Annotated in this window: 56 protein-coding genes (1 of these 56 only partly in view); 27 read left to right on the top strand and 29 right to left on the bottom strand. The window is 59.1% G+C overall.

The window, feature by feature from the left end; genetic code table 11:
- Positions 1-22 precede the first annotated feature (22 nt).
- The 3 genes from ATU_RS13180 to rplS form a co-directional block, all read right to left on the bottom strand.
- A complete protein-coding gene (locus tag ATU_RS13180; RefSeq protein ID WP_010972504.1) occupies positions 23-1,336 on the bottom strand; it encodes an HlyD family type I secretion periplasmic adaptor subunit in 1,314 nt (437 codons plus the stop codon).
- On the bottom strand, positions 1,329-3,062 hold the full coding sequence (locus ATU_RS13175) for a type I secretion system permease/ATPase (protein WP_010972503.1): 1,734 nt from the start codon (positions 3,060-3,062) through the stop codon (positions 1,329-1,331). The genes ATU_RS13180 and ATU_RS13175 overlap by 8 nt, the downstream gene beginning before the upstream one ends.
- Before the next feature lie 324 nt (positions 3,063-3,386).
- Entirely contained in the window at positions 3,387-3,926 is a 540-nt protein-coding gene (gene rplS / locus ATU_RS13170) for a 50S ribosomal protein L19 (RefSeq protein ID WP_006310880.1), read from the bottom strand.
- Between the two features lie 268 nt (positions 3,927-4,194).
- On the opposite strand from rplS, the gene ATU_RS13165 reads away from it, so the two are divergent.
- Complete coding sequence (locus tag ATU_RS13165) at positions 4,195-4,941, top strand: sulfite exporter TauE/SafE family protein (RefSeq protein WP_010972501.1); 747 nt, start codon at positions 4,195-4,197, stop codon at positions 4,939-4,941.
- Here the strand turns inward: ATU_RS13165 and trmD are convergent.
- The 5 genes from trmD to ffh all read right to left on the bottom strand — a co-directional run bounded on the left by trmD (position 4,923) and on the right by ffh (position 8,628).
- Positions 4,923-5,621: a tRNA (guanosine(37)-N1)-methyltransferase TrmD gene (gene trmD / locus ATU_RS13160; protein WP_010972500.1), complete on the bottom strand. Its 699-nt coding sequence runs from the start codon at positions 5,619-5,621 to the stop codon at positions 4,923-4,925. The two genes, ATU_RS13165 and trmD, sit on opposite strands and share 19 nt — an antisense overlap.
- A 4-nt stretch (positions 5,622-5,625) precedes the next feature.
- Positions 5,626-6,192, bottom strand: a complete 567-nt coding sequence (gene rimM / locus ATU_RS13155; protein ID WP_006310877.1) for a ribosome maturation factor RimM — start codon at positions 6,190-6,192, stop codon at positions 5,626-5,628.
- Positions 6,193-6,313: 121 nt separating this feature from the next.
- Entirely contained in the window at positions 6,314-6,694 is a 381-nt protein-coding gene (rpsP, locus tag ATU_RS13150) for a 30S ribosomal protein S16 (protein ID WP_010972498.1), read from the bottom strand.
- 33 nt (positions 6,695-6,727) lie between these two features.
- The gene (locus tag ATU_RS13145; protein WP_006310875.1) at positions 6,728-7,045 is read right to left on the bottom strand and encodes a chorismate mutase; all 318 of its coding nucleotides are present in this window, start codon (positions 7,043-7,045) and stop codon (positions 6,728-6,730) included.
- 11 nt (positions 7,046-7,056) lie between these two features.
- Positions 7,057-8,628: a signal recognition particle protein gene (gene ffh, locus ATU_RS13140; RefSeq protein ID WP_010972497.1), complete on the bottom strand. Its 1,572-nt coding sequence runs from the start codon at positions 8,626-8,628 to the stop codon at positions 7,057-7,059.
- Between the two features lie 326 nt (positions 8,629-8,954).
- Between ffh and ATU_RS13135 the strand changes: the two genes are divergently transcribed.
- The 7 genes from ATU_RS13135 (at position 8,955) to ATU_RS13105 (ending at position 16,335) form a co-directional block, all read left to right on the top strand.
- Complete coding sequence (locus tag ATU_RS13135) at positions 8,955-10,025, top strand: MBL fold metallo-hydrolase (RefSeq protein WP_010972496.1); 1,071 nt, start codon at positions 8,955-8,957, stop codon at positions 10,023-10,025.
- A gap of 122 nt (positions 10,026-10,147) precedes the next feature.
- A complete protein-coding gene (gene dapF, locus ATU_RS13130) occupies positions 10,148-11,047 on the top strand; it encodes a diaminopimelate epimerase (protein WP_010972495.1) in 900 nt (299 codons plus the stop codon).
- Positions 11,044-12,318 (top strand): tRNA (N(6)-L-threonylcarbamoyladenosine(37)-C(2))-methylthiotransferase MtaB, encoded by a 1,275-nt coding sequence (mtaB, locus tag ATU_RS13125; RefSeq protein ID WP_010972494.1) that lies wholly within the window; start codon positions 11,044-11,046, stop codon positions 12,316-12,318. The genes dapF and mtaB overlap by 4 nt, the downstream gene beginning before the upstream one ends.
- A gap of 32 nt (positions 12,319-12,350) precedes the next feature.
- On the top strand, positions 12,351-13,787 hold the full coding sequence (ftsY, locus tag ATU_RS13120) for a signal recognition particle-docking protein FtsY (RefSeq protein ID WP_010972493.1): 1,437 nt from the start codon (positions 12,351-12,353) through the stop codon (positions 13,785-13,787).
- Positions 13,788-13,789: 2 nt separating this feature from the next.
- Entirely contained in the window at positions 13,790-14,440 is a 651-nt protein-coding gene (locus ATU_RS13115; RefSeq protein WP_010972492.1) for a septation protein A, read from the top strand.
- Positions 14,437-15,033, top strand: a complete 597-nt coding sequence (locus tag ATU_RS13110; RefSeq protein WP_010972622.1) for a DUF2585 domain-containing protein — start codon at positions 14,437-14,439, stop codon at positions 15,031-15,033. The genes ATU_RS13115 and ATU_RS13110 overlap by 4 nt, the downstream gene beginning before the upstream one ends.
- A 120-nt stretch (positions 15,034-15,153) precedes the next feature.
- Positions 15,154-16,335 carry a GGDEF domain-containing protein gene (locus ATU_RS13105; RefSeq protein ID WP_035257994.1) on the top strand — a complete coding sequence of 394 codons (1,182 nt, stop codon included), beginning with the start codon at positions 15,154-15,156 and terminating at the stop codon, positions 16,333-16,335.
- A gap of 19 nt (positions 16,336-16,354) precedes the next feature.
- Here ATU_RS13105 and ATU_RS13100 read toward each other — a convergent pair whose 3' ends face one another.
- The 5 genes from ATU_RS13100 to ccmA form a co-directional block, all read right to left on the bottom strand.
- Positions 16,355-16,954 (bottom strand): DsbE family thiol:disulfide interchange protein, encoded by a 600-nt coding sequence (locus ATU_RS13100; RefSeq protein ID WP_006310866.1) that lies wholly within the window; start codon positions 16,952-16,954, stop codon positions 16,355-16,357.
- Positions 16,951-17,124, bottom strand: coding sequence for a heme exporter protein CcmD (gene ccmD / locus ATU_RS13095; protein ID WP_006310865.1), 174 nt, complete (start codon positions 17,122-17,124; stop codon positions 16,951-16,953). Before ccmD ends, ATU_RS13100 begins: the two co-directional genes overlap by 4 nt.
- 4 nt (positions 17,125-17,128) lie before the next feature.
- Positions 17,129-17,890: a heme ABC transporter permease gene (locus tag ATU_RS13090; RefSeq protein WP_006310864.1), complete on the bottom strand. Its 762-nt coding sequence runs from the start codon at positions 17,888-17,890 to the stop codon at positions 17,129-17,131.
- A 74-nt stretch (positions 17,891-17,964) separates the two neighbouring features.
- Entirely contained in the window at positions 17,965-18,624 is a 660-nt protein-coding gene (gene ccmB, locus ATU_RS13085; protein ID WP_006310863.1) for a heme exporter protein CcmB, read from the bottom strand.
- Positions 18,625-18,826: 202 nt separating this feature from the next.
- Positions 18,827-19,468 (bottom strand): heme ABC exporter ATP-binding protein CcmA, encoded by a 642-nt coding sequence (gene ccmA / locus ATU_RS13080; RefSeq protein ID WP_010972489.1) that lies wholly within the window; start codon positions 19,466-19,468, stop codon positions 18,827-18,829.
- A 269-nt stretch (positions 19,469-19,737) separates the two neighbouring features.
- Between ccmA and acnA the strand changes: the two genes are divergently transcribed.
- The 3 genes from acnA to ATU_RS13065 all read left to right on the top strand — a co-directional run bounded on the left by acnA (position 19,738) and on the right by ATU_RS13065 (position 24,126).
- Positions 19,738-22,431 carry an aconitate hydratase AcnA gene (gene acnA / locus ATU_RS13075; protein WP_006310860.1) on the top strand — a complete coding sequence of 898 codons (2,694 nt, stop codon included), beginning with the start codon at positions 19,738-19,740 and terminating at the stop codon, positions 22,429-22,431.
- A 190-nt stretch (positions 22,432-22,621) separates the two neighbouring features.
- Positions 22,622-23,362, top strand: coding sequence for a DUF1223 domain-containing protein (locus tag ATU_RS13070; RefSeq protein ID WP_006310859.1), 741 nt, complete (start codon positions 22,622-22,624; stop codon positions 23,360-23,362).
- A 371-nt stretch (positions 23,363-23,733) separates the two neighbouring features.
- A complete protein-coding gene (locus ATU_RS13065) occupies positions 23,734-24,126 on the top strand; it encodes a DUF2794 domain-containing protein (RefSeq protein ID WP_006310858.1) in 393 nt (130 codons plus the stop codon).
- 123 nt (positions 24,127-24,249) lie between these two features.
- On the opposite strand, the gene ATU_RS13060 is transcribed toward ATU_RS13065, so the two are convergent.
- From ATU_RS13060 to ATU_RS13050, 3 genes are all read right to left on the bottom strand, one after another.
- Complete coding sequence (locus ATU_RS13060; RefSeq protein WP_006310857.1) at positions 24,250-25,032, bottom strand: Bax inhibitor-1/YccA family protein; 783 nt, start codon at positions 25,030-25,032, stop codon at positions 24,250-24,252.
- A 218-nt stretch (positions 25,033-25,250) separates the two neighbouring features.
- A complete protein-coding gene (locus tag ATU_RS13055) occupies positions 25,251-27,812 on the bottom strand; it encodes an ABC transporter permease (RefSeq protein ID WP_010972487.1) in 2,562 nt (853 codons plus the stop codon).
- Complete coding sequence (locus ATU_RS13050) at positions 27,809-28,519, bottom strand: ABC transporter ATP-binding protein (protein ID WP_010972486.1); 711 nt, start codon at positions 28,517-28,519, stop codon at positions 27,809-27,811. Before ATU_RS13050 ends, ATU_RS13055 begins: the two co-directional genes overlap by 4 nt.
- 90 nt (positions 28,520-28,609) lie before the next feature.
- On the opposite strand from ATU_RS13050, the gene ATU_RS13045 reads away from it, so the two are divergent.
- Positions 28,610-29,260, top strand: a complete 651-nt coding sequence (locus tag ATU_RS13045; protein ID WP_010972485.1) for an arylesterase — start codon at positions 28,610-28,612, stop codon at positions 29,258-29,260.
- A 68-nt stretch (positions 29,261-29,328) separates the two neighbouring features.
- Positions 29,329-29,922: an RNA 2',3'-cyclic phosphodiesterase gene (gene thpR, locus ATU_RS13040; RefSeq protein ID WP_010972484.1), complete on the top strand. Its 594-nt coding sequence runs from the start codon at positions 29,329-29,331 to the stop codon at positions 29,920-29,922.
- Here the strand turns inward: thpR and ATU_RS13035 are convergent.
- Complete coding sequence (locus ATU_RS13035; protein WP_010972483.1) at positions 29,856-30,335, bottom strand: low molecular weight protein-tyrosine-phosphatase; 480 nt, start codon at positions 30,333-30,335, stop codon at positions 29,856-29,858. The two genes, thpR and ATU_RS13035, sit on opposite strands and share 67 nt — an antisense overlap.
- Before the next feature lie 59 nt (positions 30,336-30,394).
- Between ATU_RS13035 and ATU_RS13030 the strand changes: the two genes are divergently transcribed.
- The 7 genes from ATU_RS13030 (at position 30,395) to ATU_RS13000 (ending at position 36,213) form a co-directional block, all read left to right on the top strand.
- The gene (locus tag ATU_RS13030; RefSeq protein ID WP_006310845.1) at positions 30,395-30,700 is read left to right on the top strand and encodes a 4a-hydroxytetrahydrobiopterin dehydratase; all 306 of its coding nucleotides are present in this window, start codon (positions 30,395-30,397) and stop codon (positions 30,698-30,700) included.
- Between the two features lie 51 nt (positions 30,701-30,751).
- On the top strand, positions 30,752-31,132 hold the full coding sequence (locus tag ATU_RS13025) for a YkvA family protein (RefSeq protein WP_010972482.1): 381 nt from the start codon (positions 30,752-30,754) through the stop codon (positions 31,130-31,132).
- A 297-nt stretch (positions 31,133-31,429) separates the two neighbouring features.
- Positions 31,430-31,933: an invasion associated locus B family protein gene (locus ATU_RS13020; protein WP_010972672.1), complete on the top strand. Its 504-nt coding sequence runs from the start codon at positions 31,430-31,432 to the stop codon at positions 31,931-31,933.
- Positions 31,934-32,199: 266 nt separating this feature from the next.
- A complete protein-coding gene (gene rlmN, locus ATU_RS13015; RefSeq protein ID WP_010972481.1) occupies positions 32,200-33,372 on the top strand; it encodes a dual-specificity RNA methyltransferase RlmN in 1,173 nt (390 codons plus the stop codon).
- Between the two features lie 108 nt (positions 33,373-33,480).
- Positions 33,481-34,434: an ABC transporter substrate-binding protein gene (locus tag ATU_RS13010; RefSeq protein WP_006310837.1), complete on the top strand. Its 954-nt coding sequence runs from the start codon at positions 33,481-33,483 to the stop codon at positions 34,432-34,434.
- 106 nt (positions 34,435-34,540) lie between these two features.
- A complete protein-coding gene (locus ATU_RS13005; protein ID WP_010972480.1) occupies positions 34,541-35,422 on the top strand; it encodes an ABC transporter permease in 882 nt (293 codons plus the stop codon).
- Entirely contained in the window at positions 35,419-36,213 is a 795-nt protein-coding gene (locus ATU_RS13000) for an ABC transporter ATP-binding protein (RefSeq protein ID WP_006310835.1), read from the top strand. Before ATU_RS13005 ends, ATU_RS13000 begins: the two co-directional genes overlap by 4 nt.
- Positions 36,214-36,251: 38 nt before the next feature.
- On the opposite strand, the gene ATU_RS12995 is transcribed toward ATU_RS13000, so the two are convergent.
- Both ATU_RS12995 and ATU_RS12990 read right to left on the bottom strand, forming a co-directional pair.
- Positions 36,252-36,899 carry a LysE family translocator gene (locus ATU_RS12995; RefSeq protein ID WP_010972479.1) on the bottom strand — a complete coding sequence of 216 codons (648 nt, stop codon included), beginning with the start codon at positions 36,897-36,899 and terminating at the stop codon, positions 36,252-36,254.
- Between the two features lie 132 nt (positions 36,900-37,031).
- Positions 37,032-37,886, bottom strand: coding sequence for an SDR family NAD(P)-dependent oxidoreductase (locus ATU_RS12990; protein ID WP_010972478.1), 855 nt, complete (start codon positions 37,884-37,886; stop codon positions 37,032-37,034).
- Positions 37,887-38,201: 315 nt separating this feature from the next.
- Between ATU_RS12990 and ATU_RS12985 the strand changes: the two genes are divergently transcribed.
- Positions 38,202-39,425 (top strand): argininosuccinate synthase, encoded by a 1,224-nt coding sequence (locus ATU_RS12985; protein WP_010972477.1) that lies wholly within the window; start codon positions 38,202-38,204, stop codon positions 39,423-39,425.
- A gap of 54 nt (positions 39,426-39,479) precedes the next feature.
- On the opposite strand, the gene ATU_RS12980 is transcribed toward ATU_RS12985, so the two are convergent.
- On the bottom strand, positions 39,480-40,676 hold the full coding sequence (locus tag ATU_RS12980) for a multidrug effflux MFS transporter (RefSeq protein ID WP_169539097.1): 1,197 nt from the start codon (positions 40,674-40,676) through the stop codon (positions 39,480-39,482).
- A 5-nt stretch (positions 40,677-40,681) separates the two neighbouring features.
- Positions 40,682-41,140, bottom strand: coding sequence for a MarR family winged helix-turn-helix transcriptional regulator (locus tag ATU_RS12975; RefSeq protein ID WP_006310829.1), 459 nt, complete (start codon positions 41,138-41,140; stop codon positions 40,682-40,684).
- Positions 41,141-41,386: 246 nt separating this feature from the next.
- Here ATU_RS12975 and ATU_RS12970 point away from each other — a divergent pair, with 246 nt between their 5' ends.
- The 4 genes from ATU_RS12970 to ppa all read left to right on the top strand — a co-directional run bounded on the left by ATU_RS12970 (position 41,387) and on the right by ppa (position 46,843).
- Positions 41,387-43,447 (top strand): M3 family metallopeptidase, encoded by a 2,061-nt coding sequence (locus tag ATU_RS12970; RefSeq protein ID WP_010972475.1) that lies wholly within the window; start codon positions 41,387-41,389, stop codon positions 43,445-43,447.
- 150 nt (positions 43,448-43,597) lie between these two features.
- A complete protein-coding gene (gene typA / locus ATU_RS12965; protein WP_006310827.1) occupies positions 43,598-45,418 on the top strand; it encodes a translational GTPase TypA in 1,821 nt (606 codons plus the stop codon).
- A gap of 215 nt (positions 45,419-45,633) precedes the next feature.
- On the top strand, positions 45,634-46,140 hold the full coding sequence (locus ATU_RS12960; protein ID WP_010972474.1) for a GNAT family N-acetyltransferase: 507 nt from the start codon (positions 45,634-45,636) through the stop codon (positions 46,138-46,140).
- A 169-nt stretch (positions 46,141-46,309) separates the two neighbouring features.
- Positions 46,310-46,843 carry an inorganic diphosphatase gene (gene ppa / locus ATU_RS12955; protein WP_006310823.1) on the top strand — a complete coding sequence of 178 codons (534 nt, stop codon included), beginning with the start codon at positions 46,310-46,312 and terminating at the stop codon, positions 46,841-46,843.
- A gap of 5 nt (positions 46,844-46,848) precedes the next feature.
- Here the strand turns inward: ppa and ATU_RS12950 are convergent, their stop codons facing one another.
- Together ATU_RS12950 and ATU_RS12945 are read right to left on the bottom strand one after the other, a co-directional pair.
- Positions 46,849-47,160, bottom strand: a complete 312-nt coding sequence (locus ATU_RS12950; RefSeq protein WP_006310821.1) for a DUF167 domain-containing protein — start codon at positions 47,158-47,160, stop codon at positions 46,849-46,851.
- Positions 47,157-47,447, bottom strand: a complete 291-nt coding sequence (locus tag ATU_RS12945; protein WP_003492418.1) for a YggT family protein — start codon at positions 47,445-47,447, stop codon at positions 47,157-47,159. The genes ATU_RS12950 and ATU_RS12945 overlap by 4 nt, the downstream gene beginning before the upstream one ends.
- A 245-nt stretch (positions 47,448-47,692) precedes the next feature.
- Here ATU_RS12945 and ATU_RS12940 point away from each other — a divergent pair, with 245 nt between their 5' ends.
- Positions 47,693-48,928 carry an MFS transporter gene (locus ATU_RS12940; RefSeq protein WP_010972472.1) on the top strand — a complete coding sequence of 412 codons (1,236 nt, stop codon included), beginning with the start codon at positions 47,693-47,695 and terminating at the stop codon, positions 48,926-48,928.
- Positions 48,929-48,940: 12 nt separating this feature from the next.
- Here ATU_RS12940 and ATU_RS12935 read toward each other — a convergent pair whose 3' ends face one another.
- The 6 genes from ATU_RS12935 to hemC all read right to left on the bottom strand — a co-directional run bounded on the left by ATU_RS12935 (position 48,941) and on the right by hemC (position 54,979).
- The gene (locus ATU_RS12935) at positions 48,941-49,672 is read right to left on the bottom strand and encodes a glutamine amidotransferase (protein WP_010972471.1); all 732 of its coding nucleotides are present in this window, start codon (positions 49,670-49,672) and stop codon (positions 48,941-48,943) included.
- Positions 49,662-50,150, bottom strand: a complete 489-nt coding sequence (locus tag ATU_RS12930) for a tellurite resistance TerB family protein (protein WP_010972470.1) — start codon at positions 50,148-50,150, stop codon at positions 49,662-49,664. Before ATU_RS12930 ends, ATU_RS12935 begins: the two co-directional genes overlap by 11 nt.
- A gap of 14 nt (positions 50,151-50,164) precedes the next feature.
- Complete coding sequence (locus tag ATU_RS12925; RefSeq protein WP_010972469.1) at positions 50,165-51,781, bottom strand: heme biosynthesis protein HemY; 1,617 nt, start codon at positions 51,779-51,781, stop codon at positions 50,165-50,167.
- Between the two features lie 4 nt (positions 51,782-51,785).
- A complete protein-coding gene (locus tag ATU_RS12920) occupies positions 51,786-53,231 on the bottom strand; it encodes a COG4223 family protein (protein ID WP_010972468.1) in 1,446 nt (481 codons plus the stop codon).
- A gap of 73 nt (positions 53,232-53,304) precedes the next feature.
- Positions 53,305-54,045, bottom strand: coding sequence for a uroporphyrinogen-III synthase (locus ATU_RS12915; protein ID WP_010972467.1), 741 nt, complete (start codon positions 54,043-54,045; stop codon positions 53,305-53,307).
- Positions 54,046-54,049: 4 nt separating this feature from the next.
- Complete coding sequence (gene hemC / locus ATU_RS12910; protein ID WP_010972466.1) at positions 54,050-54,979, bottom strand: hydroxymethylbilane synthase; 930 nt, start codon at positions 54,977-54,979, stop codon at positions 54,050-54,052.
- A gap of 73 nt (positions 54,980-55,052) precedes the next feature.
- Here hemC and tsaD point away from each other — a divergent pair, with 73 nt between their 5' ends.
- Positions 55,053-55,316, top strand: partial view of a tRNA (adenosine(37)-N6)-threonylcarbamoyltransferase complex transferase subunit TsaD gene (gene tsaD, locus ATU_RS12905; RefSeq protein ID WP_010972465.1) — the 5' portion only. The gene runs 834 nt beyond the window's last position; 264 of the gene's 1,098 nt are visible here — the first part of the coding sequence; the start codon lies at positions 55,053-55,055; the stop codon falls past the right edge of the window.

Raw genomic sequence — 55,316 nt, 5'->3', positions numbered from 1 at the left:
TTTTTGCTTAAAAAGTAAGAAACTATTCCTGCACGAAGGTCTTTTTGAGTCTGTCCTGGAACGGCTTCACAAAATAGGAGAGAACACTTCTCTCGCTGGTCTGGATAAATACTTCCGCCGGCATGCCAGGATACAACTTCCCGCCAGGTAGATGCCCCATGCCAGCTTTGTTAGGTCTGATGCGCAGGACGTAATAAGATGTGCCAGTTCGGGAATCTGTCTGCAGATCAGGGGCGACCACAGCAACTTCCGCGCTCAAGTCCGGTGTCGTGCTTTGATTGAACGCCGTGAAGCGAACGGTGACCGGCTGCCCGACATAAATCTGATCGATGTCTCGCGGAGTTATATTGGCTTCGATTGCAAGATCATCCTTGTCAGGAACCACCAGCATCAGCACTTCACCGGGTTGGATGACGCCGTTTATGTTGTGCACTGAAAGTTGATAGATACGACCGGCAATCGGTGAGCGGATGTCGAGACGATCTAGCTGGTCGCGTGTTGCCGCCAGCCGTTCTTCATATTCGGCAACGGTTGCTTCGATCGATGTCAGATCTTTCGTGACTTCCGATTTTCGGTCTTCGTCGAGTTGAAGCAATTGCAGGTCCAGTTCGCTCAGCTTGCCCACGGTCTGCGCACGAGCCGCGATATATTGGCCCTGCTGACCTTCAAGATTGGAAAGCTGGCGTTTGAGGAGATTGAGGCGCTGGAGCGTGACGAGTCCTTTTTTCAAGAGCTCATCTGTCTTGGAGACATCTTCCTTCACAATGGCGAGTTCGTTTTCCGTGGCCTCAACCTGTACGTCGAGGCCACGTGCCTCGTCGGCCAGTTGAAGCTTGCGTGTGGCAAGCTGCTTTTTCATGCCGATCAACGCGTTGCGACGACTGTTGAAAAGGTTCTGTTCGCTATCGATGAAGGTTTTGGCGGACTTCGAACTCGTCAGTGCCGTCAGGTCTTCGGTCACGGTGAAAGAGGGTTCTTCGGCAATCTCTGCCCGCAGGCGCGCCCGACGCGAATAGAGTTGCGCAAGCGTATTCTCAATAATTGAGAGGTTTGCCTGAACGACCGTGGCGCTCAGCCGTAACAGAATCTGACCAGCCGCGACCCTGTCGCCTTCGACGACATTGATCTCACTGACGATGCCGCCGGAAAGATGCTGGATTTTTTTGGAATTGCCTTCAACGACCACCCGGCCCGTGGCCACCACGGCGCCGGCAAGCTTTGCGAAAGCCGCCCAGCCGCCCATTCCGACGAGAAGGCCGAGACCGAGGACGACCACGGCGGCCGAGTGCCTGAGAATGGATGAATTCGTCGTACCGGTTTTTTCTGCATCAGCCATTTTCGCTCACCCGGTTTTCAATCTTGCGCGTTTCTTCCCCCTCGGGCACTTGGCGGATATTCTGCCGCAGGATTTGTGCAAGCACCTCTTCCTTGGTGCCGAAGCGCAGCATCCGGCCATTGCTCATCACCATCACCATATTGATGCTTTCGAGGGCGCTGGGGCGGTGTGCAATGACGACGACAATGCCGCCGCGCGCTCTGATGTCGCCGATGGCATTGCGCAGGGCCGCCTCACCTTCGCTGTCCAGATTGGAATTCGGCTCATCGAGGAGGACGAAGAAGGGCTCGCCGAACAGCGCGCGGGCAAGGCCGATGCGCTGCTTTTGCCCGCCCGACAAAGCCTCGCCGCGATCGCCTATAGAGGTATCGTAGCCATTCGGCAGGTTGAGGATCAGCTCATGCACCTGAGCGGCCTTGGCGGCAGCAACGATCGATTCCGCAGTCGCATTGCGGTCGAAACGCGCGATGTTCTGCGCGACCGTTCCCGGCATCAGTTCCACCTGCTGGGGCATGTAGCCGATGGATTTACCGAGAAACTCGAAGTCCCACTGGTTGAGTGCTGCCCCATCGAAGCGGACGGAGCCGCGCTCATAGGGCCAGATGCCGGTCATCAGACGCGCCAGGGTGGATTTGCCCGAGGCGCTTGGACCGATGATGCCGAGCCCGTCGCCCGCATTCAGCGTGAAGGAGATGTCGGCGACCGTATCGCGCGCGCCATTCGGCGGGCCACCGGTGACACGATCGACGGCAACGGTAAATTGCGGACGCGGCAGGGAGAGCGGTGGGGCGGGCTCCGGCACAAGCTCCAAAAACTCGTTGACGCGTTTCCACCCCTGCCTGGCGGTCATGAAGCTGCGCCAGTTCGCGATCGCATGTTCGACAGGGCCGAGTGCCTTTGCAGAAAGGATCGATCCTGCGATGATGCTGCCTGCCGAGGCGTGGCCGTCGATGACAAGCACGGCGCCGATGGCCATGACGCCGGATTGCAACAACAGGCGGAATGTTCGCGACATGGCGCCGAGCATGCCTGCGGTATCTGACGTCGACAGGGTCACGGAGCGATATTTGGAGTGCAATTCGTCCCACATCGACGTCACCGCACCCATCATACCCATGGTCTTGATGGATTCGATGTTGCGCTGGCTGCTGCCGACAAGCACGTTTCTCTGGCCTCGCGCGGTATAGGCCTGCTTCGTCGCCCTTTCGGTCAGCCAATTGGTCAGAAGCGTCAGCACGACGAGAACCACGGCCCCGCCGAGCACCGCAAAACCGATCCAGGGATGCAGGGCAAAACAGATCAGGAGATAGATGGGCAGCCAGGGAATATCGAAAAAGGCTGCCGGGCCCGGTCCGGAAAGAAACTGGCGGATCTGATCGAGATCACCGACGATCTGCAGCCCGTCGATCTTGCTGGAGGCGAGAAGCGGCGCGCTGATCGATGCCCTGAAAAGCTTCTGATTGAGCGCATCATCCATATTGTCGGAGATACGCGCCAATATACGGCCCCGCAATGCGTCGAACCCCATCAGAAACGCGTAGAGAACGATCAGGAGAACAACCAAAGCCACAAGAGATGGAATGCTCTTGCTGGGCAAAATGCGATCGTAAACTTCCAGCATGAAAAGCGAGCCGGAAAGATTAAGGATGTTCATCAACGCGCTGGCGAGGCCAACCGCGAAAAAAGTGGACTTATTTTTTGTTAAAAAAGAATTAAATAAAAACATAATAACACCTAAAACAGCAAGAAAATTGCACAATAAAAGGGATTAGGCAATGCTATTCGAGGATGGGCTAAAACACCCGCCTGAAAAATCTAAGTAAATATCTGTTATCTGTTTGGAATCTGTTGGTTTATCCAGAAAAAACTGAAATGGAACCAGCAGACGGGAAAAAGCGACAGCGTTTCTTAAGGTTTCTGGCCCGCCGCCCGTAATTCGGGCCAGGTATCGAATTGGCAGTTTGCGGCCTCCGGTTTGCGATTGGCAGCCTGAGACCACAAAAAAGGCGACCCGAAGGCCGCCTTTCGTGCATCCATCGAAATGGAAATCTTATTCCGCCGTAGCTTCTGCAGCCTTTGCTGCTTCTTCCGCTGCCTTGGCTTCTGCGGCTTCGGCTGCTGCCTTTTCGGCGGCGAGAGCCTGTGCTGCTGCTACCTTTTCAGCTTCCAGACGTGCCTTTTCTTCGGCAGCTGCCTGGCGTTCGGATTCGTTCAGCTTGCGGGCGCGCGTACCGGTGTTTTCAACGATACGGGCAGCCTTGCCGCGACGGTCGCGCAGGTAGTAGAGCTTCGCGCGGCGAACCTTACCACGGCGAACGATTTCAACGCCTTCGACCAGCGGGGAGTAGATCGGGAATACGCGCTCGACGCCTTCGCCGTAGGAGATCTTGCGAACGGTGAAGCTTTCGGAAAGGCCGCCGCCAGAACGGGCGATGCAAACGCCTTCGTAAGCCTGAACGCGGGTACGGTTACCTTCCGTCACGCGAACGTTGACGCGCAGCGTGTCGCCCGGAGAAAACTCAGGCAGGGTGCGCTTTGCTTCGATCTTGGCAGCCTGTTCGGCTTCCAGCTGCTGAATGATATTGGTCATGTTAACCTCTGATTTCTTCTGAAACAGCCAGAGCGCTCAACGGTTCGCCTGTCGGTCAATGCCTTCAGACCATGCCTTACGGCAGGAGCGGGTTCGCCATTCTTTGCTTGCGGTTAAAGGGGTAAACCCCAATTCCAAGCGCGCACATATACTAGCAAGCGCCATTTGTCATCCCTTTCGTGACAATATTTTATCAATTAAGCGCCGCGCTCCGGCAGTTGCGAAGCGGCTTGCTGCCGGATATGGCATGAGAACCTTGGGAGGGGCCATGTCAGTTTTCATCGTTCTCATGCTGTTTACGACCGGTTTTTTGTCTGGTGTCGTTAATGCGATCGCCGGTGGCGGCACGTTCCTGACCTTCGGGGCAATGACGCTGGCCGGTCTGCCGCCCATCGTCGCCAATGCCACCTCGGCGATCGTGCAGTTTCCGGGTTACATCACCTCGGTGATCGCCTATGGGCCGGAAATCCGTGCTCATTGGCGCGAAGCGGTCTCGCTGTCTGTCGTTTCCGTCGTGGGCGGGCTTGCGGGGTCGCTTCTGCTCCTGTCGCTCGACAATCCTGCCTTCCGCCAGCTCGTGCCATGGTTGCTGCTGGCCGCCACGGCGGTTTTTGCTGCGGGCCCGTGGCTCAGGCCGAAGGCGAGTGCGGAGCGCTCCCCCGGCAATCTGCCGAGCCTCGTCTTTCAGGGGCTCGCTTCGATCTATGGCGGTTTTTTCGGGGCGGGCATGGGCATCATGATGCTTGCCATCCTCGGGATAACCTCCGGCGGCAGCTATCATCATCTGAACGCGCTAAAGAACCTGCTATCGGTGGTGATTGCCGTCATCGCCATTACGATCTTCGTCAGCGGCGGCGTCGTGTCCTGGTGGGCGGCGCTCATCATGTTTCCGGCGGCAGCACTTGGGGGCTATGTGGGCGTGCACACTGCAAGACGGGTGCCGCAATGGATCATCCGCTGGCTTGTCATTGCAGTCGGGCTAGTACTGACGGCCTATTATTTCGTCTCGGCCTGAGTTTTTTCCAGCAGATCCGGCCGTCTTTCCTTCGTCAGTGCCAGCGCCTGCTCGTGTCGCCACTTGTCGATAGCGGCGTGATTGCCTGACGTGAGGATGGCGGGAATATCGCGGCCTTCCCAGAGTTGCGGGCGGGTATAATGCGGATGTTCCAGCAACCCGCCCTCGAAGCTTTCATGCACGCCAGAGAGATCGTTGCCCATGACGCCCGGCAGGATGCGGACGACAGCATCCAGCAGCGTCAGCGCCGCCGGTTCGCCGCCGGAGAGAATGTAATCGCCGATTGATACTTCCTCCAGCCCACGTGCCTCGATGACGCGCTGGTCCACGCCCTCGAAGCGGCCGCAGACGATGATCGCGCCGTCGCCGGCCGCCAGTTCGCGCACGCGGTTCTGGGACAGCGGTTTGCCGCGCGGGCTCATCAGCAGCCGTGGCCGGGTGTCGCCTTTCGAAACATGATCGATGGCCGCGGCCAATACGTCGGGTTTCAGCACCATGCCGGCGCCGCCGCCTGCCGGCGTGTCATCGACGCTTCTGTGCCTGTCGGTGGCAAATTCGCGGATTTGTATGGGGTCCAGCGACCACTGCCCTCGCTCCAGCGCCTTGCCGGCTAGCGAATATTGGAGATGCCCCGGAAACATTTCCGGGTAGAGCGTCAGAACGGTCGCCTTGAAGGTCATGGATTTATTTCTTACCGAACGGCGACATGCCGTTTTGGTCCTTGTCGTCAGGATTGTCGATCAGGCCGGCGGCCATTGGGTCGATGAGAATGCGCCCGGCCTCCAGATCGATCTCCAGCACCGCAGCCTCGGAAAACGGAATGAGGGCAGGGCGGCGGCCGGCGCCTTTCAGTTCCAGCAGATCACCCGCGCCGAAATCGTAGACGGCGCTGACGGCGCCGTAGCTTTTTCCTTCGGCATCAACGGCTTCCAACCCTTCGAGATCGGCGTAATAGAATTCGTCATCGTCGAGTTCATCATCCGGCAGATTGTCGCGTTCAATGAAGAGTTCCAGCCCGTTCAGGCTTTCGGCCGCATTGCGATCGTTGATGCCACGGAAACGGACGACGACGACATTCTTGCCTTCGCGAACTTCCAGAATTTCAAAGACGCGGCCATCGGCGGTGACCAGATTGCCGTAATCGCCCAGCGCCATCGGGTCGTCCGTATAGGTGCTGACGCGGACTTCGCCGCGCAGGCCCTGCGCGCCGCCGATCTTTGCCATGAGTATCGGGTTTTCCAGCTTTGCCATCGGGCCGTCCGTCTTCTGGTGTTGGTTGCGTCAGCTTTAAGGTTTGTTGACGCCAAAATAAACAAAAAAACGGGCGGCATGGAAAACCACGCCACCCGTTCTTCAAAAGTTTCCGTGCAGATTATTCTGCAGCAGAGGCTTCCGCAGCAGCAGCAGCGGCTGCATCTTCAGCCTTCTGCTTCTTTTCAGCAACGCGTTCCAGAGCGCGCTTGCCCGGCAGTGCCTTTTCCGGGTTGCTGCGAGCGGCGCGCTCGGCAAGGCCTGCCTCTGCGAGGAAGCGCAGAACGCGGTCGGTCGGCTGTGCGCCCTTGGCGATCCATTCCTTGATGAGGTCAGCCTTCAGCTCAACGCGCAGCGGGTTGTCCTTGGCAAGCATCGGGTTCCAGGAACCGACCTTCTCGAGGAAACGGCCGTCGCGGGGCGAACGGGCGTCAGCAACGACGATCTGGTAATACGGGCGCTTCTTGGAACCACCGCGTGCGAGACGAATTTTCAGTGCCATGTGATTTACTCCTTAAGATGGCTTGTCCGCCGGTCAGGCGGTCTTTTCATGACCGCCATGTTCGGCGGCTATTGCTTCATGATGCCGGATGACTTCCTTGATGACGAAGTTTAAAAACTTCTCGGCGAAATCCGGGTCCAGATTGGCGTCCTTCGCAAGACGGCGAAGGCGTTCGATCTGGTATTCCTCGCGCGCCGGGTCGGCCGGCGGCAAACTGTATGTTGCCTTCAACACGCCCACCGCCTTGGTGCAGCGGAAGCGTTCAGCAAGAATGTGAACCAGTGCGGCATCGATATTGTCGATCGACTGGCGGTATTCGGAAAGCTGGGCTTTCACCTCTGTATTGTTCATTGGCGTCGCCCTCACTTCTTTTTCGGGAAACCAGGCAGGCCCGGCATGCCACCAAGACCCGGCAGCTTTGCCCCACCGAGACCGGGCAATCCGCCCGGCAGACCACCCATGCCGGGCATTGCACCCGGCTTGCCGAGACCGGCGGCTTCAGCCTGTTTCTGGAGCGCCTCAAGCTGCTTCGGATCGATGTTCGACAGATCAGGCATGCCGCCGCCCATCATCCCACCAAGACCCATCTTGCCGGCAAGGCCGCCCATCATCTGTTTCATGATGCCGCCTTTGCCCTTGCCGCCCATGGCCTTCATCATGTCGGCCATGCCGCGATGCATTTTCAAGAGCTTGTTGATTTCGGCGGCATCGGTGCCGGAGCCGGCGGCGATGCGCTTCTTGCGGCTGTGTTTCAGAATATCCGGATTGGCGCGCTCGGCCTTGGTCATAGAAGAGATGATGGCGATCTGGCGGTCGAACATCTTGTCGTTCATACCGGCCGAAGCCATCTTGTCCTTCATGCCGGCCATGCCGGGCATCAGTCCCATGATGCCGCCCATGCCGCCCATCTTCTTCATCTGACCAAGCTGGTCGGCCAGATCGTTGAGGTCGAACTTGCCCTTGGCCATCTTCTCGGCCATGGAGCGGGCTTTTTCCGCATCGATGTTTTCGGCGGCCTTTTCGACCAGCGAGACGATGTCGCCCATGCCGAGAATACGGTCGGCGATACGGCGCGGATGGAACTCGTCGAGTTCGTTCATGCGCTCGCCGATACCGATCAGCTTAATCGGCTTGCCGGTGACGGCGCGCATGGAAAGGGCCGCACCGCCGCGTCCGTCGCCGTCCATACGGGTAAGCACAAGGCCGGTGATGCCGACACGCTCATCGAAATTGCGCGCGAGGTTGACGGCGTCCTGACCGGTCAGCGAATCCGCTACCAGCAGGATTTCATGCGGGTTGGATTTCTTCTTGATGTCGGCCATTTCCAGCATCAAGGGTTCGTCGATGTGCGTGCGGCCGGCAGTATCGAGAATGACGACGTCGTGGCCGCCGAGTTTCGCAGCCTGTACGGCGCGTGCGGCGATATCTGTCGGCGACTGGCCGGCGATGATCGGCAGCGTATCGACGCCCGTCTGGACGCCGAGCTGGCGCAGCTGTTCCTGTGCGGCCGGACGACGCGTGTCGAGAGATGCCATCAGCACCTTCTTCTTGTCGCGGTCGGTCAGGCGCTTGGCGATCTTGCCAGTTGTGGTGGTTTTACCCGAGCCCTGCAGACCCACCATCATGATGACGACGGGGGCGGCCGCATGCAGGTCGATAGAAACGCCTTCGGTGCCAAGCATTTCGACAAGCTCGTCATGCACGATCTTGACGACCATCTGGCCGGGCTTGATGGATTTCAGAACCGCTGCGCCGACGGCCTTTTCACGCACCCTGTCGGTGAAGGAACGCACGACTTCCAGCGCCACGTCCGCTTCCAGAAGCGCACGGCGAACCTCGCGCAGGGCGGCGGCAACATCGGCTTCCGTCAGCGCGCCACGGCCGGTCAGTCCATTCAGAATGGAACCAAGGCGGTCCTGGAGGTTTTCAAACATCGTTTCTTCCTTCTTCGTTCCGGGGTTTCCGAAACGTCGGTGCTTTCGCTGGCAAAAACAAGACGCAAAGCCAAAAAGCACCCGAGGGCGCATCGCGCTGTCGGGTGTTGACCTCCGGGATCTCTTTATACCTTTTCGGGTCCCGGTCGGCGGCTTGGAGTCGTGAAACTGCCAGCTGATGGGCGGGATAAACAGGAAAGTGCAGGAAAAGTCAAGGCGGTGCCGGTTTCCGGCCGACGAAGCCCGCAAGTCATCTTTGCGTGATCGGCCACAGGCCGCTATTGGCAGCGCTTGAACGGGGTCATTGCGCTTCCTATACCTTTGTCATGAAACGTCGAAACTTTTTTCGTTTTTCCGCACTTGGCCTGCTCGCTCTGGCGGGCGGGGGCCTTTATGCACGCCGTTCGAGCGCCAGCGCCTATTATAGCGGCCCGATCTCCGATCATTTTGACGGAGTGCGCTTCTTCAATCCCGGCGGTACGCCGCCCGGCAATTTCATGGGCCTTTTGAAATGGCGCTTTAATGGCGAGCGCGCCACATGGCCGGAAACCTATCCGAGCCCGTTTCCCTTCGCGAAACCGGAAGCCCGGATCGACGGCAGGGATATGCGCGTCACCTTCGTCGGCCATGCCTCCTTTCTCATACAAACGGCGGGGCTGAATATTCTTGTTGATCCGGTGTGGTCGCAGCGCACCAGCCCGCTCAGCTTTGCCGGCCCCAAGCGGGTTAACCCGCCGGGCATCCGTTTTGAAGACCTGCCGCCCATCGATCTGGTGCTGGTGACGCATAATCATTACGACCATCTGGATATGGAAACGCTGAAGCGCCTGCATGTGGCGCATAAGCCGCTCTTCATCACGCCGCTCGGCAATGACGCCGTCATCCGCACCGGCGTTGAGGCGGCGCGTATCAAGGTGGGGGACTGGGGCGATGTGGTGGAGACGGGTTCGGTGAAAATTCACTTCGAGCCCTGCCATCACTGGTCGGCGCGCGGTTTGAACGATCGGAGCATGGCACTCTGGGCTGCCTTCGTCATCGAAACGCCCGGCGGCAAGATCTACCATATTGGCGATACCGGCTTCCACGAGGGTCTCAATTACGGCGCTGCTCGCAAGAAGCATGGTGAGTTCCGCCTCGCCAACCTGCCCTTCGGCGCCTACGAACCGCGCTGGTTTATGAAGGGCCAGCACCAGAACCCGGCAGAAGCCGTAGAGGGTATGAGGCTTTGTGGTGCGGCGCATGTCTGCGGCCACCATTGGGGTACGGTGCAGCTCACCGATGAGGCGGTGGATGCGCCGCTTGCGGCCCTCAAGGCAGCACTGACGGAGCAGGGGGTGGAGGAGAGCCGTTTTCGGCCGATGCGCCCCGGCGAGGTTTTCGACGTGCCTTCCGCCTGACGACCGCCCCGTTTGCGCCGCAACAGTCTGGTAATTTCCCGTCCTTTCCGCCATATAGGGCGAAAGCGCGGGAAAATCCCGTATGCAACTCGGTTTTCAGGCAGTTTTCAGGTTTTAAAGCGATGGCGGACACGGTCGAATTTGCGAAGATGAACGGGCTTGCCAACAAGATCCTCGTTGTCGATATGCGCGGCCGCAAGGATATGGTCACGCCAGCGGCTGCCATCGCCCTCAATTCCAATCCCGCCACGCAGTTCGACCAGATCATGGCGATCCACGATCCGCGTGTCGGCGGCACGGATGCTTTCATCGATATTCTCAATTGCGATGGCACCAAGGCACAGGCTTGCGGCAACGGCACGCGCTGCGTGGTGCAGGCGCTGTCTTCCGAAACCGGCAAGACCAGCTTCACCTTCCAGACGGTCGCTGGCATTCTGAACGCCGTCGAGCATGAAGACGGCATGATATCGGTTGATATGGGCCTGCCGCGTTTCCGCTGGAGCGACATTCCGCTGTCTGAAGAATTCCACGATACGAGCCGCATCGAATTGCAGATCGGGCCGATCGATGCGCCGATCCTGCATTCGCCTGCGGTCATGTCCATGGGCAACCCGCATGCGATTTTCTGGGTTGATCGCGATCCGATGACGTTTGATCTCGAACGTTTCGGGCCGCTTCTCGAAAATCATCCGATGTTTCCGGAAAAGGCCAATATCACGCTGGCGCAGGTGATTTCCGACAGCGCACTTCGCACCCGCACCTGGGAGCGCGGCGCGGGGTTGACGCTTGCCTGCGGTTCCGCCGCCTGTGCGTCGGCTGTTTCCGCTGCCCGCACCGGCCGCACCGGCCGAAAGGTCACCATCGATGTCGCCTCCAGCCCCGTGCGCGTGCCGCTGACCATCGACTGGCGCGAGGATAATCACGTCGTCATGACCGGCCCGGCCGAATGGGAATGGTCGGGTTCCGTCGATCCCGTCACCGGCGTCTGGGCGCGGGATGCGGTCGAGCGGGGGGCTGTATGAGTGGCGTCGAGGTCATAACCTTCGGCTGCCGTCTCAACACCTATGAATCGGAAGTGATGCGGGCGGAGGCCGAAAAGGCGGGGCTCAACAATGCCGTGCTGGTCAATACCTGCGCCGTGACGGGCGAAGCGGTGCGGCAGGCGCGCCAGGCCATCCGCCGCGCCCGGCGGGATAATCCGCATGCACGCATCATCGTCACCGGCTGCGCCGCCCAGACAGAAAAGCAGACCTTCGCCGACATGCCGGAAGTGGATGCGGTGCTGGGCAACGAGGAAAAGCTGAAAAGCGCCTCCTATCGCGCGCTGCCGGATTTCGGCGTTTCAGCGGAAGAAAAGCTGCGCGTCAACGACATCATGAGCATCAAGGCGACCGCGCCGCAGATGGTGAAGCACATTGACGGGCATGTGCGCGCCTTCATTCAGGTGCAGAATGGCTGCGATCATCGCTGCACCTTCTGCATCATTCCCTATGGGCGCGGAAATTCGCGTTCCGTGCCGATGGGTGCCGTGGTGGATCAGGCCCGCAGGCTGACGGAAAGCGGCTATTGCGAAATCGTGCTGACCGGTGTGGATGCCACGAGTTATGGGGCTGATCTGCCGGGCGAACCGTCGCTCGGTTACCTCGCCAAGACATTGCTGAAGCAGGTGCCTGATATTATTCGTCTCCGGCTTTCCTCGATCGATAGTATTGAGGCAGATCATCATCTGATGGATCTGATTGCCGATGAGCCGCGTTTCATGCCGCATCTGCACCTGTCCCTCCAGCATGGCGACGACATGATCCTGAAACGCATGAAACGCCGTCATTTGCGGGCCGATGCCATTCGCTTCTGCAACGAGGTGCGATCGCTGAGGCCCGATATCGCCTTCGGTGCGGATATGATCGCCGGTTTCCCGACCGAAACGGAAGAGATGCTTGAAAACGCCGCGACGCTGGCGGAAGAATGCGGTATTTCCAGCCTGCACGTGTTTCCCTATAGCCCGCGCGAAGGTACGCCTGCTGTGCGTATGCCGCAGCTCGACCGGGCGCTGGTGAAGGAGCGGGCGGGACGGCTTCGGGCGCGCGGCGAGGCGCTCAAGCAGGCGCATCTGCAAAACATGGTCGGTTCGGTGCAGACGGTCCTCGTCGAAAACAGCGGTTTTGCCCATACCGACAATTTCACGCTGGTGGCAGCGCCCGATCTTGCCCCGCGTACTCTTGCGCAGGTTGCGATTACCGGCCACAACGGCAAACATCTGAACATGAAGCTTCTGGCGGCGGATGCGGCCTGAGGCGACCAAAGAGAAAAGACACGGGAACAACCATGGCCCTCGGCTTCATCAAAAAAGTCTTTTCGTTCGGCAAGGACAAGGCCGAAACGGAAGAGCGGCCGCAAGAGGATGCTGCGCTTGAGCGTGGCAATGAAAATGCCTCCTTCGAAGCCGCGCTGAGTGACGCTGAAGCGCATGACGCTGTCGACAAGGACCCGGTGTCCGAACTGGAGATGGAGACGGCCGGCGGGCCGGCTGCCGACGAGGCCGTCGATGTTGCCCCCGCTGAAGACGATGAGGAAGAGGATGCGCCGCTTCTTCCAGGCGCCGAGCTTTCCGGCGATATGGGTTTGGTGCCCTTATCCTTGCTTCAGGCGGAAGCCGCTGCCGAGGAGCAGGGGGAACCTTTGCCGGAACCCCTGGATGCCGGGCTCGACGCAGATGCGATGGATGCATTGCTCAATGAGGCGGAAGCCGCAAGCGCGGTGGAATCGCCTGCCATTCCTCCGGTCTTGCCCAAGGGCTTTTCCTCGGCACGCGAACGGGAGGAACCTGTTCCTGTCGCACCCCAGGTAAAATTGACCTGGTTCCAGCGCTTGCGGGCCGGTCTTGCCCGCACCTCGTCGCAGCTGACCACGCAGATTTCGGCCCTCTTCACCAAACGCAAGCTGGATGAGGATACGCTCGACGAGCTGGAAGATCTTCTCATCCAGTCCGATCTCGGCGTCGAGACCGCCATGCGTATCACCGGCGCCCTGTCTTCGGAACGCTACGGCAAGGATGTGAGCGGCGAGGATGTGGCGCGCATCATGGCGGGCGAGATCACCAAGGTTCTGAAGCCTGTTGCCAAGCCTCTGGAGCTCGATCTTTCGCACAAGCCGCATGTCATTCTCGTTGTCGGTGTGAACGGTACCGGCAAGACGACGACCATCGGCAAGCTTGCCGCCAAGCTTTCCGGCTCGGGTCTCAAGGTGATGCTGGCAGCTGGCGATACGTTCCGCGCCGCGGCGATCGAGCAGCTGAAGATATGGGCGGACCGCACGGGCTCGGAATTTATCGGCACCAAGCTCGGTGCGGATGCGGCCGGTCTTGCCTACGACGCCTATGAGCAGGCGCGGGCGCAGAAAAGTGATGTGCTCATCATCGATACGGCCGGCCGTTTGCAGAACAAGACTGAATTGATGGCGGAGCTGGAAAAGATCGTGCGGGTGCTCGGCAAGCTCGATCCGGATGCGCCGCATACCGTGCTGCAGACGCTGGATGCGACGACGGGACAGAACGCCATGAACCAGGTGGAGATATTCCGCAATGTTGCGGGTGTTTCGGGCCTGATTATGACAAAATTGGATGGCACGGCGCGGGGCGGTATCCTCGTCGCTATCGCTGCCAAACATAAGCTGCCGGTTTATTTCATCGGTGTGGGTGAAGGCGTTGAGGATCTGGAGCCCTTCGAGGCGGAAGATTTCGCCAAGGCCATTGCGGGAGTTTGAGTATGGATATCGAAAGCAATTCCAAGGAAAGCGAAAAGATGGTGGCGGAAATCAGCCCGCTCTTGAAATTCGTGCTCGAGCTTGGTCCGCTTATGGTGTTCTTTTTCGCCAATTCCCGGGGCGAATGGCTCGCTTCCACCTTCCCGGTGCTGACGGAATTCGGCGGTCCGATCTTCATCGCCACCGGGCTCTTCATGATCGCGACCGCCACTGCCTTGACCGTGTCCTGGATTTTGACGCGGAAGCTGCCGATCATGCCGCTGATATCTGGCATCGTGGTGTTTGTGTTCGGCGCGCTGACGCTGTGGCTGCAGAACGATACCTTCATCAAGATGAAACCGACCATCGTCAACACGCTGTTCGGTGTCATTCTACTGGGCGGCCTGTTCTTTGGCCAGTCGCTGCTGGGTTACGTCTTCAATTCGGCCTTCAAGCTGACGGACGAGGGCTGGCGCAAACTGACGCTGCGCTGGGGCGTGTTTTTCCTCTTTCTCGCGGTGCTGAACGAGGTGGTGTGGCGCATGTTCACCACCGATACCTGGGTGGCCTTCAAGGTGTGGGGCACGATGCCGATCACCATCATCTTCACCATGGCGCAAATGCCGTTCGTCATGCGCCATTCTGTCGAACCTCTCGGCAAGGACGAAAAATGACAGTTGCGGAAATGTCGGCTTCCCGTTCGCGTTCGCTTAGATGGTTCGGTGTGGCTGCCGGACTGCTTCTGCTGCAGATCGTCATTCTCTACGCCATGGGCCGTATTCCCATCTGCGAATGCGGTTATGTGAAGCTGTTCGAGCCGGGCGTGAACACGCCGGGCAATTCCCAGCATCTGGCCGACTGGTATACGCCCTCGCATATCATTCACGGATTCCTGTTCTACTGGTTCGCCTGGCTGCTGTTCCGCAACAAGCCGTTTTCCATGCGGCTTTCTTTCGCGGTTCTGATCGAGGCGGCGTGGGAACTTCTCGAAAACTCGCCTATTATCATCGATCGTTACCGCACGGCGACCACGGCGCTGGGTTATACCGGCGACAGCATCCTGAATTCGGCGATGGACACGGTTTTCATGGCGCTCGGTTTCCTCTTTGCCGCGCGCGTGCCGGTGTGGCTGACGGTCGTGATCGCCATCTTCTTCGAAATCTTCACCGGCTGGCTGATCCGCGATAATCTGACGCTGAACGTCGTGATGCTGGTCTGGCCTGTCGACGTGATCAAGGAATGGCAGAACGCGCTCCCGCAAATGTGAACTGATCCATCGGAATTCCAGCCGGAAAGCCGCAAAAGCATCTTTTTATATGCAGGTTTTCTTAATGGCGTTCCGCTAACGTCGGGGTACAAAGCTCGTCTCTTTCCCCGGCAGACCCCGTTGCAAGATAATTTCGCCTATCTTCTCCCCTTCATCATGCTGACATTCGGCGTGGTGTTCCTGTTCCTGCATAGGATCGGCCACGCTTCGGCGCGATATTGGGGTATCGGATATCTTGCGGCGGCTTTTGGTTTCGCCACACCTCTGGTGCTTGGCGGCCTGCCGTTCGAAGTCCAGGCGATTCTTTCGAACCTGTTGTTCTTCTCCGCCTTCTTCCTTTATGGCCACGCGCTGCTCACCCATTTCGAGCGGCCGCTTTATACCAAGGCGCGGCTGTCGATCGTGGCAGTGGCGGTATTGCTGGTCTCGTTCCATGTTTTCGTCACGCCGGATCTGAAACGCGAACTCGTCATCGGCGATCTCGTCTGCGCTCTGCTGCTCGCCTTTCCGGTCTGGCTCGTGCGCAAACGGCCCGTCGCGCTCGCTGACAGGCTGATGGTGGCCATCGCCTCGCTCGTGGTGTTGGAGACGCTGGTGCGCATCGGCATGCTGCTGGTGATGACGCCGGGTGGCTCGATGATCGAGCTCAGCGAATTCTTCGAGTCGGACTATGCTTTTTACATGCAGCTCGCCGCCAGCATCTTCGGCTTCCTGCTGGCACTGTCCGTGCTCGCAAGCCAGATTTCCGTCACCGTCGACCGTCACCTGCATGCGGCGGAACATGATCCGCTGACGGATGTGTTGAACCGCCGCGGTTTCGACCGGCGCGTTCCTGACTTTCGCAACGATACGCCTGACGGCGCGATCATCGCCTGCGACATAGACCACTTCAAGCGCATCAACGATGTTTACGGTCATGCGGCTGGCGATATCGTGCTTATCGGCCTTTCCGATCTCCTCAGGCGAAACGCGCCTGACGATGCGCTGGTGGCGCGTTTCGGTGGTGAGGAATTCGTGGTCTTCCTGCCCGGACAAACGGCTGCTGCGGCCGGTCAGCTTGCCAATGGCATGCGCACGGGTCTTTCGTCGCTCGACTGGCGCAACCGCGGCGTCACCAGCCAGATCACCGCAAGTTTCGGCGTCTCGGCTGTTGCGAGGGGCGATCATTCCATTCACGATGCCATCAAGCGGGCCGATGACAGTCTTTATGCCGCAAAGCGCGGCGGTCGCGATCAGGTCGTGCTGGAAGGCATACGTTTGCCTGCGGAAGGGCCTGCGCTCCGGGTTATTACCAAGGCGTGACATCCTTTTGGCGCGGCGGCTACTTTCCAGTCGCTGCCGCGATGGCCGGCAGCAGGTCAAGCTCTATGCTGCGGGCGTCGAAGGGCCCGACCTTTTTATAAAGGATCGTGCCATCGGCGCCGACCAGATAACTTTCGGGAATGCCATAAACACCCCAGTCGATTGCCGCCTTGCCGTTCGGATCGATGCCTATCGCGGCAAATGGATTACCGAGTTCGCCGAGGAAGCGCAGCGCATTGTCCGATTTGTCCTTGTAATTGATGCCGACGACGGTGATGCGGCTATCCTTTGACAATTCCTGAAGCAACGGGTGCTCTTGCCGGCAGGGAATGCACCAGGAAGCGAAAACATTGACCAGCGTCAGCTTGCCCTTGATAGCGGCGTCGGTGAGCGCCGGCAAGTTGGAGCCTTCCAGCGGCGGCAGTGACAAGGCGGGTGCCTTGGTGCCGATGAGTGCGGAGGGAATAGCGCTGATATCCAGCCCGTTCACGTCCTGATCGTAGAGCATCTTGCCGGCAATGAGGGCAAAACCACCAAACAGCAGAAGCGGCAGCAGCGCCAGCGCATAACGGGCGCGGCCCGTTGTTTTGGCCTTGGTGTCGTGGTCGGCCTGCGTCATTGCGCATCACCCGCGGAAGCGGCTCTCGCCCGGCGGCGAACGCCGGATGCTTCGAGTTGCTTCAGCTCCCGTTTGCGCGCCTGGCCATCAACGACGACCCAGGCGATGAGACAGAGAACGACAAGGCCGGTCGCCGCATAGGACATGCCGATATAAAAGGCGTGTGTCATCACCTCAGCCCTCCCGGTTGGCCATGCGCGCGGCAAGCCGCCGCTGCGCGGCCACGCGCCTGCGCCAGATTTCATTGCGCATGGCGGCGATGTGCAAGGTGAAGAACAGCAGCGTGAAACCGATCGCCATGGTCAGAAGCGGCCACAGAAACTCTGCATCGATGGCGGAACCGCCCATGCGGATGACGCTTGCCGGCTGGTGCAGCGTATTCCACCACTCGACCGAAAACTTGATGATCGGAATATTCACGAAACCGACGAGGATCAGCACGGCGCTGACACGGGCTGCTCTGGATGGGTCATCCATGGCGCGGTTGAGCGCTATCAGCCCGAGATACATCAGGAAAAGCACAAAAACGGAGGTGAGCCGCGCATCCCACACCCACCAGGTGCCCCACATCGGTTTGCCCCAGAGCGAGCCGGTGATGAGCGCAATCAGCGTGAAGGCAGCACCAATGGGGGCGGCGGCCTTGTGGCTGACATCCGCCAGCGGATGACGCCAGACGAGCGTCCCGATGGCAGAGACCGCCATGACCGAATAACACATCATCGCCAGCCAGGCAGAGGGCACATGCACATACATGATGCGCACGGTGTAACCCTGCTGGTAATCACCGTCAGTGGTGAAGGAGAGATAAAGACCAGCGGCCAGCACCAGCGCCGTGAGCCCAGCGAGCCAGGGCAGAATGCGCGCCGCCAGCGCCAGAAACCGGGTGGGGTTGGCGAGATCGCTGAATTTGGTGATGGTGAAGATCTGCTCGTTCATGCCGTTTGTGTAACCCGAGAATGGCCGCCCCGCAATTGATCCCTGTCAACAGGGGATCATCCATCACGGTTTCGTCAATCCATAACATTGCGCAGTGCCAAAGCGGCAAAGAAAGGGCCGGTCACGGCTGAAAATAACGTGATCGCGCAGAGAATGAAAAATGGCGGCATGAAGGGCGCGGGGTCCTGCACCGCCGCATAGGAAGCGCTGACGCCGAAGATCAGCACCGGAATGGCGAGCGGCAGGACGAGGATGGAAACCAGAAGGCCACCTCGCGGCAGGGCAACGGCAACCGCCGCGCCCACCGCGCCGATGAAGGTGATGGCGGGTGAGCCGACGAGAAGCGTGAGCATCACGGCACCGATCGCCACCTCGTCCATGTTCATGAACAGGCCGAGCAACGGTGATGCCAGCACCAGCGGCAGGCCGGTTCCCACCCAATGCGCCAGACATTTGACGAAGACGGTCAGTACCAGCGGGGTTTCCTGCATCAAGATCAGATCGAGAGAGCCGTCATCCCGTTCAGCCTGAAACAGCCGGTCGAGGCCGAGAAGGGCGGACAGAAGCGCGCCGATCCAGACGATGGCGGGGCCGATGCGGGCGAGCAGGTTGAGATCGGGGCCGACGCCAAAGGGGATAACGGCAACCACGGTCATGAAGAACAGCACGCCGATCAGCGCACCGCCGCCGGCGCGGATGGAGAGTTTGATGTCGCGGAGGAAGAGGACGGTCATTGGGGTCGCTCCGCGTCTGGGGCCTTACCCCCCTTTGCCCTGCCGGGCATCTCCCCCTCAAGGACGGAGATCGATATGCGGATAAGTCTCGCCCATCTCAACGTTTGCGAATGAAGTGGTGGTAGCGCTTCCTGCCGATCTCCCCCCTTGAGGGGGAGATGCCCTGCAGGGCAGAGGGGGGTGGGCTCCGCGCACATCACCATCATGCCCAAGTCTCCACACCCGCAAACCCCGTCATCTGCAATTCCTGCGCCTTCTCCAGTCCCAGAGGCTGATGGGTCGCAGCCAGGACGATCCCGCCTTTTCCGAGGTGGCTTTTCACGAGATCGGTAAACATGGCGTCCGCAGCCCTGTCGAGCGCCGCCGTTGGCTCGTCGAGAATCCACACCGGCCGCCAGGCGACCAGGAGTTTCGCCATGGCAAAACGCCGCTGCTGGCCGGCCGAGAGATAACCGAAGGGCAGGTGGGTGATGCCGGCGAGACCGACGATCGCCGCTGCCTCATCGATGGCCACGCCCGTGCTGCCGGGAAAATCACCGAGAAAGTCCTTCCAGAAGCGCAGATTTTCCGCGACGGTCAGTTCGGTTTTCATCGCATTGCGATGGCCGAGATAATGGAAGGCCTCCGACGGCCGCATCTCGGCGTCTATTCCTTCGCCGGCTATCTTCACTCGCCCCTGTTCGGGACGCAGCAGGCCGGCCACCGTGCGCAGAAGCGTGGATTTTCCCGAGCCGTTGCGGCCGGTCAGTACCAGTGCCTCTCCGTCGCTTAACTTGAAGGAAATGTTCATGAATATGAAATCTTCGCCACGTCGCACGCCGAGATTTTCCGCCGTCAAATCCATGCTGCGATTCCGTTTCAGATTTCGCCGTCTCGATAAAAAAATCGATTAGCTTCGTTGAATGGTCTGGCACGTTTCTCCGAAATTATCTATATGGGTGTCAACCACGCCAGCGGCCGGCGTGAACATCATCTTGCGCCGGACTTGACGATTGCGAGGAGCAATTTTCACGTGCGGACAGCGGAAATGGTCGTACCCGCATCCTGATGTGCATGAGTGCATAGGTGTCCGCACGAACGTGTTGGCTATCAGTGTAAGCGGGGTTTTAATCCATGCCCAAGTCACTCGACAGTTTTCAATGTCGTTCCGTCCTTACCGTTGATGGTAAGGACTATGTCTATTTTAGCCTTCCCAAGGCTGAAGCCAATGGCCTGAAGGGCGTTTCCAAGCTGCCCTATTCCATGAAGGTTCTTCTGGAAAACCTGCTGCGTTTCGAGGATGGCCAGTCTGTCACCAAGGCGCACATCATTGCGGTTTCCGAATGGTTGAATAACAAGGGCCTGACCGAAACCGAAATTGCCTACCGCCCCGCCCGCGTTCTCATGCAGGACTTTACCGGCGTTCCCGCCGTGGTCGACCTTGCCGCCATGCGTGATGGCCTCAAGGCTCTCGGCGGCGATCCGGAAAAGATCAATCCGCTCGTTCCGGTCGACCTCGTCATCGACCACTCTGTTATCGTTGATGAATTCGGCACGCCGAACGCCTTTGCCCGCAACGTGGAACTCGAATATGAGCGCAACGGCGAGCGTTACCGCTTCCTGAAGTGGGGCCAGCAGGCGTTCAAGAACTTCCGCGTCGTTCCGCCCGGCACCGGCATATGTCACCAGGTCAACCTCGAATATCTCGGCCAGACCGTGTGGACGAAAGAAGAGGAAGGCGAAACGATCGCTTATCCGGACACCTGCGTCGGCACCGACAGCCACACGACCATGATCAACGGTCTCGGTGTTCTCGGCTGGGGTGTTGGTGGTATCGAGGCTGAGGCGGCCATGCTCGGCCAGCCGGTTTCCATGCTTCTGCCCGAGGTCATCGGCTTCAAGCTGACCGGCAAGGTGAAGGAAGGCGTCACCGCGACCGACCTCGTGCTGACCGTCGTGCAGATGCTGCGCAAGAAGGGCGTGGTTTCCAAGTTCGTCGAATTCTTCGGTCCCGGCCTTGATTCGATGTCTCTCGCCGACCGTGCGACCATCGGTAACATGGGCCCGGAATATGGTGCGACCTGCGGCTTCTTCCCGGTTGATGGCGAAACCATCAATTACCTGACGATGTCCGGCCGTGCCAAGGACCGTATCGCCCTCGTCGAAGCCTATTCGAAGGCACAGGACATGTGGCGCACCGGCGATGGTTCCGACCTCGTCTTCACCGATACGCTGGAACTCGATCTTGGTGACGTCGTGCCCTCCATGGCTGGCCCCAAGCGTCCGGAAGGCCGCCTGCCGCTTGAAACCATCGCGCCCAACTTCGCGACGGCACTTGAAAACGACTACAAGAAGCCCGGCCAGCTCAACAGCCGCTATGCGGTTGAAGGCGAAGCTTTCGATCTCGGCCATGGCGATGTGGCGATTGCCGCCATCACCTCCTGCACCAACACCTCCAACCCCTCGGTTCTTATCGCTGCCGGCCTTCTCGCCCGCAATGCGGTCGCCAAGGGGCTGAAGTCCAAGCCATGGGTGAAGACCTCGCTGGCACCGGGAAGCCAAGTCGTTGCCGAATATCTCGACAAGTCAGGTCTGCAGAAGGATCTCGATGCGATCGGTTTCAACCTCGTCGGTTTCGGCTGCACCACCTGCATCGGCAATTCCGGTCCACTGCCGCCTGCGATCTCCAAGACGATCAACGACAAGGGCCTGATCACATCAGGCGTTCTCTCGGGCAACCGCAACTTCGAAGGCCGTATTTCGCCTGACGTTCAGGCGAACTATCTGGCATCGCCGCCGCTCGTCGTGGCCTATGCCCTTGCCGGCACGGTCCAGAAAGATCTGACGAAGGAGCCGATCGGCGACGACCAGAACGGCAATCCTGTTTATCTCAAGGATATCTGGCCGACCTCGAAGGAAATCCAGGAATTCATCCTGAAATACGTCACCCGCGAGCTTTATGAAACGAAGTATGCCGACGTGTTCAAGGGTGATGCGAACTGGCAGGCCGTTCAGGTTCCGCCGGGCCAGACCTATGCCTGGGATGACCAGTCGACCTATGTTCAGAACCCGCCTTATTTCGTCGGCATGGGCAAAAAGGGCACCGGTCTCAAGAACATCAAGGGCGCGCGCGTCCTCGGTCTCTTCGGCGACAAGATCACCACCGACCATATTTCTCCGGCCGGTTCGATCAAGGCTGCATCGCCTGCCGGCGCTTATCTGACGGAGCATGGCGTTGCCGTGGCCGACTTCAACCAGTACGGCACGCGGCGTGGCAACCATGAAGTGATGATGCGCGGCACCTTCGCCAATATCCGCATCCGCAACCACATGCTTGGTCCGAACGGCAAGGAAGGTGGCTACACCATCCACTATCCGTCCAAGGAAGAGATGTCGATCTACGACGCTGCCATGAAATACAAGGCGGAAGGCGTCCCGCTCGTCATCTTTGCCGGCGTCGAATATGGTAACGGCTCATCCCGCGACTGGGCGGCGAAGGGTACAAACCTGCTCGGCGTGAAGGCTGTGATTGCGCAGTCGTTCGAGCGTATCCACCGCTCCAACCTCGTCGGCATGGGCGTCGTTCCCTTCGTCTTCGAAGAGGGAACGACCTGGGCGAGTCTCGATCTCAAGGGAGACGAAGTCGTTGAGATCGATGGTCTCGAAGGCGAAATCAAGCCGCGTGAGAAGAAGATCGCCAAGATCACCTATAGCGACGGTTCGGTGAAGGAAGTTCCGCTTCTTTGCCGCATCGATACGCTGGACGAGGTAATCTACATGAACAATGGCGGCATTCTGCAGACCGTTCTTCGCGATCTGGCTGCCTAAAGCTTGAACGATTTAAGGCGCCGGGAGAAATCCCGGCGCCTTTCAATTTCTTGGTCTCGTTTTTTGTGATTGTCGCTCACCCCTTCGTGACTTTCTATTGAAGGGCAATAGACGTTATTTTCCGGTTTGCATCCCGGCAGGATTGATCTCATCAATTCGTCTGGATCTCTTCCGGACAAAGGTTTTTGTAATGCCGCTGAAATTCCCCCTGTCGATATGTCTTCTCGGCACGTTCCTTGTCACCTCCGCGCAGGCGCAGGAGGCCGTGAAAGGCGTCGTCGAATTGTTCACATCACAGGGATGCGCCTCCTGCCCGCCGGCGGATGAGGCCCTGCGCAAGATGATCCAGAAGGGTGATGTCGTCGGTCTTTCCTACCATGTCGATTATTGGAACTATCTCGGCTGGACAGATTCGTTGGCATCGAAGGAAAATACCGAACGGCAATATGGTTACATGCGCGCACTCGGCCGCAACGGGGTCTATACGCCGCAAGCCATTCTGAATGGTCGCGACCACGTCAAGGGTGCGGATGTCCGCGGGATTTACGACAGGCTCGATGCTTTCAAACGCGAAGGCCAGGGGCTGAACGTGCCGGTCTCGTCGAAATTTGCCGGTGACGAGGTGGAGATCGATATTGGCGCGGGCAATGGCAAGGCCGATGTCGTGGTCGCCTATTTCACGCGCGAGCAGACGGTAGATGTGCAGAAAGGCGAGAACCAGGGCAAAAAAATGTCCTACTGGCATAGCGTCTATGATGTGCAGACGGTCGGGATGTGGGATGGCTCACCGATGACGGTGAAGCTTCCGGCAAGCGTCGTGGCCAAGGTGAAAAAGGGTGGCTGTGCCGTGCTGTTGCAGACGGCCAATGCCAGCGGCGATCCGGCGGCTATCGTCGGCGCAAGTATTCTGCTGGGGAATGAAACACAGTAATCGCCACTCTGGCGATGGAAGATCCGATCCGGGCATTGGGGGCTGGGGGTAAAGGGTCAATGCACCGGACCGGGTCATCTTGGTGCCTAGGCATCAATTGACAATGAGACTATTCCACCCAATTCAGGCCATGGTTTGACCGAAATACGGCAGGCTCCCCTAAAATAGGTGCCTAAATGGTTACCAATTTTTACCTCTGCTTTTACGGCGTTAGCCTCTCTGCGGAGCTTTGGCAGCAGGTCCGGTCACGCCTCCTGCTTGCCCATTGCTGCCTGAAGCCTGTCGAAACCCTCCCAATGGCGCAAGGCTTGCAATTTTGCTGCCTCAGGCTCACATTGCTCTGATGATTTGGGTGGATTCGGAGGTATTGGATGACCGATCAACCGGATGTGCAGCGGGTGCAGACCGCTTCACGCGACAATTCCACCGTTATCGATCTCCGTGAATATAAGACGAACAAGGACCCTTTGCCGGTCACTTTTCACCGTCGCGAGCTGGATGCGATTCTGCGTATCTACGGCCGCATGGTGGGCGAGGGAGAATGGCGTGACTACGCCATCGACCACCTGAAGGAGAAGGCGGTGTTTTCCGTCTTTAAACGTTCGGGTGAAATGCCGCTTTACAGAATCGAGAAGAACCCCAAGCTGGCGACGAAACAGGGCGCCTATTGCGTGGTGAATGTGGATGGCCGCATTCTCAAGCGCGGCCATGAGCTGCCGCAGGTTCTCAAGGTTTTCGACAAGGTTCTGAAGCTTATCGAGTGATTTTAACTGCCTGGTCTACCTCCAGGGGGGGGGCAGGCAGGCCGATGTGAGGGAAGGCTATTCCCAAATAAAAAGGCGGCCGCAGGGCCGCCTTTCGCATGTTTGTCTCAAAGCCTCTCAGCTTTAGTCGTTGCGGTTACCGAGGAACTGCAGCAGGAAGGTGAAGAGGTTGATGAAGTCGAGATAGAGCGTCAGTGCACCCATGATAGCCTTGCGGCCAGCCACGGCGACATCGTCGGCATCGAAATACATTTCCTTGATCTTCTGCGTGTCATAGGCGGTCAGGCCTGCGAAGATCAGTACGCCGATCGCCGAAATCGCGAACTGCAGGGCGCCGGAACCAAGGAAAATATTGACGATGGAGGCGATGATGAGGCCGAACAGACCCATGATCAGGAACGAACCGATGCCGGAAAGGTCCTTCTTCGTCGTATAACCGTAAAGCGAGAGTGCGCCGAACGAAGCAGCGGTCACGAAGAACGTCTGTACGATGCTTCCTTCAGTATATCTGAGAAAGATCGAGGACAACGACACGCCCATCAGAGCGGCATAAACCCAGAAGGTCGACTGAGCGGCGGAAACGCTCATGTTCTGAATGCGGAAGCTAAGGAAGAAGACCAGTCCGAGCGGTGCCAGCATGACGACCCAGCGCAGCGGAGACGCATAAACAAGGGCACCCAGGGAGGTCAGCATCTTGCCATTCGGCAGCGTTGCGACCGCGGCGGCGGGATCAGTTGTCGTGGCAAGCATGGCAAAGCCGAACGCCGCGACACCGGTGATGACCAGAGCCAGCGCCATCAGGTTGTAAACCTTCAGCATATAGGCGCGAAGACCTTCATCGATCATCGCACCAGACTGTGCACGCGTCTGCGCCATGCGGTTCTGGTAGTTATTGAAGTCAGCCATTGTTTCCTCTTTTGAGCTCCGTGATTGCTACGGTGTCGGGATACCTCCCGGGCGCCGCTGCGGAGCTTCAGCAAGCCTACTCACGAATATGATGGCAGAACGTGTCCGATACAAGGCCTTTTACTGCCGAAAAGACACCATATGCGCGAAAAGCACTCACGTTTTGGCGATCATTACAAAGAATTAATCGTTAAAGTTAAGCGGCGCACAACTGATGATCATTCTCCCGCCTGCCGCAGAACTGGCGCCGCCTTCTGCCCGAGGATCCGCCACGTACCGATGAGACCGATACCAACGGTCATAACGAGGGCAATGACAAGCGTGCCGATCGCCACATCCGGCAGGAAGCTGGACGGCAGTTTCATGATGCGGGCAACGACGAACCATGCGGAAACGCCGCCGGCAAACAGCGCGAAGACGGCGGTGGCGAGGCCGAGCATCATATATTCATATGAGAAAGCGCGGATGAGCAGGTTTCGTGTGCCGCCCAGTGTTTTCAAGATAACCGCGTCATGGGTTCGGGCGCGGTTACCGGCGGCGAGGGCGCCGGCGAGCACCAGAACGGATGCGATGAGTGCAACGGCCGCCGCCGCGCGGATGGCGGTGGCGAGCTGGCCGACCAGCCGGTTGACGACATCAAGCGCGTCCTTCACGCGCACGCTGGTGATGGTTGGGTAGGTGTTGGTGACGGCGCGCAATATGCGGCCCTCGTCGCTGGCGGTTGCGGAAGGATCGGCAAGGGTCGCAAGCCAGGCATGCGGTGCGCCGCGGAAGGTATTGGGAGAAAACACCATGACGAAATTAATTGAGAGAGATTCCCACTCGACATTGCGCAGATTGGCGATCTTGGCAGTGATGCTGCGGCCGAGCACGTTGACGGTGACTTTATCACCGATCTTGAGGCCCAGATTCCCCGCCTCTTTCGCTGCGAAAGAGACCAGCGGTTCGCCGCTGTAGTCTGGCTCCCACCATGTTCCCTCCGTCAGCGTCGCGTTTTCGGGCCTATTTTCCGAATAGGTTATGCCCCGGTCACCGCGCAACAGCCATCTTCCTCCCGGCGGCACCTCCATTTTCGTCACATCCGTGCCGTTCAGGGCCATGATACGGCCGCGCAGCATCGGCACTTCGGTCAGGGTTCCCTCGGGCGCTTCGCGCTTCACGAGGTCGCGGAAACCCTGAACTTCGCTGCCCTGAATATCCACGAAGAAGAAATTCGGCGCCTTTTCCGGCAGGCTGTCCGTGAGTTCGCGGCGCAGATTGCCGTCGATCAGCGTCAGCGTGACGAGCAAAGTGAGGCCGAGGCCGAGGGATAGGACGACCGAGGGGGTAAGCGCGCCGGGGCGGTGAATATTGCCGATCGCCAGCCGAAGGGCGGCCGAATGAACGCGCGGACTGCGTTTGGCGATGGCCTTGACGCCCGAAGCCACCAGCCGCAGCACCACGAAGGCAAAAGCGATTGCGGCAAGGAACACCGAGGCGATGAAACGGTCTTCCGCCGAAAAAATGGCGAGTGCGGCGAGCGCCGCCAGAAGCAGGCCGGTTGCGGCGAGATAGGGCCAGGACGGCCAGCTGCCCTCTTCGAAACCCTGTTCGCGGAAAAGTGCCGTTGCCGGAACTTCACGCGCCTGCCCGAGCGGCACAATGGCGAAGGCGAGCGTCGTCAACAGGCCGAACAGGGCCGCGAGACCCAGCGCGCCGGGATAAAAGGCAAGCCCTTCCGGCACCGGCAGCACACCTTCCAGAAACCGCATGGCGACAAGCGGTGCGACGGCGCCGACCACAAGACCGATCACAATACCGACGGCGGCAATGAAGGCGATCTGGAAGAGATAGGTCATGGTGACCACCGAGGCCGGTGCGCCCAGGCATTTCAGCGAGGCGATCGTGGTGCGCTTGGAATCGAGGAAAGCGCGAACGGCGTTGGCGACGCCGACCCCGCCGACGATAAGGGCGGTGAGACCCACCAGCGTGAGGAATTGCGAAAATCGGTTGACGTTTTCGGTAAGCGAGGGCGCTGCCCGGTCGCTGGTGCGAATGGACCAGCCGGCCTGGGGAAAGGCCTTGTTGGCTGCGTCGGTCATGGTTGCCCGCGCCGCCGGGTCGCTCAGCTTGATCTTGTAGGCATGTTCGACGAGGCTGCCGGTCTGGATGAGGCCCGAAGCGAAGAGGGCGTCGCGGCTGACGACAAGCCTCGGGGCAAAACCGAAACCATCGGATAGCGCATCCGGCTCGTCGACCACGGTGCCGGTCAATCTCAGCTTGGCATTGCCGAGCAGGATTTCATCACCAACCTTGATACCAAGCCGTTCCAGCAGAAGAGGTGCTGCGACGGCGCCATAGGTATCGCCGCTGCCGGCCAGAAGCTCGCCGAGTGGCCGATTTGGGTCGGCGACGAAGGTGCCAAAGAGCGGATAGGCGCCGTCAATGGCTTTCACCTCCGTCAGCGTCTGTTCGGAGCCGTCGGCAAGGCGGGCCATGGAACGCAGTCCGGTGGAAACAGCGACGGTTCCGAGGCCGTCGAGATAGGACCGCTCTTCTGCCGTCGCCTCCCTGTTACGCAGTTCGAAACGCACGTCCCCGGCCAGAATGGATTGGCCCTCGGTGGCAATGGCGCTGGTGACCGCGCGTGACACCGAGTTGACGGCGGCGATGGCGCCGGTTCCCAGCGAGATACAGGCGAGGAAAATATAAAAACCGCGCAGACCGCCACGAATTTCACGCCGGGCCAGCCTTGCGGCGTTTCTGATGTTGGTAAAGGACGGGAAAATGGAACCGATCATGCCGATACTGCCCGTGCCATCTGCGGTCGGGCGCTATCGCCCTCGATCTCGCCGGAACGCACCTTGATCTGGCGCGAGCAGCGGGCGGCGAGCGACGGATCATGGGTGACGAGCACCATGGTCATGCCGCGCTCGGCCTGTTTGGCAAACAGAAGGTCGGCGATCTGTTTTCCGGTATCGGTATCGAGATTGCCGGTTGGTTCGTCGGCGATCAGCACGGCCGGTGAGGGGGCAAGCGCGCGGGCGATGGCGACACGCTGCTGCTCTCCGCCGGAAAGCTGACCGGGATAGTGGTTGAGACGTTCACCGAGACCGACGGCGACGAGTTCGCGCTTGGCGATCTCGAAGGGATTGGGGGTATTGGCCAATTCCAGCGGGACCGCCACATTCTCCAGCGCCGTCATATTGGCGATGAGGTGGAAGGACTGGAAAACGATACCGATATTCCGGCCGCGAAAATCCGCCAGCGCATCTTCGCCGAGCTTGTGCAGTTGCGTATCCGCAATGACGATTTCGCCGCTATCGAGCCGCTCCAGACCGGCAAGCACCATCAGCAAAGTCGATTTTCCCGAACCGGAAGGGCCGACGATACCGACCGCTTCCCCTTCGTCGATGGAAAGATCGATGTTCTTGAGAACGTGAACGGAGGCGGCGGCGTTACCGAGGGTGAGGTCGGCCTTCTTCAGCTTTATGATGCTTTTCGTCACAATTCTCGTTCCTATATAGGGTGATGAAGCGGTCTGGCGGTCGATGCGGTCGGTGTTTCAGACAATGTGAACCAAGTTAGGAAAGCCGTGATGAGATTTAAAGCTGCCCTGTTTCACTTCATCGTCATTCTCGCGGGTGCCTTTTCCGTGGCTTCCGCGGTAGCTCAGGAGCGGACATTGCAACTGGTCGGCCTGGGCGACAGCCTGATGGCCGGGTATCAGCTTCCCCCCACCGACAGCTACACGGCACAGCTTGAAGCTGCATTGAAGGCGAAGGGCATCAATGTCGCGATCACGAACGCCGGTGTCTCCGGTGATACCTCCTCCGGGGGGCTCGCCCGGGCGGAATGGTCGGTTCCCGATGGAACCGACGGGGTCATTCTGGAGCTCGGCGCCAATGACGCGCTGCGGGGCATCGCGCCGGAACAGACGGAAAAGAACCTCGATACCATTATTTCCGGTTTCCAGAAACGCAACATAGCCGTGCTGCTGGTCGGCATTATGGCGCCGCCGAATATGGGTGACGATTACGCCAAGCGGTTCAACCCGATCTTTCCAAGGCTGGCTGAAAAATACAACCTGCCGCTTTATCCCTTCTTTCTCGATGGCGTCGTGACGGATGATGCCTTGAAGCTCGAGGACAAGATGCACCCCAATACCAAGGGGGTGGCGGTGATGGTGGAGAAATCTTTGCCGGCTGTTGAAAGCTTCATCAAGACAATCGGTGCGCAAAAAAAATAAGCACTTGCGCCCATCTGCATTGCATGATTCGCTATGCTTGTTCTGCCAAAAGATTCGGGGAGCTCGCCATGCCGAGACTGTTTACCGCCCTCGAAATTCCGCGCAATGCGGCGATGAGCCTCTCATTGTTGCGCGGTGGTCTGCCGGGAGCCCGGTGGATCGATGTGGAGAATTATCACATAACCCTGCGGTTTATCGGTGACATCGACGGACGGACCGCCGATGAAGTCGTGGACAGGCTGGATCGGATCGAAAGACCGGAGTTCCAGCTCAATCTCACCGGCATTGGTTCCTTCGGCTCCAAGAAACCGCATTCCATCTGGGCGGGGGTTTCTCCCTCACCGGAAATGCATGCGCTGCAGGCGGAAGTCGAGCGAATTTGTCAGAGGATCGGCCTCCCACCCGATCCGCGCAAGTTCATGCCACATGTCACGCTGGCGCGGCTGCGCTCCTCGCGTGTGGATGATGTGGTGCATTATCTTTCCGGACGCGGCAACTTCCGCACCTCGCCCTTCACGGTCGGCCGTTTCGTGCTGATGTCGTCGAAGGAATCGGTGGGCGGCGGGCCGTATGTCGTCGAGGAGGCTTTCCCGCTTCACGAGGCGCGGTCCAGCTCCATCTTTTCGAGCAACGATCTGCATCCCGCCAAGAGCATGTTGTAGACATCAAGGAACCCGTCCTCGGCCCCGTAATAGGGATCGGGGACGTTCTCCGGGTGGCCTGCGGCATAATCCATGAAGAGATGGATTTTGTGCCGGTATTTTTCCGGGCTCAGTTGAAGCAGGTTCGCCAGATTGTTTTCGTCCATGGCGAGGATGAGGTCGAAGGCCTCAAAATCAGCCCGCGTCACCTGTCTTGCCCGTTGTCGGGAAATATCGATGCCGTGTCGCCGCGCCATGGCGATAGATCGCGGATCGGGTGCGTCGCCCGTATGCCAGCCGCCGGTGCCGGCGGAATCAACGGTGATCCGGTCGGACACGCCTTCACCATCGGCAAGGTCAGTCAAAACCCCTTCGGCAAGCGGCGAGCGGCAGATATTGCCCATGCAGACGAAAAGAACGGTGATATGTTTCATGAACGATGCGTCGATCCGGTCGTTGAGGCGTTAGTGGTTATCAAACGGAGGCAAGATTCATGAAATATCCCAGACTCGAACCGGACGCCATCCGGCAGGCATTGTCGAAACTCGAGGGCTGGTCGCTGCGTGAGGATGGGGCGGCGATCGTTCGCTCCTTCAAGTTTTCGAGTTTTGCCGAAGCCTTCGGTTTCATGGCCGAGTCTGCTCTTGCGGCGGAAAAGCTCAATCATCATCCGGAATGGTCAAACGTCTATTCGCGCGTGAAAGTCTGCCTTACCACCCATGATTCACAGGGTGTGACCGAGCGGGATTTCCTTCTGGCCGAAGCTATGCAGAAGGCGGCTGCGGGCCGGGGGAATTGAACGACAGGCGTTTAATCCCATATAATAACCGTGACCGGAGGACCGTCGATCATGGATGATGTGAAAATCGGTGAAATTCTTCTGCCGGGTGAAACCGACAAGCAGCGGGAGCGTGAGAATGTCGTGCGCGCCAAATTCTGGCCCAAGCTGAAGCGGGTTATGACGAAGGTTCCCTTCGCGCGCGACGCGGCGGCGGCCTATTATTGCGCGATCGACCGTGACACGCCGTTGCGCGCGAAGGGTATTATTCTGGCTGCCCTTGCCTATTTCATCATGCCCATCGATGCAGTGCCGGACATGCTGGCGGTCGTCGGTTTTACCGATGATATCGCGGTCATCACCGCGGCGCTCGCCATGATCCGCGCCCATATCAAGATGGAACATTATGAGGCGGCTGACGCCATGCTGAAGCGACAGCAGGAAGCCGGGTAACGTCTCTGTGATGTGTCCGTCCGGCATAGCCCGGCGGGTGACAAATTCTTGCCTGAATTTATGTGTTTTACACACAAGGGAAGGGCGTGCCACGCCGTTCTCCTCAGGGCGTCGGGAAGTCGCCAATCTGTAACACCGCAGGACGTTTCCGGCATTTTATGCGTGTTGTTGACGGTTTGGTAACCGCTTTCCGACCACAATGAGAAAAGACGATCCGCACCTGAACGTGGCCGATCCAGAATCTGGGCTCGCCGCTGCTTCGGGCCAATGGAAGACAATAACCCGGCAGGAAATTCTATGTTTGTAAGAAGTGTAGCAACCGCAGCGGCCATTTTGCTGACCAGCGTCGGCTTAGCATCTGCACAGTCGCCCACGCGCATCCAGCAGTTCAATGCCTGGGGTGCCTATTCGTACAAATCGGGCAACAGCACCGTCTGCTACGTTCTTTCCATCCCCACCTCCAAGGAACCGGCAAGCGTTGACCACGGCGATATCTTCTTCATCGTCTCGCAGCGTCCTGGCCAGAACATCTCCTACGAGCCGCAGGCGATGGTTGGCTATACGCTGAAGCAGGGCTCCAAGGTCAATGTGACGATCGACAACAAGAACTTCGTCATGTTCACCAAGGACAAGGCTGCCTGGGTTGAAAACGCCGCTGAAGAGCCGGCTCTCGTCGCCGCCATGAAGGGCGGCAAGTCGATGACCGTAAAGGCGGTTTCCGGCCGCGGCACTGCGACGTCCTATTCCTATTCGCTGTCGGGCATTTCGGCTGCTTTCAAACAGATCGAGAGCTGCAAGTAATCCTGACGCTTTGTCAGATTTGTGATTGGCCGGTCCTCGACCGGCCATTTGCGTTTTTGCCAGTTTGATGCTAAAGGCGCGGCAACATTGACAGGCGGATGCGCGAAAAGTGCTCCGCCTTTGATTTTCTCGACATGCAGACGATTTTCCGCCTTTTCGACAGGCCGGTCGTGCGATGCATGGAACGATGGGATAACGTGATGTCCGTAATGCAAGCTCCTGCCGGCCTGGCAGTCAAAGCCCCGTTGATCGCCAACAGCGATCTCATGTCCGGCAAGCCGTCGCTGATCGGCCTGACGCGTGAGGAAATGGGCGAGGCGCTGGCCGAGATCGGTGTGCCGCAGAAGCAGGTGAAAATGCGCGTCAGCCAGTTGTGGAACTGGCTCTACGTGCGTGGCGTCTCCGATTTCGACAATATGACAAATGTCGCCAAGGAACTTCGCGAGAAGCTGAAAGCGGCCTTCACCATCGCTCGCCCGGAAATCGTCGAGGAGCAGATCTCCAATGACGGCACCCGCAAATGGCTGATGCGTTTTCCGCCGCGCGGCGCGGGCCGTCCCGTCGAGATCGAGACGGTCTATATTCCCGAAGAGGGACGCGGCACGTTGTGCATATCGAGCCAGGTGGGCTGTTCGCTGACCTGCTCTTTCTGTCACACCGGCACGCAGCGGCTGGTGCGCAACCTGACGGCGGAGGAAATTCTCTCCCAGCTTTTGCTCGCCCGCGACCGGCTGGGTGACTTCCCTGATGGGTCGACGCCGGTCGGCGCCTATGTGCCGAGCGAAGGCCGCAAGGTCTCCAACATCGTGATGATGGGCATGGGCGAGCCGCTCTATAATTTCGAGCATGTGAAGACCGCGCTTCTGATCGCCACCGATGGTGACGGCCTGTCGCTTTCCAAGCGTCGGGTGACGCTCTCCACATCAGGCGTCGTGCCGGAAATCTTCCGCACGGGCGACGAGATCGGCGTGATGCTGGCGATTTCGCTGCATGCGGTGCGCGACGATCTGCGCGACATGCTGGTGCCGATCAACAAGAAATATCCCCTGAAGGAGCTGATCGAGGCCTGCCGCAACTATCCGGGTGTTTCCAATGCCCGCCGCATCACCTTCGAATACGTGATGCTGAAGGATGTCAATGACAGCCTGGAAGACGCCAAGATGCTGGTGCAGCTTCTGAAGGGCGTTCCGGCCAAGATCAATCTCATTCCGTTCAATCCCTGGCCCGGTACGAACTACCAGTGCTCGGAGTGGGCGCAGATCGAAAAATTCGCCGACTTCATCAATCAGGCGGGTTATGCGTCGCCGATCCGCACGCCGCGCGGCCGCGACATTCTCGCCGCCTGCGGCCAGTTGAAGTCGGAATCTGAACGCATGCGCAAGACCGAAAGACTGGCTTTTGAGGCGATGATGATCGCCAACCACGGCGCAGATGACTGAATAAGCCGCGTTTGCGCCATAAACCTGGCTTTCCGGCGGTTCTCCGATTGATTTCGGTCTGTCTTGTTCCTAGAAAGACGAAAACAGGGAACCAACAGGAGGATATCCATGCGCGCATTCATTCTGGCTCTCGCTGCCGCGAGCGCCATCGTTCTGCCGGCCAAGGCTGAAAACGTCACCGTTGCCGTCACCGCCATTGTTGAACATCCGGCGCTTGATGCCGCCCGTGACGGCGTCAAGGCTGCCCTTGCCGAAGCCGGTTACAAGGAAGGCGAGAACCTCAAGTTCCTTTATGAGTCCGCACAGGGCAATCCCGGCACCGCAGCGCAGATTGCGCGCCAGTTCGTCGGCGACGCCCCTGCCGTCATCGTGCCGATCTCGACGCCGTCGGCTCAGGCTGTCGTTGCGGCCACGCGCGACATTCCGGTCGTCTTCACGGCTGTTTCCGATCCGGTCGGCGCACAGCTTATCAAGAGCATGGAAAAGCCCGGCGGCAACGTGACCGGCCTTTCCGACATGCTGCCGGTTGGCGAACATCTGGCGCTCATCAAGGAAATCTCTCCGAACGCCAAGTCCATCGGCTTCATCTACAACTCGGCCGAAGCCAACTCCGCCTCGACGCTCGCTTTGCTGAAGGCTGAAGCTGACAAGGCCGGCCTGAAGGTCATCGAATCCGTCGCCACCAAGTCCGCTGAAGTTCAGGGCGCAACGCGCGCGCTGGTCGGCAAGGCTGACGTGATCTACGTTCCGACCGACAACACCATCGTTTCCGCTTTCGAAGCGGTAGCCGGTGTTGCCTCCGAGGCGAAGATCCCGCTTTACGCCGCAGATACGGATTCCGTTGCCCGTGGCGCGGTTGCAGCCCTCGGCTTCAACTATTTCGACGTTGGCAAGCAGACCGGCGCAGTCGTTGTTCGCATCCTCAAGGGCGAAAAGCCGGGCGATATTCCGGCCACCGTGGCTGTTGGTACGGATCTCGTCATCAACAAGAAGGTTGCCGAAAAAGTTGGCGTCACCTTCCCTGAAAGCGTGACGAAGCGCGCCACCAAGGTCATCGACTGAACCGAAACCAGACTGAATTGCGGGCGGCGGCATTCCGCCGCCCGTTTTACGTGGCACGAGACGGTGCCCGTATCCGCCTGATGGCGGCAATAACAAGGACATTACCGTGAGCCAAATCGCCTTCTGGGGTGCCGTGGAGCTGGGACTGGTCTTCGCTTTCGTGGCGATCGGCGTTTATCTCGCTTTCCGCGTACTTGATTTTCCTGACCTGACCGTGGACGGTTCGTTTCCGCTTGGCGCCGCCGTTGCTGCCGTGCTGATTATCGCCGGTCTGAATGCCTGGGTCGCGACAGCGATTGCCATGGTCGCTGGCGCTGCCGCGGGCATGGTGACCGCAACACTCAACGTTCGTTTCAAGATCCTCAACCTGCTTGCCTCGATCCTGACGATGATCGCGCTGTTTTCCGTCAATCTCAGGGTGATGGGAAAGCCGAATGTGGCGCTGCTCAATCAGGACACGATGGTATCGCCGTTTTACGGCCTTGGCCTTTCCGAATATCTGGTGCGGCCGCTCTTCGTCGGTGTGCTGGTGCTGATCGCTGTCATTCTCGTCTGGCGTTTTCTTGAAAGCGATGCGGGTCTCGCCATGCGGGCGACCGGCGCCAATGCGCGGATGGCGCGGGCGCAGGGTGTGAAGACCGGAAACCAGATCTATCTCGGCATGGCGCTTTCCAATGCGCTGGTGGCTCTCGGCGGCGCATTGTTTGCGCAGACCAATGGTTTTGCGGATGTGACCTCCGGTGTCGGTACCATCGTCGTCGGGCTTGCGGCCGTCATCATCGGTGAGACGCTGTTTGGCGCACGCGGCATCCTGATCGCGCTCATCGGCTGTGTCTTCGGCTCCATTGCCTATCGTCTCGCCATCCAGCTTGCCCTGTCGAGCGATGTGCTAGGTCTCAAGGCGTCCGATCTCAATTTCGTAACGGCGGTATTGGTGGCCATCGCATTGATCCTGCCGCGACTGCGCCGTGGGGGAGCAACATCGTGATTTCGCTTTCCGACATTCAGGTCGTCTTCGGGCGCGGCACGCCGCTGCAAAAGCAGGCGCTCGCCAAGATCGATCTCACCATCGAGGATGGTTCCTTCGTCACGGTCATCGGCTCCAATGGTGCGGGCAAGTCCACGCTTCTCGGTGTTCTGGCCGGCGATGTTCTGCCAACGGCGGGCAAGGTGATGATCGGCGGCGCCGATGTCACCCGCAAGCCGACCGCCAGCCGGGCGGGACGGGTGGCGCGCGTGTTTCAGGACCCGCTGGCGGGCAGCTGCGGTGCGCTCACCATCGAGGAGAACCTGGCGCTTGCGGCGTCTCGCGGCGAGCGTCGCGGGTTGTCGTCGGCGCTTGGACGCGGGAGGCGGGATTTCTTCAGGGAACGTATCGCTTCGCTCAATCTTGGCCTCGAAAACCGCCTGAAGGACCGTATGGACCTTCTGTCGGGTGGGCAGAGGCAGGCGGTTTCGCTTGTCATGGCGACGTTATCCGGTTCAGACGTGCTGCTCTTGGATGAACATACGGCGGCACTTGATCCCGGTATGGCGGAATTCGTGATGGAACTGACCCGCAAGGTTGTGTCGGAGCGCAAGCTGACGACCCTGATGGTCACCCATTCCATGCGTCAGGCGCTGGATTATGGTACGCGAACGATCATGTTGCATGCCGGTGAAATCGTGCTCGACGTCTCCGGTGACAGCCGCAAGGATCTCGAGGTCGAAGACCTGATCGAGATGTTCCGCAAGATACGCGGCCAGACGCTTGACGACGACGAACTGCTGATCGGCTGATTGCAAAAAGGCGCCTTTGGGCGCCTTTTTATTTGCCCTCAGCGCGTTTGCGTGAAGAAAATCTTGACCGCGAAAAGCGAGAAGACGCCGGCGATCGTATAATCGAGTCCGCGCAGAACTTTCCGGTTGCGCTGCAGCCAGGCGGAAAGAATATCGGCGGTGACAACGATGCCGATGCCGATCGGCAGCGCCACGATGATGGACCAGATGCCGAGGAAGATCAGCTTGCCGGTGACGTGCGGATCGGTTGCGCTGACAAATTGCGGCAGGAAGGTCATGAAAAAGATGATGACCTTGGGGTTCAGCAGATTGACCCAGATGCCGTTCAGCAAGGCCGATTTCAGGGAGGCCTGTGCTTTTTCACCGGTGCTTTTCACCATCACGAAATCCGAGCCCTTGCGGATTGCCTGTATGGCGAGCCAGACCAGATAGGCCGCACCACCGGTTTTCAGGATCATGAAGGCGGTCGGCGAGGCGACGATGAGAGCCGCGACACCAAAAGCGACCAGCATCGTATGCACGGTGATGCCGATATTGGTTCCGACCAGCGTCATGAAGCCCGCCGCCCGGCCTTCGCGCAGCGAGCGGCTGATCCAGAGCGTCATGTCAGGACCCGGCGTCACCGCCAGAAGCAGAATGGCAATGGTGAAGGCGATCAATGTTGGCAGGCTCGGAACGAAATCCATCGCGGCACCCGTAAAATCTGGAGAATGCGGTTGCTTAACGCGGTTTCGTGTTTCTGCCAATGTTTTTGAGCGATGACGCGCCTGCGAGGGGGAAATAGCCGCCGCACCCTTTCAGGCACGGCGGCTGGAGCTTCAGTTTTTCAGGAAGCTGGTGAAGGCGGCGGAATATTCCGTATGCCAGCGTGAGAGCGGCGGGCGGTTCTGGACGATGTCCTGGGCTGCCCAGAGAATGCGCTTCTCATCCGTCGGGCGGTCCACCTCGCCATCCGGGCAGAGAATGTAGAAATCGCCGCGGCCGATACTCTCGATCATGAAATCGACGGTTTGCTCGCCGGTCCAGGCACCCTGCGGCTTTTCGGTCCTGCCATGGGCGGTCAGGCCGGTGAAGACGAAACCGGGTATCAGCAGATGGGCAGAAACCGCGCTGTTTGGAATATTGCGCAATTCGTGCTGAAGCGCTTCCGTGAAGGTTTTCACACCGGACTTCGAGACGTTATAGGCAGGATCGCCCGGAGGCGTGGTGATGCCCTGTTTCGAGCCGGTATTGATGATCAGCGACGGTTCGCCATGGGTGATCATGCCCTGGCCGAACACCCGGCTGCCGTTCACGACGCCCATCAGATTGACGCCGATAATCTTCTCCCAGTTGGCCTGAGGTCCGAAGATGGCGCTGCCCGGCTGGATGCCGGCATTGTTCATGAGAACGTGGACGCGGCCGAAACGCTGGATCACGGCACGTTCCAAAGCCTCCAGCTCATCGAGTTTCGAGACGTCGGTCGGGATGGCGACGATCTGCGCTTCGCCATCCTTGGCGACGTTTAGAATATCCGCATGTGCTGCGGCGAGTTTTTCGCCGTCGAGATCGACGAGCACGACGCTCATGCCGAAACTGGCGAATTTACGGGCGGCGGCTAGTCCGATACCGGACGCCGCACCTGTTATGACAGCGACATTATCTTCCTTGAATGCGGGGTGGATGGTCGTCATAGGTTTCTCCTTCGCGTCGTTTCTGCTGTTTCCAGCGGTTTGCAACGTTGCCTGAACCTGAGTGGCTTCATTCACGGTCTTCAAGTCGATCGCGCCGCTTTATGATAAAGCGCGAATTTTCTAAATGCATGTGACAATTGCTTCGTTCCCACCGGCGTGGCTGGTCATCACCCATCGTCATGCCTGCCCATCAATTGTTTTGTCGCTTATCTCACGGAAAAGCGCTTCACACATTTCGGGTTGCACTGTAAAAGTGCCGAAATCCCAAGGAAATGGCGGTGCCCCGATGCCGTCATCATGCAGATGGACATCATTATGGCACTCCCGAAAGACGTTAAGAAAGTCGTTCTCGCCTATTCCGGCGGCCTCGACACCTCGATCATCCTGAAATGGCTTCAGACGGAACTCGGCGCCGAGGTCGTGACCTTCACCGCCGATCTCGGCCAGGGCGAAGAGCTTGAGCCGGCACGCAAGAAGGCTGAGATGCTGGGCATCAAGGAAATCTTTGTCGAGGACGTTCGCGAAGAGTTCGTGCGTGATTTCGTGTTTCCGATGTTCCGCGCCAATGCCGTTTATGAAGGCGTCTATCTGCTCGGCACGTCGATTGCCCGTCCGCTGATTTCCAAGCACCTGATCGAGATCGCCAAGAAGACCGGCGCTGACGCCATCGCCCACGGCGCCACCGGCAAGGGCAACGACCAGGTCCGCTTCGAGCTTTCGGCCTATGCGTTGAACCCTGACATCAAGATCATTGCGCCCTGGCGCGACTGGACGTTCAAGAGCCGTACCGACCTCCTGAACTTCGCCGAACAGCACCAGATCCCGGTCGCCAAGGACAAGAAGGGTGAAGCGCCTTTCTCCGTTGACGCCAACCTCTTGCACTCCTCCTCCGAGGGCAAGGTGCTGGAAGACCCGGCGGTGGAAGCACCTGAATATGTGCATATGCGCACCATTTCCCCGGAAGCGGCTCCCGACAAGGCGACCGTCATCAAGGTCGGTTTCCGCAAGGGCGATGCCTGCTCCATCAACGGTGTTGAAATGTCGCCCGCGACGCTTCTTGCCACGCTCAACAACTACGGTCGCGAAAACGGCATCGGCCGCCTCGATCTGGTCGAGAACCGTTTCGTCGGCATGAAGTCACGCGGCGTTTACGAGACGCCCGGCGGCACGATCCTGCTGGCAGCGCACCGCGCCATCGAATCCATCACACTCGACCGGGGTGCCGCGCATCTCAAGGACGATCTGATGCCGCGTTACGCTGAGCTTATCTATTACGGCTTCTGGTTTTCGCCGGAGCGCGAAATGCTGCAGGCCCTGATCGACAAGAGCCAGGAACATGTCGAAGGCGAAGTGACGCTGAAGCTCTACAAGGGCAATGTCATGGTAACCGGCCGCGAGAGCGAGAAGTCGCTGTATTCCGACGCGCTGGTGACCTTCGAGGACGACCACGGCGCTTACGACCAGAAGGATGCTGCTGGCTTCATCAAGCTCAATGCGCTGCGTCTTCGCACGCTCGCCAAGCGTAACCTCAACAAGTAATTCAGCTGACGTAAAGATTATGAAACCCGCGGGCGGTGACGCCGGCGGGTTTTTTCATGTCTTGCTTCTGGAGACGATGCGGAAGCCGATGTAGCTGGCAACAGCGGTGAATTCCATCACCGGGATGACGATGCCGAAGCCTGTCAAGGGTGAACCGATGAGCGAGGCAGCGGTGCCGCCCGCAAAACCCGATCCCATCTGGATGAAGCCCATCATCGCCGAGGCCGAGCCGGCAATATGGGGGAAGGGTGCAAGCGCTGCCGTTACCATTGAGGGTGTCAGCAAGGCGATACCGACCGTTGCGACCGCCACGGGTCCCATGATGGAAAAGAAGGACGGCGGTATCAGGAAGACCGACAGCAGGATGAGCAGACCGCCTGTTCCCGAAAAACAGAGGCCGAGCATGACCGAACGGCGATCACCCAGTCGCGGTGCGATGTACCGCAGGGCGATGGAGCCGAAGAAATAAGCGCCGGTCTGCATCAGCATGCCGATGCCGAAGGCGGTGGGTGTCATGCCAACCGTGTTGATGAGAATGAAGGTCAGCATGGTGGCCTGCGCATAAAGTGCGCCGATGGAACCGCCGAGCACGAGGGCGGCCAGAAGAAAGCGTGGTTCGGTCAGCAAGTTGCCGTAGGCCGACAGGAGGCGACGGGGGCGGATAAGGCTTTTGTCCGGGACCGTTGTTTCGCGCAGAAAAATCACGACGGAGAAGATGGCGGCGGCGCCGAGACCGGCCATGAGGAAAAACACCGATTTCCAGCCGAAAGCCGCAAGCGAAAGCCCACCGATCGTTGGTCCGAGGGCGGGGCCGACTGCCAGCATGATGCCGATGAGGTTCATGATGCTGGAGGCTTCCGCGCCAGTAAACTGGTCGCGTACGATAGCGCGTGCCACCGTCATGCCGACGGAGGCGCCGATGCCCTGAATGAGCCGCGCGAGGAGCAGCACTTCTATCGTCGGGGCAAAAATCGCCAGCAGTCCGCCGCCCAGAAAGACTGACAGGAAAACGAGGCTCGCCCTGCGCCGGCCAAAGGCATCGGAAGCAGGGCCGGCGAGCAGCTGCGCCAGGGCGAAACCGGCGAAATAAAGCGAGAGGCTGAGCTTTATCGCGGATTCATTCGTGGCGAAAACCCGCGTCAGTTCCGGCATGGCCGGCGTATAGATCGCCATGGAAATCGGCGCCAGCGCCGTCAGCAACGCGCCGAGAATGGCCGTGCGTTTTGTCGACATGATCGGTTCTGGCGGCATTGTGGTCAGCAGCTCTGGCCCGGCTGTTCAGGCTGGAGATTGTCGCGAAGCGTCTGCAGGAAGCTGCGGAAAAGCGCAACTTCGTCCTCGTTCAAGCCACGCGTGGCGTGACGGACCAGTTCATCGATTTCCTGACGCACGGCTTCCAGCATGTCTGTGGAGTTTTTTGTCAGTACGATGCGTTTGGAGCGCCTGTCCTGCGGGTCCTGCTGGCGCTCGATCAGGTCGAGGGATTGCAGCTTATCGAGATAGGCGCAGATCGTCATGGGCTCGATGCCGAGACGGGCGGCAATATCCGATTGCTTGCTGCCATCAACGACGGCAACCGTCAGCAACGCGCGTGCTTCGCCGGGGGTCAGGCCCAGTCCTGCTTCAGAAATTCGGCGCTCAAAAGCATTGTTCAGCAGGCGGGCGCCGCTGTTCAACAGAAATGCCAGTGAATCTTTTTCGCGTTTTGTGCCCATGCTTCGCCTTTTCGTAAGTCAGCCTTACTAAATTCCGGGCGATAATCAATGCTACGCGACCCATATTCTCGAAAATCGGCTCAACTATACGTCAGCTCCAGAGCAGGGCGGTCGGCGTTGGGGCTGATAATTGCCTCGGATTACAGGAGAAAGCGTCGGCATTTTTCGACCTCCGCTTAGCATATTGAATTGACGCTAGAGGCATGCCCATATGGATTTTAATCGGAATCGCACAAGGAAGATGAAATGCCATTGAAGACCGCCCTTTATCCCGCGCTGGTTGACTGGAACGGCCATAATGGCCTGCCGAAATTCGATGCGGTCAAGGATGAGGATTTTGCGCCCGCTTTCGATGCCGCGCTTTTTTCCCATGAGCAGGAAATCGATGCGATTGCGGGAAATCCAGAGGCGCCGAGTTTCGAAAACACGGTGACCGCACTCGAAATTGCAGGTGACGAGCTCTCGCGTATCTCGTCGCTGTTCTGGAACAAAGCCGGCGCCAACACCAATGGTGTGATCCAGGCGCTCGAGCGGGAAATCGCGCCAAAGATGTCGCGACATTATTCGAAGATCGGCATGAACGAAGCGCTGTTCAAGCGCATCGACACGCTGTGGGAAAAGCGCGAGGCGCTTGGGCTGACAGGCGAAGAAAAACGGGTTCTCGAACGCCATTGGAAAGGTTTTGTCCACTCAGGTGCGAAATTGCCGAAAGAGCGGCAGGAGCGGCTGGCGGCCATCAATGAAGAGCTTGCCGGTCTCGGCGCGAAATTCGGCCAGAACGTGCTGGCGGATGAGAAGAGCTGGAAGCTTTTGCTTTCCACGGATGAAGAGCTTGCGGGCATCCCCGGCTTCCTGCGCGACGCTATGGCGGGGGCAGCCGGCGAGCACGGGGAGGACGGCAAATTTGCCGTTACCCTTTCCCGCTCGATCATCGAGCCCTTCCTGACTTTTTCAGAACGGCGCGACCTGCGCGAACAGGCCTTCAAGGCCTGGGTGGCGCGGGGCGAGAACGGTGGCGAGACCGACAATCGCGAGATCGTCCGCCGCACCCTCGAACTGCGCGAGGAAAAGGCAAAACTTCTTGGTTATGCGAATTTCGCTGCCTATAAGCTGGATGATACGATGGCGAAGACGCCGGATGCGGTGAACGGTCTTCTCCGTCAGGTCTGGGAAAAAGCCGTTCAACGGGCCGGTGAGGAAGAGGCTGGACTTGCCGCCATCATCGCCGAGGAAGGCAAGAACCACGAGGTGCTGCCGTGGGACTGGCGGCATTATGCCGAAAAGCTCCGGGCACAGAAATTCAATTTCTCCGAGGCGGAATTGAAGCCCTATCTGCAGCTGGAAAAGATCATCGAAGCCTGTTTCGATGTGGCAGAGCGGCTGTTTGGAATTCATGCGGTCGAAGTGAAGGGCGTTGTGGGCTATCACCCGGATGTGCGAATTTTCGAAATCCGCGATAACAAGGGCGATCTGAAGGCCATGTTCCTCGGCGACTATTTCGCCCGCCCCTCCAAACGATCAGGCGCCTGGATGAGCTCCTTCCAGTCGCAGCACAAGCTGCCGCTGAAGGACGGCACGGTCGGTGAAATCCCGATCATCTACAATGTCTGCAATTTCGCGAAACCAGCCGAAGGAAAACCGGCGCTGCTTTCGCTCGACGATGCGCGCACGCTGTTCCATGAATTCGGCCACGCCTTGCATGGCATGTTGTCCGATGTCACCTATCCCTCGGTATCCGGAACGGGTGTCTCGCGCGATTTCGTCGAATTGCCGTCCCAGCTTTACGAACATTGGCTGACGGTGCCGGAAATTCTCGAAAAATACGCGCTGCACTATGAGACTGGTGCGCCGATGCCGAAGGCGCTGCTGGACAAGGTTCTGGCCGCGCAGACCTTCAATGCCGGTTTCAACACGGTGGAATTCACCTCTTCGGCGATCGTCGATATGGCGTTTCACACCCGTGACAGCGTTGCCGATCCGATGGCGGTTCAGGGTGAGGTACTTTCTGGCCTCAATATGCCAAAATCCATCGTCATGCGGCACGCGACGCCGCATTTCCAGCATGTGTTTTCGGGCGACGGTTATTCCGCCGGTTATTATTCCTACATGTGGTCGGAAGTTCTCGATGCCGATGCCTTTGCCGCCTTTGAGGAAACCGGCAACGCTTTTGATGGCGAGATGGCGCGCAGGCTGAAGGATAATATCTATTCCGTCGGGGGCTCGATCGATCCTGAAGAGGCTTATCTCGCGTTCCGCGGCAAGATGCCGAGCCCGGATGCGATGCTTTTGAAGCGCGGTCTCGTATAAGAGACTGTCATAATTCTCAGCTAGAACCTGAGCGCAGGGGGCTTATGACATGAGCCCCCCTTTCGCATTTGCAAAAAAAAGGTTATGAGCGCGCCAAACTAAATTGGTGCTTCTCCTCAATATAGCGCCCAACCTCAGAGATTTTGAACAATGGCACTTCGCAACATCGCGATCATCGCGCACGTTGACCATGGAAAAACGACGCTCGTGGACGAGCTTCTGAAGCAGTCCGGCTCGTTCCGCGATAACCAGCGCGTTGCAGAGCGCGTGATGGACAGCAACGACCTCGAAAAGGAACGCGGCATCACCATTCTCGCCAAGGCGACCTCGGTGGAGTGGAAGGGTGTTCGCATCAACATCGTCGACACCCCCGGCCACGCCGACTTCGGCGGCGAAGTCGAGCGTATCTTGTCGATGGTGGATGGCGCGATCGTTCTGGTCGATAGTTCCGAAGGCCCGATGCCGCAGACCAAGTTCGTGGTTTCCAAGGCGCTGAAGGTCGGTCTTCGCCCGATCGTTGCGATCAACAAGATCGACCGTCCGGATGGCCGTCATGAAGAAGTCATCAACGAAGTTTTCGACCTCTTTGCAAACCTTGACGCCACCGACGAGCAGCTCGACTTCCCGATCCTCTACGGTTCTGGTCGTGACGGCTGGATGAACGTCAACCCGGAAGGTCCGAAGGATCAGGGTCTCGCACCGCTGCTTGATCTGGTTCTCGAACATGTTCCGGAGCCCAAGGTCGAAGAAGGTCCGTTCCGTCTGATCGGCACGATCCTCGAAGCCAACCCCTTCCTCGGTCGTATCATTACCGGCCGTATCGCTTCTGGTTCCATCAAGCCGAACCAGGCCGTGAAGGTTCTGGGTCAGGACGGCAAGCTGATCGAAACTGGCCGTATTTCCAAGATCCTTGCCTTCCGCGGTATCGAGCGCACGGCCATCGAAGAAGCCCATGCCGGTGACATCGTTGCCATTGCCGGTCTTTCCAAGGGTACCGTTGCCGATACCTTCTGCGATCCGTCCGTCACCGAGGCGATGACCGCGCAGCCGATCGATCCGCCGACCGTCACCATGTCGTTCATCGTTAACGATAGCCCGCTCGCCGGCACCGAAGGCGACAAGGTTACCAGCCGCGTCATCCGCGACCGTCTGTTCAAGGAAGCCGAAGGCAACGTTGCGCTGAAGATCGAAGAGGCCGAAGGCAAGGATTCGTTCTTCGTTTCCGGCCGTGGCGAATTGCAGCTGGCGGTTCTGATCGAAACCATGCGTCGCGAAGGCTTCGAGCTTGCCGTTTCGCGTCCGCGGGTCGTGATGCACAAGGATGAGAACGGCACCCTGCTGGAGCCGATCGAAGAAGTCGTGATCGACGTTGACGAAGAGCATTCCGGCGTCGTCGTTCAGAAGATGTCGGAGCGCAAGGCTGAAATGGCCGAGCTTCGTCCTTCCGGCGGCAATCGCGTTCGTTTGAAGTTCTACGCTCCGACCCGTGGCCTGATCGGCTACCAGTCGGAACTGCTGACCGACACGCGCGGTACGGCCATCATGAACCGTCTGTTCCACGACTATCAGCCCTTCAAGGGCCAGATTGCCGGTCGCGTCAACGGCGTTCTCCTGTCCAATGGTTCGGGCGAGGCTGTTGCCTATGCCATGTTCAACCTGGAAGATCGCGGCCCGATGATCATCGAGCCGGGTGAGAAGGTTTATGCCGGCATGATCATCGGTATTCACACGCGCGACAACGATCTCGAAGTGAACGTGTTGAAGGGCAAGCAGCTGACCAACATCCGCGCCGCCGGCAAGGATGAAGCCGTCAAGCTGACGCCGCCGATCCGCATGACACTCGACCGCGCTCTTTCCTGGATCCAGGAAGACGAGTTGATGGAAGTGACGCCGAAGTCGATCCGTCTGCGCAAGATGTTCCTCGACGCCAACGACCGCAAGCGTTTTGAAAAGGCCAAGCTCGCAATCTGATTGCGGCTAGGCGGCACGAATTTGAAAAACCCGGCCTTGAGCCGGGTTTTTTTATGCTTTCGTTTTTATGTGTGCATGAGTCGAAAGGTGCTTGTGCGAAAGGTTAAGGATGCGTTAATTTTTCCTGGTCGTCCACATGAATAGGCTGTGGGTAAGCCTGCCGGCGTTAACCTTTATGACTGGCAAGTTTCCGCGGTCGGGGCCAGAATCGCGTTATGAAAACGTTATCCATCGATGTTCGCCGTGCCGAGCCGCATGATGCGCGTGCCATCTCCGAGGCGCACCGTCTGTCGTGGCAACAGGCCTATGCGGGGCTTATTCCGCACCGGCCGTTGACGCAGATGCTGGAGCGCCGGGGTGAAGGCTGGTGGAAGAAGGCGACAAGAGGCTCTGCTACCATGCTGGTGGTGGAAGTGGCCGGTGTGGTTGCCGGATATGCGACGCTCGGTCTTAGCCGCGCGCGCGGGTTGCCGCATGACGGCGAGATCTACGAACTTTATCTGCGGCCGGAATATCAGGGCATCGGGCTCGGCTCGCTGCTGTTCACGGAGGCCCGCAGGCTGCTGACGTCACTCGGCTGCAATGGCATCGTCGTTTGGTGCCTCGAAGACAGTGACGTCGCCAATCGATTCTTCCGTTCGCATGGCGGCCGCGACATTGCCGAAGGCATGGAAGATTTCGGCGGCAAGTCGTTACGCAAGATCGGTTTCGTCTGGAACTGACAAGAGCTGCGGATGGATTACGTGATGGTATGGTTTTTTGCGGCCGCCATGCGTAATCGCGATAACCTCAAATCCGGCATTCTGTCTTATCCGCTCAAAGCCATGTTGCAATACGGCGACTTTCCCAGTATCGAAAACCAAATCCAACCCGTCGAATTGAGGGAAGCGAATGCGTATCGATGCAATTTCCATAGGCAAGAACCCGCCGGATGACATAAACGTTATCGTTGAAGTGCCGGTCGGTGGCCATCCGATCAAGTACGAGATGGACAAGGACGCGGGTGCGCTGATCGTCGATCGCTTCCTCTACACGCCGATGACCTATCCGGGTAACTATGGCTTCGTGCCGCACACCCTGTCCGACGATGGCGACCCGATCGATGTTCTCATCTGCAACACCCGTCCGCTGGTTCCCGGCTGCGTGATCAATGTCCGCCCCATCGGCGTGATGATCATGGAAGATGATGGCGGCAAGGACGAGAAAATCCTCGCCGTGCCGGCTCCGAAGCTGACGCAGCGTTACGACAAGGTCCATAACTACACCGACCTGCCGGAAATCACGCTGAAGCAGATCGAGCATTTCTTCGAGCACTACAAGGATCTGGAGCCCGGCAAGTGGGTGAAGATGGGCGGCTGGCAGGATGTCGACGTCGCCAAGAAGCTGATCGTCGAAGCCATCGAGCGTTACAAGACGCAGGGCTGATAGCCCTAGCCCGCCAGCTTTTTAAAGAGCTTTTCGAAATCCTCCGGGTCGGTATCGATCCGGAGGATTTTTTTGCGCGCTGTTTCGCCTGAGATGAAGGTAATGGAAGACTTGGGCAGGCCGAGTTTTTTTGCCAGCAAAACAATGAGGGCCTTGTTCGCCTTGCCGCCTTCCGGCACGGCGCTGACACGGGCTTTCAGATGCGCGTTTCCATCCGCATCCTGCTCCACGCCGTCAATCGCATCACGCCCGCCGTTCGGGGTCAGGCGAACGGACAGGCGGACATGATCATCGTGTTTTCGCCAGAGGCCGCTCAAACAGTCATCGGGTAAAGCGTGTTCCACATGAAGGAGCGGATGAAGAAGATGATCAGGAGCAGGATGATCGGCGAGATGTCGATACCGCCGAGATTGGGCAGAATGCGGCGGATGGGGCGCAGGGCCGGTTCCGTGACATTCACCAGGAAACTCCCGATGGCGTTCACGAACTGGTTGCGGGAATTGATGACGTTGAAGGCGTAAAGCCAGGAAAAAATAGCACTGGCGATCAGCACCCATGTGTAGAGGTTCAAGGCCAGATCGATGGTCTGAAACAGGGCAAGCATCAATATCTCCGTATCTTGGTTGCAAGACATTTAGACATTGACGCGTGAACCGGCAAGTGTTCCGCCAGATCGTATTGATCTTTGGTCTGATCGACCGGCGATCATCACAATCTGATTCAAGGCTTTGCGCGGGATTCCAGACGAAAGCCGCTCACACTTTTCGTCATGCTGCTGTTGAGGGCTGGCGATTCTTGTCATATCGCTCTATTGCAAAGCTCTCATCTTGTCTCGCGAGCAACCAGCCGATGTCGTCCCTGCCTTCTGCCGAAAACCGTTTTGGCGCATTCCGGCATAGTTCCTATCGCCGCTTCTTCAGCGCCCGGTTTTTTTCGGCCTTCGCCATCCAGATCGTCAGCGTTTCCGTTGGCTGGCAGATGTATGAGGTGACAGGCAACGCCTTTTATCTCGGCCTGATCGGTCTTTTTCAGTTTCTGCCGTCGCTGCTTCTGATCCTTGTCACGGGAACGGTCGCCGACCGGCACAATCGCCGGCGCATCATGGCGATATGTCTGTTGATGGCGGCGCTCTGTGCTGTGGCGCTCCTCGGTCTCACGCTGACGCAAAGCTTTTCCCCCTGGCCGGTTTTCGCCATTCTCGTCGTCTTTGGCATTGAGCGGGCCTTCATGGGGCCGGCGGTTCAGTCGCTGGCGCCCAATCTCGTGCCCGTCGAAGATTTGCCGAACGCGATCGCCTGGAATTCGTCTTCCTGGCAGATGGCGTCGATCCTCGGCCCGGTTGCGGGTGGTCTGCTTTATGGCCTCGGTGCGTCCGTCGCCTATAGCGTGGCGTTCGTGCTGTTCATCGTGTCCGCAACGCTGGCGGTGGCGATCCGCAAGCCGGAACAACGCGGGCCGGCAAAAGCCATCAGCCTGGAAACCATGCTGGCCGGGTTCAAGTTCATCTCGCAGGAGAAGATCGTCCTCGGCGCGATCTCGCTCGACCTTTTCGCTGTCCTGCTGGGCGGTGCTGTCGCGTTGATGCCGATCTTTGCCAAGGAAGTGCTGACACTCGGGCCCTGGGGTCTCGGGCTTTTGCGCGCCGCTCCCGGCATCGGGGCGATCACGGTTGCGGTCATTCTGGCGTTCAAGCCGATCCGGCACCGTGCCGGACTGCTGATGTTTGTCGGCGTCGGCCTCTTCGGTGTTTCCACCGTGGTCTTCGGGCTCTCGCAAACCGCGTGGCTGTCCATCGCAGCGCTGGTGGTCATGGGGGCATCGGACATGGTGTCGGTTTATGTGCGCGAGACCCTGATTGCGCTCTGGACGCCGGATGAGGTGCGCGGCCGCGTGAATGCCGTGAACATGGTATTTGTCGGCGCATCGAACGAACTGGGTGAGTTCCGCGCCGGCACAATGGCCCATGTCGTGGGTGCTGTGCCGGCCGTCGTTATCGGCGGGGCAGGGACGCTTGCGGTGGCGGTTATCTGGGCGCTTGGTTTTACCAAGCTGCGCAAGATCGACAATCTGGACGCGCCTCAATAACCCCGTAAGGTCTCAGCGCTGCGGCTTGCCTTCAAAGACCAGATCGAGAAAATTGCCAAGCCATGCCCGGAGCGGTGTGTCGAACAGCATGCGGCCTTCCAGATGCTGGCTGCCGACCTGCGCATTGGGCATGCCGAAACGCTGCGCGCCGCGCACCACCCAGCTATGCATCATGGCGCGGGTGAGTTCGGCGTGAAACTGCAGACCCCAGGCATTTTTTCCGTAACGATAGGCCTGGTTGGGATAGGTCTCGCCTGAAGCCAGAAGCTCGGCGCCGCGCGGCAGTTCGAACCCTTCCTTGTGGAAATGATAGACCATCTTCGGCCAATGCGGCATCAAAAGCCGCCCGTGTTCGGTGGCGTGAAGTGGATACCAGCCGATTTCCACCTTGCCGTCCCTGTCTGCCTCCACCTTGCCGCCCAGATGTTTGGACAGCATCTGCGCGCCGAGACAGATACCGAGAAAGGGCTTGTTTTCCTTCAGCGGCACTTTCAGCCAGTCGATTTCGGCTTTGACATAATCATGCGGGTCATTCGCGCTCATCGGGCCGCCGAAGATGATGGCACCGGCATGGCGTTCCAGCGTCTGTGGCAAATCATCACCCAGTGCGGGGCGTCTTATGTCGAGGCGGTACCCTTTTTCCACGAGTATCTGGCCGACGCGGCCAGGCGTGGAGCGTTCCTGATGCAGGACGACTAGCAGCGAAGGTTGTTCTCTCTGTTGCCTGGAGGGGTCAAACAGCATCGTCTTCGTTTTCGCTTTCTTCAGCGGGCCCGGACCTCGTGGCGGCCTGCTGACGTTGCAGAACCCTGTCGCGCACGGAAACACCAAGCAGATCGGCTACCCGCCAGATCACATGATCTTCCATTTCGCTTCGTTCGCCGTCAGCGTAAACAATATCCCATAATATTCCAATAAGCTCCACGCGCTGATCTTCATCGAGATGGCGGCGGATATCGGCGGTGAAGCGGTAATAATCGACGGCCTCCTTGCCGGCCTCCTGACCGGCGGTGAGAAGGGCATCGAGCTTGCCGCCATCGAGATGGTAATATTCATGCAGGATTTCACGCAGGCGGTGACGCTCGCTTTTCGAGACCGTGCCATCCGCTTCCATTACCTGGAAACAGAGGGCGGCAACCGCTACCCTCAGATCATCAGGGCTGAAATCACCCGCATTCGGGCCGACGAGGTTCTGAAGGAACGACTGTATTTGCTGGAACATCGATAGCCTGTTGGTCAGAAGAGTTTGAGCCGGGTCTTGGGTTCGGCTTCCGCGCCGGATTTCTTGACACCCGGATCATCCGGCGCGCCACCGAAAAACGGCACGGCGTCCGCTTTTTTATCCGACGCATCGGTTCCCACCGGCGCTTCGATCGGGACGGGCTTATTCTCCTTCGCGGTAGATACGATCGGCTTCACCTCGATCGGCGTGGCCGGGGCGGGTTTCGGCTCCGCACGCGTCTCCGGGGCGGCTTCGACAATGATTGTCTTTACAGCCGGTTCGGCCCTTGCGGGCGCTGCGGCAATCGCGTTTTCGATTGTCAGGTCTTCGACGGGGCCTTCGAGCTGGCCAAAAGGCGCTTTCCATTCGAAGGCATCCAGACGGCCAGTGACGGGCGACACCGGCAACCATTTTTCCGAAACGATGCCATCGGCCACCCAGGCTGGATCACGCGGCGCGCGCAGCGCCTGTGCCATCCAGTAGCGCACCCGGCCCTGATCACCGGTTTCGGCCTCCTCGATGTCGGCCATCAGCAGGAAGATGCTTTCGCGTGGCTCGATCCGCGCGGCGGCCTCGGCCTTGGCCCGCGCCTTGGCGAATTCCTTGGCGTCGAGCGCCGCCTGCGCCACGGCGAACAGCGATTCGATATTGTTGGGTTTCAGGCTTTCCAGCCGTTCGGCACGTTTCAGCCGGTCTATGGCGGTATCGCCGCTGCGGGCGCGAACATAAAGCTGGGCGATCTGCGGATGCGGTTCGTTCTTCCACACGGGTTCCAGAACCGTGGCCGCCTTGCGCAGATTGTCTTCACGCAGATAGGATTTTGCCGCGATCAGTGCCGCCGGAACGAGGCCTTTTGCGAGCTTGAGGGCATGTTTGGCATCCTCTCGCGCGCTCACCGGATCGCTTTCCAGCTTTTCGCCGGCCTTGGCGGTGAGAAGCACGGCTTTCAGCCGTTCCGCTTCACCACGCTCGATCACGCTTGCCGCCTTCTGCTGGTCGAGCAGGCGGATGGCATCGTCCCATTGTCCGTTGCGACAACGGTTTTCCAGCGTCGCCTGCGCAGCCCACGGCAGATAGGGGGCCTTTTCCGCTGCGTCCTCGGCATATTGCTGGGCGGCTTCATAAGCGCCCTGCCGGCGCGCCTCGATATAAAGGCCGCGAAGGCCAAGTTCTCGGGTTTCCGGGTCGCGGGCCATGGCCTCGAACTTGCGGCGCGCCTCGTCATATTTGCCTTCGATGAGATCGGCCTGCGCATCGAGCAGGTGGATCAGCGGCTCCTGATCGGCGCTGAGCAACCCCTGCGTGCGGGCTGTCATCTTGCGGGCGAGAATGGCATTGCCGGCCCCGGCGGCGATGAGGCCGGTGGACAGGGCCTGATAACCGCGGTCACGCTTGCGGGCGCGAAAATAGCGGCGAGCGGCATTGGGCGAGGTCCAGACGGCGTTGACTACCCACCAGATGAGCATGACGGCGGCAACCAGCGCCGCGATGATCGAGGCGGCGACCATCAGGCTCATTTCGATCAGCTGGCCCTGCCAGACGATGGAAAGCGCGCCTGGCCTGTCCGCCAGCCAGGAGAAACCGAAACCAAGCGCCAGAACGATAACGGCGAAAGTCAGAATTCTGATCATGCGCTTACCCCTGCCTGCCGGTGCTGGTGATGGCACGGTTCAACGTGCCGCCCACCAGATTTTCGACCTCGATACGCGCATCCAGAGATTTCTTGTAATCGGCGGATGCCGCCTTGGCCGCCTCGGGAAGCCCGTTCCATTCAAGAGCGGCACCCTGCAGATCGCCGTTGCGCAGCTTGTTCTCCATGCGCGCGATCATCGCGTCGGCTGTCTCACCCTCTATATTTCCAACCGGACGAACTTTCACCAGCGAAAAGGCGCTTTCGGTCAGGCGCTCCATGATGCCCTGATTGGGATCGGGCTGGTTGATGGCCGACAGCATCGCATTGGCGACATCAGGGAATTTCTGCATCAGCTCCGAACGCGACGGCACGCCCGTGGCGGCGAAGGATTGCAGCGATGCGATGGCCGGATCGTCAGGCGTCACCTTGGAGAGCGTGTCGAGTTCTGTGAGGAACGGTCCACCGCGATCGATCGCTGCCTTCAGTGCGGCCGATGCAATCGCACGGGCGACTTCGATATCGTCGCGTGGCTCGTTGAGCTTGGTTTCCACATCCGCAAGGCGGCGCGTCAGTTCTGATGTGGCGGAGGCCTGCGCGGATCGCTCCGATTGCAGGGCAGCTTCCAGAGCAGTGATTTTTTCCGAAAGCCCATCTACCTGCGGCGCTTCACTCTTCGCGGCTTCCAGCGTTGCGATGCGCTGTTCCAGCGTCGATGTGTCTGCCGCCGGAGCATTGGCGAGCTGCTGCCGCAGGCCGCCGATATCGGATTTCAGGGCTGCGATTTCATCGCTTCCGGCCTCGCCCGCGGTAAAGGAAGGCAGGATGCCTGCATATTGCATGCTGCCAGCGGCGGCCAGCGCTACGAGACCGCCAACGATGCCGGCGGCGATCAAGCCCGAGGTTGCGGCCTGTTTACGTTCAACCTGTTGTGGCGTGGAGGGTTTGGCCGGTCCAGATGAGGCGGTGGCCGGTGAGGGTTTTGCAGCTGCGGCGGCGCTGCCGGATGCGCTGGTGGAGGCTGTGGAGCCAAAGGCCGGTTTCGAAGCGGCTGCGGCAGCCGAAGAGGCGCTCGCGCCGTATGCGGTAGTTGCCGGTTTGGCATCGGCTTTTGGCGGTACGGCAGCTGGTGAAACGGGCTCTTTTGGCTTGTCCGCAGGGCTTTCCGCCTTCGGTGCGCCAAGCGATGAGTCCGTCTTGCCGACATTCGGTTCTGGCTCGAGGGGGGATTTTTTCGGCTGGTCCCAAACGGGCGCGGGATCGGCTGCTGCGGGCTTTGTTTCTTCAACGCTCGGCTCTGCCTTAGCGACCGGCGTTTGGTCACCGGCCTTGTCGTCCGTTCTGGCAGCGTCTCCTTCGGCAGAAATTGCTTTCACGTCTTTCGCGTCCAGGTCGATTGTGACCGGTTCGGCTTTGGACTTGGAGTGGCGTGGCGGCTTTCCCGATACCATGACAACCTCATTTCTGCCTGCAATACTCTAAACCTAGTCAGTGACGGCGGCAAAGGAAAGAGGTGAGGTCGAATTAGGTTCCAGAGTTATGGTGCAGAAGTTCGAACATCGCGGCTTCGCTCGGCTCTTCGGCGGCCTTGGCATTTGCGCGGAAGATTTCCGGAACCAGAAACAGCACGTTGCGGCTGATGCAGATGAATTTTGTCGCCGCCAGCGCCGTCACGTATTTATCCGCCGATACATGATGGAAAAAGGCCCGCGCCGCTTCAGAGGAATAGAGCAGGACCATATCGGCGGTCGTGTCGAGAAGCGTCGTTTCGAGCGTGTTTTCGGAGATATCCGAGGGCAGCATCTCGTAACAGTCGACCGTTCTGAAGGGAATGCCCGCGGCGGCAAGGCCCTCTTCGAAGACGGAGCCACGTGGCCTGCCGGCGAGATAGAGCAAGGGTTCTTCTTCAGTCAAAAAAGCGCGGTGCTGTTTCACCAGCACGGTCAGACCCAGAGCATCTCCGGAGGCGGTGAATATCTGCTCGAAGCCGGTTTCTTGCGCTGCTTCCGCCGTTGCCCCGCCGACGGCGAAAAGCGGTTTCGACAGATAGGGGGCAAGCTGTTCTTCGCACGTTGCCAGCGCCCGCAAGGCTTCAGCGCTGGTCACCGCGATAGCGCCCGCCGGATCGGACAGCGCCGAGGTGGCGCGTTCGCCATGATGGATGGGATGAAACAGCGGCAGAAGCACCGGCGCATGGCCAAGCGCTTCAAGCTTTGCAGCCGTCCTTTCGCCCGAACGCTGCGGCCGGGTGACGACGATCCGCACCGGCTCAGCTCCAGCCTTCGAAGAAATTGCTGCCCGCTTTGGCGCGCACCTCTTCGCCGGCCTTTTTCCCCAGTATCAAGGCGTCCCTGCGGTTGCCGGAGATTTCGACGCCGTGGCTTGTCTGGCCATCGGGGGTAAGGATCAGGCCGGAAAAATGCAGGTTATCACCTTCGCAGGTGGCGTAACCGGCAATGGGGGTACGACAGGAACCGTCAAGCGCTGCCAGAAAGGCACGCTCACAGGTCACGGCGTCATAAGTGGGCCTGTCGTTTATGGGAGCCAGCAATTTATCCATGCGGGCGTCACCGATGCGGCTCTCGACCCCGATCGCGCCTTGGGCCGGAGCGGGCGGGAATTCTTTTGGATCGAGAATTTCCGTCGGCACGTTGTCCTTGCCGAGCCGCTTCAGGCCGGCAAAGGCAAGAAGCGTCGCATCCGCCTGGCCTTCTTCGAGCTTGCGCAGACGCGTGTCGACCAGACCGCGGAAAACGATGACGTTGAGATCCGGGCGCAGGCGGCGGATCAGTGCCTGGCGGCGCAGAGAGGCGGAGCCGACAACGGCGCCCTGCGGCAGCTCCAGAAGCTTCGGTGCCGTGCGACCAATGAAGGCGTCGCGCATGTCTTCACGCGGCAGGAAAGCTGAAAGATGCAAGCCCTCAGGCAAAACCGTCGGCATGTCCTTGGAGGAATGCACGGCAATATCGAGTTCGCCGGACAGGAGCTGGTTTTCCAGTTCCTCCGTGAACAGGCCCTTGCCGCCGATTTCCGACAAGGCGCGGTCGGTGATCCGGTCGCCCTTGGTGGAGAGCACGACGATTTCGAACATCTCTTCCGGAAGACCGTGTGCCGCCATCAGCCGGCTGCGGGTCTCATAAGCCTGCGCGAGCGCCAGCGGGCTGCCGCGTGTGCCGATTCGGAAAGGTTTTGTTTGCATCCGCGTCTATCCATTGTTACCGGAGTTGTCTTAGACCAACTCAGCGCATGATCGCAATGAACGAACAGATTTGATGCCCCCCTTTCTTCGTATTCTCGGCATAGAGACAAGCTGTGACGAAACCGCTGCATCCATTGTGGTTCGGCATGCGGACGGGCGTGGCGAGATCGTCTCCGATGTCGTTTTGTCGCAGCTTGAGGAACACAGTGCCTATGGCGGTGTGGTGCCGGAAATTGCTGCGCGCGCCCATGTCGAGGCGCTGGACACGCTGGTGGAAGAAGCGCTGGATCAGGCGGGCGTCAAGCTTGCCGATGTCGACGCCATTGCAGCCACCTCC

Origin of the sequence: Agrobacterium fabrum str. C58, assembly GCF_000092025.1 — a bacterium.
Taxonomy (GTDB): Bacteria; Pseudomonadota; Alphaproteobacteria; order Rhizobiales; family Rhizobiaceae; genus Agrobacterium; species Agrobacterium fabrum.
The sequence above is the reverse complement of the archived record's forward strand: the minus strand, read 5'-3'. Positions and strand labels throughout refer to the sequence as shown.

What these genes read in the sequence shown, in the direction of transcription:
- ATU_RS13180 (WP_010972504.1), bottom strand. Translation starts at nt 1,336, where the DNA reads ATGGCTGATGCAGAAAAAACCGGTACGACGAATTCATCCATTCTCAGG.
- ATU_RS13175 (WP_010972503.1), bottom strand. Translation starts at nt 3,062, where the DNA reads ATGTTTTTATTTAATTCTTTTTTAACAAAAAATAAGTCCACTTTTTTC.
- rplS (WP_006310880.1), bottom strand. Translation starts at nt 3,926, where the DNA reads ATGACCAATATCATTCAGCAGCTGGAAGCCGAACAGGCTGCCAAGATC.
- ATU_RS13165 (WP_010972501.1), top strand. Translation starts at nt 4,195, where the DNA reads ATGTCAGTTTTCATCGTTCTCATGCTGTTTACGACCGGTTTTTTGTCT.
- trmD (WP_010972500.1), bottom strand. Translation starts at nt 5,621, where the DNA reads ATGACCTTCAAGGCGACCGTTCTGACGCTCTACCCGGAAATGTTTCCG.
- rimM (WP_006310877.1), bottom strand. Translation starts at nt 6,192, where the DNA reads ATGGCAAAGCTGGAAAACCCGATACTCATGGCAAAGATCGGCGGCGCG.
- rpsP (WP_010972498.1), bottom strand. Translation starts at nt 6,694, where the DNA reads ATGGCACTGAAAATTCGTCTCGCACGCGGTGGTTCCAAGAAGCGCCCG.
- ATU_RS13145 (WP_006310875.1), bottom strand. Translation starts at nt 7,045, where the DNA reads ATGAACAATACAGAGGTGAAAGCCCAGCTTTCCGAATACCGCCAGTCG.
- ffh (WP_010972497.1), bottom strand. Translation starts at nt 8,628, where the DNA reads ATGTTTGAAAACCTCCAGGACCGCCTTGGTTCCATTCTGAATGGACTG.
- ATU_RS13135 (WP_010972496.1), top strand. Translation starts at nt 8,955, where the DNA reads ATGAAACGTCGAAACTTTTTTCGTTTTTCCGCACTTGGCCTGCTCGCT.
- dapF (WP_010972495.1), top strand. Translation starts at nt 10,148, where the DNA reads ATGGCGGACACGGTCGAATTTGCGAAGATGAACGGGCTTGCCAACAAG.
- mtaB (WP_010972494.1), top strand. Translation starts at nt 11,044, where the DNA reads ATGAGTGGCGTCGAGGTCATAACCTTCGGCTGCCGTCTCAACACCTAT.
- ftsY (WP_010972493.1), top strand. Translation starts at nt 12,351, where the DNA reads ATGGCCCTCGGCTTCATCAAAAAAGTCTTTTCGTTCGGCAAGGACAAG.
- ATU_RS13115 (WP_010972492.1), top strand. Translation starts at nt 13,790, where the DNA reads ATGGATATCGAAAGCAATTCCAAGGAAAGCGAAAAGATGGTGGCGGAA.
- ATU_RS13110 (WP_010972622.1), top strand. Translation starts at nt 14,437, where the DNA reads ATGACAGTTGCGGAAATGTCGGCTTCCCGTTCGCGTTCGCTTAGATGG.
- ATU_RS13100 (WP_006310866.1), bottom strand. Translation starts at nt 16,954, where the DNA reads ATGACGCAGGCCGACCACGACACCAAGGCCAAAACAACGGGCCGCGCC.
- ccmD (WP_006310865.1), bottom strand. Translation starts at nt 17,124, where the DNA reads ATGACACACGCCTTTTATATCGGCATGTCCTATGCGGCGACCGGCCTT.
- ATU_RS13090 (WP_006310864.1), bottom strand. Translation starts at nt 17,890, where the DNA reads ATGAACGAGCAGATCTTCACCATCACCAAATTCAGCGATCTCGCCAAC.
- ccmB (WP_006310863.1), bottom strand. Translation starts at nt 18,624, where the DNA reads ATGACCGTCCTCTTCCTCCGCGACATCAAACTCTCCATCCGCGCCGGC.
- ccmA (WP_010972489.1), bottom strand. Translation starts at nt 19,468, where the DNA reads ATGGATTTGACGGCGGAAAATCTCGGCGTGCGACGTGGCGAAGATTTC.
- acnA (WP_006310860.1), top strand. Translation starts at nt 19,738, where the DNA reads ATGCCCAAGTCACTCGACAGTTTTCAATGTCGTTCCGTCCTTACCGTT.
- ATU_RS13070 (WP_006310859.1), top strand. Translation starts at nt 22,622, where the DNA reads ATGCCGCTGAAATTCCCCCTGTCGATATGTCTTCTCGGCACGTTCCTT.
- ATU_RS13065 (WP_006310858.1), top strand. Translation starts at nt 23,734, where the DNA reads ATGACCGATCAACCGGATGTGCAGCGGGTGCAGACCGCTTCACGCGAC.
- ATU_RS13060 (WP_006310857.1), bottom strand. Translation starts at nt 25,032, where the DNA reads ATGGCTGACTTCAATAACTACCAGAACCGCATGGCGCAGACGCGTGCA.
- ATU_RS13055 (WP_010972487.1), bottom strand. Translation starts at nt 27,812, where the DNA reads ATGATCGGTTCCATTTTCCCGTCCTTTACCAACATCAGAAACGCCGCA.
- ATU_RS13045 (WP_010972485.1), top strand. Translation starts at nt 28,610, where the DNA reads ATGAGATTTAAAGCTGCCCTGTTTCACTTCATCGTCATTCTCGCGGGT.
- thpR (WP_010972484.1), top strand. Translation starts at nt 29,329, where the DNA reads ATGCCGAGACTGTTTACCGCCCTCGAAATTCCGCGCAATGCGGCGATG.
- ATU_RS13035 (WP_010972483.1), bottom strand. Translation starts at nt 30,335, where the DNA reads ATGAAACATATCACCGTTCTTTTCGTCTGCATGGGCAATATCTGCCGC.
- ATU_RS13030 (WP_006310845.1), top strand. Translation starts at nt 30,395, where the DNA reads ATGAAATATCCCAGACTCGAACCGGACGCCATCCGGCAGGCATTGTCG.
- ATU_RS13025 (WP_010972482.1), top strand. Translation starts at nt 30,752, where the DNA reads ATGGATGATGTGAAAATCGGTGAAATTCTTCTGCCGGGTGAAACCGAC.
- ATU_RS13020 (WP_010972672.1), top strand. Translation starts at nt 31,430, where the DNA reads ATGTTTGTAAGAAGTGTAGCAACCGCAGCGGCCATTTTGCTGACCAGC.
- rlmN (WP_010972481.1), top strand. Translation starts at nt 32,200, where the DNA reads ATGTCCGGCAAGCCGTCGCTGATCGGCCTGACGCGTGAGGAAATGGGC.
- ATU_RS13010 (WP_006310837.1), top strand. Translation starts at nt 33,481, where the DNA reads ATGCGCGCATTCATTCTGGCTCTCGCTGCCGCGAGCGCCATCGTTCTG.
- ATU_RS12995 (WP_010972479.1), bottom strand. Translation starts at nt 36,899, where the DNA reads ATGGATTTCGTTCCGAGCCTGCCAACATTGATCGCCTTCACCATTGCC.
- ATU_RS12990 (WP_010972478.1), bottom strand. Translation starts at nt 37,886, where the DNA reads ATGACGACCATCCACCCCGCATTCAAGGAAGATAATGTCGCTGTCATA.
- ATU_RS12985 (WP_010972477.1), top strand. Translation starts at nt 38,202, where the DNA reads ATGGCACTCCCGAAAGACGTTAAGAAAGTCGTTCTCGCCTATTCCGGC.
- ATU_RS12980 (WP_169539097.1), bottom strand. Translation starts at nt 40,676, where the DNA reads ATGCCGCCAGAACCGATCATGTCGACAAAACGCACGGCCATTCTCGGC.
- ATU_RS12975 (WP_006310829.1), bottom strand. Translation starts at nt 41,140, where the DNA reads ATGGGCACAAAACGCGAAAAAGATTCACTGGCATTTCTGTTGAACAGC.
- ATU_RS12970 (WP_010972475.1), top strand. Translation starts at nt 41,387, where the DNA reads ATGCCATTGAAGACCGCCCTTTATCCCGCGCTGGTTGACTGGAACGGC.
- typA (WP_006310827.1), top strand. Translation starts at nt 43,598, where the DNA reads ATGGCACTTCGCAACATCGCGATCATCGCGCACGTTGACCATGGAAAA.
- ATU_RS12960 (WP_010972474.1), top strand. Translation starts at nt 45,634, where the DNA reads ATGAAAACGTTATCCATCGATGTTCGCCGTGCCGAGCCGCATGATGCG.
- ppa (WP_006310823.1), top strand. Translation starts at nt 46,310, where the DNA reads ATGCGTATCGATGCAATTTCCATAGGCAAGAACCCGCCGGATGACATA.
- ATU_RS12945 (WP_003492418.1), bottom strand. Translation starts at nt 47,447, where the DNA reads ATGCTTGCCCTGTTTCAGACCATCGATCTGGCCTTGAACCTCTACACA.
- ATU_RS12940 (WP_010972472.1), top strand. Translation starts at nt 47,693, where the DNA reads ATGTCGTCCCTGCCTTCTGCCGAAAACCGTTTTGGCGCATTCCGGCAT.
- ATU_RS12935 (WP_010972471.1), bottom strand. Translation starts at nt 49,672, where the DNA reads ATGCTGTTTGACCCCTCCAGGCAACAGAGAGAACAACCTTCGCTGCTA.
- ATU_RS12930 (WP_010972470.1), bottom strand. Translation starts at nt 50,150, where the DNA reads ATGTTCCAGCAAATACAGTCGTTCCTTCAGAACCTCGTCGGCCCGAAT.
- ATU_RS12925 (WP_010972469.1), bottom strand. Translation starts at nt 51,781, where the DNA reads ATGATCAGAATTCTGACTTTCGCCGTTATCGTTCTGGCGCTTGGTTTC.
- ATU_RS12920 (WP_010972468.1), bottom strand. Translation starts at nt 53,231, where the DNA reads ATGGTATCGGGAAAGCCGCCACGCCACTCCAAGTCCAAAGCCGAACCG.
- hemC (WP_010972466.1), bottom strand. Translation starts at nt 54,979, where the DNA reads ATGCAAACAAAACCTTTCCGAATCGGCACACGCGGCAGCCCGCTGGCG.